Annotated in this window: 52 protein-coding genes and 1 tRNA gene (2 of these 53 cut by a window edge); 36 read left to right on the forward strand and 17 right to left on the reverse strand. The window is 72.1% G+C overall.

All coding sequences use genetic code 11. The features are described 5' to 3' along the window. The 7 genes in view from OG276_RS22120 to OG276_RS22150 are tightly spaced (at most 37 nt apart) and all read left to right on the forward strand, a layout consistent with a single transcriptional unit that may run on beyond the window. On the forward strand, positions 1-462 hold the final stretch of the coding sequence (locus OG276_RS22120; protein ID WP_266907992.1) for an MFS transporter. Its footprint begins 633 nt before the window's first position; only the last 462 of its 1,095 coding nucleotides appear in the window; its start codon lies off the left edge, out of view; the stop codon is at positions 460-462. Continuing rightward, complete coding sequence (locus OG276_RS22125) at positions 459-2,789, forward strand: molybdopterin oxidoreductase family protein (RefSeq protein ID WP_266907994.1); 2,331 nt, start codon at positions 459-461, stop codon at positions 2,787-2,789. The genes OG276_RS22120 and OG276_RS22125 overlap by 4 nt, the downstream gene beginning before the upstream one ends. Positions 2,790-2,795: 6 nt before the next feature. Next, positions 2,796-3,395, forward strand: a complete 600-nt coding sequence (locus tag OG276_RS22130; RefSeq protein ID WP_243335392.1) for a 4Fe-4S dicluster domain-containing protein — start codon at positions 2,796-2,798, stop codon at positions 3,393-3,395. After that, positions 3,392-4,075 (forward strand): ubiquinol-cytochrome c reductase iron-sulfur subunit, encoded by a 684-nt coding sequence (locus OG276_RS22135; protein ID WP_266907996.1) that lies wholly within the window; start codon positions 3,392-3,394, stop codon positions 4,073-4,075. The genes OG276_RS22130 and OG276_RS22135 overlap by 4 nt, the downstream gene beginning before the upstream one ends. After that, positions 4,072-4,440, forward strand: a complete 369-nt coding sequence (locus tag OG276_RS22140) for a DUF6755 family protein (protein ID WP_266907998.1) — start codon at positions 4,072-4,074, stop codon at positions 4,438-4,440. Before OG276_RS22135 ends, OG276_RS22140 begins: the two co-directional genes overlap by 4 nt. A gap of 2 nt (positions 4,441-4,442) precedes the next feature. After that, a complete protein-coding gene (locus tag OG276_RS22145) occupies positions 4,443-5,870 on the forward strand; it encodes a NarK family nitrate/nitrite MFS transporter (RefSeq protein ID WP_266908000.1) in 1,428 nt (475 codons plus the stop codon). 37 nt (positions 5,871-5,907) lie between these two features. Then, complete coding sequence (locus tag OG276_RS22150; RefSeq protein WP_266908002.1) at positions 5,908-6,144, forward strand: hypothetical protein; 237 nt, start codon at positions 5,908-5,910, stop codon at positions 6,142-6,144. Between the two features lie 13 nt (positions 6,145-6,157). Here the strand turns inward: OG276_RS22150 and mscL are convergent, their stop codons facing one another. The 7 genes from mscL to OG276_RS22185 all read right to left on the reverse strand — a co-directional run bounded on the left by mscL (position 6,158) and on the right by OG276_RS22185 (position 12,803). Then, complete coding sequence (gene mscL / locus OG276_RS22155; RefSeq protein ID WP_266908004.1) at positions 6,158-6,661, reverse strand: large conductance mechanosensitive channel protein MscL; 504 nt, start codon at positions 6,659-6,661, stop codon at positions 6,158-6,160. Between the two features lie 120 nt (positions 6,662-6,781). Beyond that, positions 6,782-7,357 (reverse strand): hypothetical protein, encoded by a 576-nt coding sequence (locus tag OG276_RS22160; RefSeq protein WP_266908006.1) that lies wholly within the window; start codon positions 7,355-7,357, stop codon positions 6,782-6,784. 144 nt (positions 7,358-7,501) lie between these two features. Next, a complete protein-coding gene (gene pyrF, locus OG276_RS22165; protein WP_266908008.1) occupies positions 7,502-8,197 on the reverse strand; it encodes an orotidine-5'-phosphate decarboxylase in 696 nt (231 codons plus the stop codon). Positions 8,198-8,217: 20 nt separating this feature from the next. After that, positions 8,218-9,051, reverse strand: coding sequence for an S-methyl-5'-thioadenosine phosphorylase (locus tag OG276_RS22170; protein ID WP_266908010.1), 834 nt, complete (start codon positions 9,049-9,051; stop codon positions 8,218-8,220). Between the two features lie 98 nt (positions 9,052-9,149). After that, positions 9,150-9,467 carry an FmdB family zinc ribbon protein gene (locus OG276_RS22175; RefSeq protein WP_266908012.1) on the reverse strand — a complete coding sequence of 106 codons (318 nt, stop codon included), beginning with the start codon at positions 9,465-9,467 and terminating at the stop codon, positions 9,150-9,152. Positions 9,468-9,534: 67 nt separating this feature from the next. Then, on the reverse strand, positions 9,535-10,875 hold the full coding sequence (locus OG276_RS22180; RefSeq protein WP_266908014.1) for an MFS transporter: 1,341 nt from the start codon (positions 10,873-10,875) through the stop codon (positions 9,535-9,537). Positions 10,876-11,240: 365 nt separating this feature from the next. Then, positions 11,241-12,803, reverse strand: a complete 1,563-nt coding sequence (locus OG276_RS22185) for a potassium/proton antiporter (RefSeq protein WP_266908016.1) — start codon at positions 12,801-12,803, stop codon at positions 11,241-11,243. A gap of 340 nt (positions 12,804-13,143) precedes the next feature. On the opposite strand from OG276_RS22185, the gene OG276_RS22190 reads away from it, so the two are divergent. After that, complete coding sequence (locus tag OG276_RS22190) at positions 13,144-15,987, forward strand: penicillin acylase family protein (protein ID WP_266908018.1); 2,844 nt, start codon at positions 13,144-13,146, stop codon at positions 15,985-15,987. 16 nt (positions 15,988-16,003) lie between these two features. Here OG276_RS22190 and OG276_RS22195 read toward each other — a convergent pair whose 3' ends face one another. Further along, entirely contained in the window at positions 16,004-16,615 is a 612-nt protein-coding gene (locus OG276_RS22195) for a 5-formyltetrahydrofolate cyclo-ligase (protein ID WP_266908020.1), read from the reverse strand. Positions 16,616-16,707: 92 nt separating this feature from the next. On the opposite strand from OG276_RS22195, the gene galU reads away from it, so the two are divergent. From galU to OG276_RS22230, 7 genes are all read left to right on the forward strand, one after another. After that, a complete protein-coding gene (gene galU, locus OG276_RS22200) occupies positions 16,708-17,610 on the forward strand; it encodes a UTP--glucose-1-phosphate uridylyltransferase GalU (RefSeq protein WP_266908022.1) in 903 nt (300 codons plus the stop codon). A gap of 4 nt (positions 17,611-17,614) precedes the next feature. Then, positions 17,615-18,958, forward strand: coding sequence for a gephyrin-like molybdotransferase Glp (glp, locus tag OG276_RS22205; protein ID WP_266908024.1), 1,344 nt, complete (start codon positions 17,615-17,617; stop codon positions 18,956-18,958). A 73-nt stretch (positions 18,959-19,031) separates the two neighbouring features. After that, the gene (gene moaC / locus OG276_RS22210) at positions 19,032-19,535 is read left to right on the forward strand and encodes a cyclic pyranopterin monophosphate synthase MoaC (protein WP_266908026.1); all 504 of its coding nucleotides are present in this window, start codon (positions 19,032-19,034) and stop codon (positions 19,533-19,535) included. 62 nt (positions 19,536-19,597) lie between these two features. Continuing rightward, positions 19,598-20,122: a molybdenum cofactor biosynthesis protein B gene (locus tag OG276_RS22215; RefSeq protein WP_266913002.1), complete on the forward strand. Its 525-nt coding sequence runs from the start codon at positions 19,598-19,600 to the stop codon at positions 20,120-20,122. 17 nt (positions 20,123-20,139) lie between these two features. After that, entirely contained in the window at positions 20,140-20,760 is a 621-nt protein-coding gene (locus tag OG276_RS22220) for a GNAT family N-acetyltransferase (RefSeq protein WP_266908028.1), read from the forward strand. 157 nt (positions 20,761-20,917) lie between these two features. Next, positions 20,918-21,943, forward strand: a complete 1,026-nt coding sequence (glpR, locus tag OG276_RS22225; RefSeq protein ID WP_266908030.1) for a gephyrin-like molybdotransferase receptor GlpR — start codon at positions 20,918-20,920, stop codon at positions 21,941-21,943. Between the two features lie 78 nt (positions 21,944-22,021). Next, positions 22,022-22,095 (forward strand) — tRNA-Ala (locus tag OG276_RS22230). 84 nt (positions 22,096-22,179) lie between these two features. On the opposite strand, the gene OG276_RS22235 is transcribed toward OG276_RS22230, so the two are convergent. Next, entirely contained in the window at positions 22,180-22,731 is a 552-nt protein-coding gene (locus OG276_RS22235; protein ID WP_266908032.1) for a TIGR04222 domain-containing membrane protein, read from the reverse strand. 162 nt (positions 22,732-22,893) lie between these two features. Further along, on the reverse strand, positions 22,894-23,397 hold the full coding sequence (locus OG276_RS22240) for a GNAT family N-acetyltransferase (RefSeq protein WP_266908034.1): 504 nt from the start codon (positions 23,395-23,397) through the stop codon (positions 22,894-22,896). Between the two features lie 38 nt (positions 23,398-23,435). Here OG276_RS22240 and OG276_RS22245 point away from each other — a divergent pair, with 38 nt between their 5' ends. Next, a complete protein-coding gene (locus tag OG276_RS22245) occupies positions 23,436-24,239 on the forward strand; it encodes an exodeoxyribonuclease III (protein ID WP_266908036.1) in 804 nt (267 codons plus the stop codon). Here OG276_RS22245 and OG276_RS22250 read toward each other — a convergent pair. Next, the gene (locus tag OG276_RS22250; RefSeq protein ID WP_266908038.1) at positions 24,221-24,943 is read right to left on the reverse strand and encodes a MerR family transcriptional regulator; all 723 of its coding nucleotides are present in this window, start codon (positions 24,941-24,943) and stop codon (positions 24,221-24,223) included. The two genes, OG276_RS22245 and OG276_RS22250, sit on opposite strands and share 19 nt — an antisense overlap. Before the next feature lie 145 nt (positions 24,944-25,088). Between OG276_RS22250 and OG276_RS22255 the strand changes: the two genes are divergently transcribed. The 4 genes from OG276_RS22255 to OG276_RS22270 all read left to right on the forward strand — a co-directional run bounded on the left by OG276_RS22255 (position 25,089) and on the right by OG276_RS22270 (position 28,794). Beyond that, positions 25,089-26,657: an NAD(P)/FAD-dependent oxidoreductase gene (locus OG276_RS22255; RefSeq protein ID WP_266908040.1), complete on the forward strand. Its 1,569-nt coding sequence runs from the start codon at positions 25,089-25,091 to the stop codon at positions 26,655-26,657. Further along, positions 26,654-27,676, forward strand: a complete 1,023-nt coding sequence (locus OG276_RS22260) for an alpha/beta fold hydrolase (RefSeq protein ID WP_266908042.1) — start codon at positions 26,654-26,656, stop codon at positions 27,674-27,676. The genes OG276_RS22255 and OG276_RS22260 overlap by 4 nt, the downstream gene beginning before the upstream one ends. Then, entirely contained in the window at positions 27,673-28,557 is an 885-nt protein-coding gene (locus OG276_RS22265; protein ID WP_266908044.1) for an SDR family oxidoreductase, read from the forward strand. Before OG276_RS22260 ends, OG276_RS22265 begins: the two co-directional genes overlap by 4 nt. Before the next feature lie 78 nt (positions 28,558-28,635). Further along, positions 28,636-28,794: a hypothetical protein gene (locus OG276_RS22270; protein ID WP_266908046.1), complete on the forward strand. Its 159-nt coding sequence runs from the start codon at positions 28,636-28,638 to the stop codon at positions 28,792-28,794. Positions 28,795-28,905: 111 nt separating this feature from the next. Here the strand turns inward: OG276_RS22270 and OG276_RS22275 are convergent, their stop codons facing one another. Then, positions 28,906-32,202: a S41 family peptidase gene (locus OG276_RS22275; protein WP_266908048.1), complete on the reverse strand. Its 3,297-nt coding sequence runs from the start codon at positions 32,200-32,202 to the stop codon at positions 28,906-28,908. A gap of 210 nt (positions 32,203-32,412) precedes the next feature. Here OG276_RS22275 and OG276_RS22280 point away from each other — a divergent pair, with 210 nt between their 5' ends. Together OG276_RS22280 and OG276_RS22285 are read left to right on the forward strand one after the other, a co-directional pair. Continuing rightward, complete coding sequence (locus tag OG276_RS22280) at positions 32,413-33,003, forward strand: TetR/AcrR family transcriptional regulator (protein ID WP_266908050.1); 591 nt, start codon at positions 32,413-32,415, stop codon at positions 33,001-33,003. A 144-nt stretch (positions 33,004-33,147) separates the two neighbouring features. Next, positions 33,148-35,355, forward strand: coding sequence for an MMPL family transporter (locus OG276_RS22285; protein ID WP_266908052.1), 2,208 nt, complete (start codon positions 33,148-33,150; stop codon positions 35,353-35,355). A gap of 118 nt (positions 35,356-35,473) precedes the next feature. On the opposite strand, the gene OG276_RS22290 is transcribed toward OG276_RS22285, so the two are convergent. Further along, positions 35,474-35,926 carry an SsgA family sporulation/cell division regulator gene (locus tag OG276_RS22290; RefSeq protein WP_266908054.1) on the reverse strand — a complete coding sequence of 151 codons (453 nt, stop codon included), beginning with the start codon at positions 35,924-35,926 and terminating at the stop codon, positions 35,474-35,476. A 219-nt stretch (positions 35,927-36,145) separates the two neighbouring features. Between OG276_RS22290 and OG276_RS22295 the strand changes: the two genes are divergently transcribed. From OG276_RS22295 to OG276_RS22315, 5 genes are read left to right on the forward strand one after another with little or no spacing between them, the layout of a single operon-like run. Further along, positions 36,146-37,204 carry an energy-coupling factor ABC transporter permease gene (locus OG276_RS22295; protein ID WP_266908056.1) on the forward strand — a complete coding sequence of 353 codons (1,059 nt, stop codon included), beginning with the start codon at positions 36,146-36,148 and terminating at the stop codon, positions 37,202-37,204. Position 37,205: 1 nt separating this feature from the next. Beyond that, positions 37,206-37,967 (forward strand): cobalt ECF transporter T component CbiQ, encoded by a 762-nt coding sequence (gene cbiQ / locus OG276_RS22300; protein ID WP_266908058.1) that lies wholly within the window; start codon positions 37,206-37,208, stop codon positions 37,965-37,967. Between the two features lie 14 nt (positions 37,968-37,981). Then, the gene (locus OG276_RS22305) at positions 37,982-38,749 is read left to right on the forward strand and encodes an energy-coupling factor ABC transporter ATP-binding protein (protein WP_266913004.1); all 768 of its coding nucleotides are present in this window, start codon (positions 37,982-37,984) and stop codon (positions 38,747-38,749) included. Between the two features lie 28 nt (positions 38,750-38,777). Then, positions 38,778-39,935, forward strand: a complete 1,158-nt coding sequence (locus OG276_RS22310) for a serine hydrolase domain-containing protein (RefSeq protein WP_266908060.1) — start codon at positions 38,778-38,780, stop codon at positions 39,933-39,935. 55 nt (positions 39,936-39,990) lie between these two features. Beyond that, positions 39,991-40,464, forward strand: a complete 474-nt coding sequence (locus OG276_RS22315) for a YbaK/EbsC family protein (RefSeq protein WP_266908062.1) — start codon at positions 39,991-39,993, stop codon at positions 40,462-40,464. A gap of 39 nt (positions 40,465-40,503) precedes the next feature. Here OG276_RS22315 and OG276_RS22320 read toward each other — a convergent pair whose 3' ends face one another. The 4 genes from OG276_RS22320 to OG276_RS22335 form a co-directional block, all read right to left on the reverse strand. Next, on the reverse strand, positions 40,504-42,150 hold the full coding sequence (locus OG276_RS22320; protein WP_266908064.1) for a penicillin-binding transpeptidase domain-containing protein: 1,647 nt from the start codon (positions 42,148-42,150) through the stop codon (positions 40,504-40,506). 207 nt (positions 42,151-42,357) lie between these two features. Beyond that, a complete protein-coding gene (locus tag OG276_RS22325; RefSeq protein ID WP_266908066.1) occupies positions 42,358-44,490 on the reverse strand; it encodes a tetratricopeptide repeat protein in 2,133 nt (710 codons plus the stop codon). Then, positions 44,487-44,840, reverse strand: coding sequence for a hypothetical protein (locus OG276_RS22330; protein WP_323182357.1), 354 nt, complete (start codon positions 44,838-44,840; stop codon positions 44,487-44,489). The genes OG276_RS22325 and OG276_RS22330 overlap by 4 nt, the downstream gene beginning before the upstream one ends. 192 nt (positions 44,841-45,032) lie before the next feature. Then, on the reverse strand, positions 45,033-46,715 hold the full coding sequence (locus OG276_RS22335) for a dolichyl-phosphate-mannose--protein mannosyltransferase (RefSeq protein WP_266913006.1): 1,683 nt from the start codon (positions 46,713-46,715) through the stop codon (positions 45,033-45,035). A 187-nt stretch (positions 46,716-46,902) separates the two neighbouring features. Between OG276_RS22335 and rsmI the strand changes: the two genes are divergently transcribed. From rsmI to OG276_RS22380, 9 genes are all read left to right on the forward strand, one after another. Then, the gene (rsmI, locus tag OG276_RS22340; protein WP_266908070.1) at positions 46,903-47,841 is read left to right on the forward strand and encodes a 16S rRNA (cytidine(1402)-2'-O)-methyltransferase; all 939 of its coding nucleotides are present in this window, start codon (positions 46,903-46,905) and stop codon (positions 47,839-47,841) included. Between the two features lie 139 nt (positions 47,842-47,980). Further along, positions 47,981-48,439 carry a hypothetical protein gene (locus OG276_RS22345; protein WP_266908072.1) on the forward strand — a complete coding sequence of 153 codons (459 nt, stop codon included), beginning with the start codon at positions 47,981-47,983 and terminating at the stop codon, positions 48,437-48,439. A 10-nt stretch (positions 48,440-48,449) separates the two neighbouring features. Further along, positions 48,450-49,328: a TatD family hydrolase gene (locus tag OG276_RS22350; RefSeq protein WP_266908074.1), complete on the forward strand. Its 879-nt coding sequence runs from the start codon at positions 48,450-48,452 to the stop codon at positions 49,326-49,328. A gap of 923 nt (positions 49,329-50,251) precedes the next feature. Beyond that, the gene (locus OG276_RS22355) at positions 50,252-51,394 is read left to right on the forward strand and encodes a ubiquitin-like domain-containing protein (RefSeq protein WP_323182412.1); all 1,143 of its coding nucleotides are present in this window, start codon (positions 50,252-50,254) and stop codon (positions 51,392-51,394) included. A gap of 29 nt (positions 51,395-51,423) precedes the next feature. Beyond that, positions 51,424-52,344 (forward strand): 16S rRNA (adenine(1518)-N(6)/adenine(1519)-N(6))-dimethyltransferase RsmA, encoded by a 921-nt coding sequence (rsmA, locus tag OG276_RS22360; protein ID WP_266913010.1) that lies wholly within the window; start codon positions 51,424-51,426, stop codon positions 52,342-52,344. Further along, complete coding sequence (locus OG276_RS22365) at positions 52,341-53,243, forward strand: 4-(cytidine 5'-diphospho)-2-C-methyl-D-erythritol kinase (RefSeq protein ID WP_266908076.1); 903 nt, start codon at positions 52,341-52,343, stop codon at positions 53,241-53,243. Before rsmA ends, OG276_RS22365 begins: the two co-directional genes overlap by 4 nt. A gap of 376 nt (positions 53,244-53,619) precedes the next feature. Further along, the gene (locus OG276_RS22370) at positions 53,620-54,948 is read left to right on the forward strand and encodes an acyltransferase (protein ID WP_266908078.1); all 1,329 of its coding nucleotides are present in this window, start codon (positions 53,620-53,622) and stop codon (positions 54,946-54,948) included. A gap of 28 nt (positions 54,949-54,976) precedes the next feature. Then, entirely contained in the window at positions 54,977-56,776 is a 1,800-nt protein-coding gene (locus OG276_RS22375) for an ABC-F family ATP-binding cassette domain-containing protein (protein WP_266908080.1), read from the forward strand. Positions 56,777-56,928: 152 nt separating this feature from the next. Further along, on the forward strand, positions 56,929-57,028 hold the 5' end (the start) of the coding sequence (locus tag OG276_RS22380) for a PQQ-binding-like beta-propeller repeat protein (RefSeq protein ID WP_266908082.1). The gene runs 1,616 nt beyond the window's last position; only the first 100 of its 1,716 coding nucleotides appear in the window; the start codon lies at positions 56,929-56,931; its stop codon lies beyond the right edge, outside the window.

Raw genomic sequence — 57,028 nt, forward strand, 5'->3', positions numbered from 1 at the left:
TACCGGCGGATGAAGGACCGCGGAGCCATGACCGGCCAGCGCTTCGCCTACGACCTGCTGCCGCTGATCTGCCTGATCGTCATCTCCGTGACCGGTCTGCTGCTGACCTTCTCCTCGATCTTCCTGCACGGCGGCGGATACGAGTTCCTCGCGATCCTGCACATGGTGTCGGTGGTGTTCACCCTCATCTACATCCCGTTCGGGAAGTTCTTCCACATCGTCCAGCGCCCGGCCGCCGTCGGCATGCAGCTCTTCAAGTACACGGCCCGCCAGGACGAGCAGGTCTTCCTCTGCAAGCGCTGCGAGGAGCCCATCGACACCGCGCCCTACGTGGAGAACCTGCGCGGCACGATGAAGGACCTGAAGCTCGACTTCGACGCCTGGGCCGAGTACTGCCCGCGCTGCAAGCGGGTCCTGCGCGGCAACGCCTACCTGACCCATGTGAAGAAGGGCTTCAAGTGACCGCGACCGACCCCGCCAAGGCCGCGTCCCGGCCCGTGAGCATTTCCATCGACCCCTCCATCGCCCCGCCCGGCACCCGCAACTTCCGCGACGCCGGCGGCATCCCCGCCGACAAGTGGCACGCCGACCAGAACGGCGAGACCCTCGTCCCCACCCACTGCTGCTTCTGCGGGGTGCAGTGCGGGATGTACCTGCGCGTGGACAAGGGCGGCAAGGTCTTCGGCGTGGAGCCCCGCAACCACGACATCAACCGGATGCGGCTGTGCCCCAAGGGCATCAACGCCTACCAGCAGGTCAACCACCCCGACCGGCTGACCGCCCCGCTGATGCGGCGCTCCCGGGACGAGGAGTTCAAGGAGTGCTCCTGGGACGAGGCCCTGGACTTCACCGTCTCGGAGATCCGGCGCATCCAGGAGGCCCACGGCAACGACGCCTTCGGGCTGCTGGGCGGAGCCAGCCTGTTCTCCGAGAAGACCTACCTGGTCGGCAAGTTCGCCCGGGTCGCCCTGAAGACCAAGCACGTCGACTACAACGGCCGCCTGTGCATGGTCAGCGCCGCCGGAGCCAACAAGCTGGCCTTCGGCATCGACCGGGCCGGCAACCCCTTCTCCGACATCCTCCTCACCGACTGCCTGCTCATCGCCGGGTCGAACGTGGGGGAGTGCTTCCCCGTGATGACCCAGTACCTGTGGGGCGCACGGGACCGCGGCGCCTCGCTCATCGTGATCGACCCGCGCGAGACGGCCATCGCCCGCACCGCCGACATCCACGTCGCGATCAAGCCCGGCACCGACTCGGCCTTCTTCAACGCCGTGCTGAACGTGGTCATCTCCGAAGGCCTCACCGACGAGGCCTACATCGCGGCGAACACCACCGGCTGGGACGAGGTCAAGAAGACCGTCGCCGAGTACCCGCCCTCCCGCTCCGCGGAGATCTGCGGGGTACCGGCCTCGCAGATCGTCCAGGTGGCACGCGTCTTCGCCGGTGCGGACAAGGCCATGGCCTGGCACGCCCGGGGCATCGAGCACCACTCCCAGGGCGTCGAGAACTGCCTGTCCGTCATCAACCTGTGCGTGGCCACCGGACACATCGGCAAGCCCGGAGCCGGCTACGGCACCATCACCGGCCAGGGCAACGGCCAGGGCGGTCGCGAGCACGGCCAGAAGTCCGACCTGCTGCCCGGCGGCCGCTCCATCACCAACCCGGAGCACCGCAAGCAGATCTGCCAGATCTGGGGCATCGAGGAGTCCGAACTCCCCGGCGCCGGCACCTCCATGATGGAGATGGTCTGGCAGATGCAGCGGCGGGAGATCCGCGGGCTCATCGGCATCTGCAACAACCCCTTCGTCTCCCTCCCCAACTACGCGGTGGTCAAGGACGGCTACGACACCGCCGAGTTCCACGCCCAGTTCGACTTCTTCCTCTCCGAGACCGCGGCCAACGCCCACGTGGTCTTCCCCGTCACCACCTGGGCCGAGGACGAGGGCGTGATGGCCAACGCCGAGGCCCGCGTGGTCAAGCACAACAAGGCCCAGGAACCCCCCGCCGGGGTGCGGACCGACACCTGGGTCATCTGCGAGCTCGCCCGGCGGCTCGGAGCCGGGAAGCACTTCGACTTCCCCGGCTCCCGCGAGGTGTTCGAGGAGCTGCGCGTCGCCTCCGCCGGCACGGTCAACGACTACTACGGCATCACCTACGAACGCCTCGACGAGACGGGCGGGATCGTCTGGCCCTGCCCCTCCACCGAGCACCCGGGCACCCCCCGGCTGTTCGAGGACGGCCGGACCTACCACCCCGACGGCAAGATCCACATGCAGGTCGTGGAATGGCATCCGCCCATGGACGCCTACACCGAGGAATTCCCCCTCTCCCTCACCACCGGCCGCACCGTCGCGCACTTCCTCTCCGGCAACCAGACCCGCCGCCTGGGCGCCCTCGTCGAGCAGACCCCCCGCCCCTGGGTGGAGGTCCACCCCTCGCACGGCTTCCGCAACGGCGAACCGGTCCGGGTGGTCACCCGGCGCGGCAGCGAGGTGTTCCCGGCCCTGGTCACCGAGGCGATCCGGCCCGACACCGTCTTCATCCCGTACCACTGGCCCGTCCCGACGTCCGCGAACGCCCTGACCATCGACGCCCTCGACCCCCGCTCGAAGATCCCCGAGTACAAGGTCTGCGCCGCCCGGATCGAGGCCGCCGAGCGGGTCGACGAGGTCCCCGCCCCGCCCACCCCGCCGGGGCGCGAGGCCTATCCGGAAGCCCAGGTCTCCCGCACCGACCCCCTGCCCCCCACGTCCCCGCAGGGCCGTGGCACGGCGGAGAGGAGCTGACCCGCCATGATGGGCCGCACGATCTTCATCGACCCGGGTCGCTGCATCGGCTGCCAGGCGTGCGTATCGGCCTGCCGCGAGTGCGATTCGCACCGCGGCAAATCGATGATCCACCTGGACTACACCGAACCCGGCATGTCCGTCGCCTCCCTCCCCAGCGTCTGCATGCACTGCGAGGACCCGGTCGCACCCTGCGCCGAGGTCTGTCCCGCCGACGCGATCCTGGTGACCGCCGACGGGGTGGTCCAGCAGGCCGACACCACCCGCTGCATCGGCTGCTCCAACTGCGTCAACGCCTGCCCCTTCGGCATCCCGAAGATCGACCTCCAGGCGAAGCTGCAGATGAAGTGCAACCTCTGCTACGACCGCACCGCCTACGGCCTCGCCCCGATGTGCGCGACCGTCTGCCCGACCGGGGCCCTCTTCTACGGAACCCTCGAAGAGCTCCAGGCGGAGCGCCCCGGCGTGCAGGTCGCCGACTCCTTCGTCTTCGGCGACGTCGTCGTCCAGACCGGCGTGGCCATGGTCGTCCCCGCCGACAAGGTCCAGTGGCCCGTCCCCGGCGGCCTGCCCGTCGTCGAGATCAACGGAAGGGACGTCCGATGAGCGTCACCGAGCAGCCCCCTCCGCACCCAGGGCGTCAGGGCGACGGTCATGCGGACGGCGGGGCGGCCGCCGACGCCGCGATCGAGCAGCTGCGCGACCGGATCAGCGCCGATTCCCTGACCACCCGCCGTGATTACCTGCGGATCGTCGCCACCGTCTCCGGAGGCCTGGCCATCGGCGGTGTCGGCGTGGCCGCCGGCATCCTGCACCGGCACGGCGACAACGAGGGCCTGCCCGATCCGAAGAAGGTCGCCGACCTGCTGCCCCCCGGCCAGTCCGTGGCCTTCAGGTTCCCGGGCGAGGAGGACCGGGCCCTGGCCGTGCGCCTCGGGGACGGCTCCCTCGTGGGCTACTCCGCCGTCTGCACCCACCTGGCCTGCGGGGTGCTGTGGCGCGAGGACCGGGGCCCCGACGGGGAGCTGTACTGCCCCTGCCACGAGGGTGTCTTCGACGCCCGCACCGGCGAGGTGACGGCCGGTCCGCCGCCGCGCCCGCTGCCGAAGATCTACCTGACCGAGCAGGCCGACGGCAGTGTCTGGGCCGTGGCCACCGCACGGTCGGGAGAGCCGGCCAAGGACGCGCTCTGCCGGCAGTTCGGCGACTCCCACCCGGCCGAGTCCGCCCGCCTGGGCTGCCCCGGCTCGGCCCGGGCGAGCACCACCGAGAGGAGGCCCACATGAGCGAGACACCGCTGCCGCCCCGCCCGGAGTACCACCCGGGCAGCGACCAGCCCCGGCTCAACCGCCCGGTGCGCGAGCGGTACCCGCAGATCCGCTCCACCAGCGGGTACGGGGACCCCCGGGTCCGGAGCACGGGCCCGGGACCGGGAGCCGGCACCGAGCAGGAGCCCGAGCGCTCCTCACGGCTCAACGCGCGCCTCACCCTGGCCCTCACGGTCGTGATCGGCCAGCTCTGGGCACTCACCGTGACCGTCAACGAGTGGATGAAGGGAAACACCGGAACGGCCTGGTGGGGAGCGGGATTCCTGATCCTGTCCTTCCTCGTCGTGATCGGACTGTGGCTCCTCGACCCGAAGGACCGATGACCATGTCGATACCCACGCCGACTCCGCCGGCGCCCCGCAGCCACCGCGCCGAGAGCTACAAGCCCGGCGCCACCATCGCCGACTGGCGGCCCGAGGACGAGGGTTTCTGGCAGTCCAAGGGCCACCGGGTCGCCCAGCGCAACCTCTGGGTCTCGATCCCGGCCCTGATGCTCGGCTTCGTGGTCTGGCAGGTCTGGTCGGTGACCGTGGTCAGGCTGAACGACGTCGGCTTCGGTTTCTCGAAGTCGCAGCTGTTCTGGCTGACCGCCATCCCCGGCATCACCGGCGGCACCTTCCGGATCCTCTACACCTTCATCGGGCCGATGTTCGGCGAGCGGAAGTTCACCGCCTTCAGCACGATCATCCTGATCGCGCCGATGCTGTGGCTGGGCTTCGCGCTCCAGGACACCGGTACGCCGTACTGGGAGCTGGCCCTGATTGCGGCCGTGTGCGGCATCGGCGGCGCGAACTTCGCCTCCTCGATGGCGAGCATCGGCTTCTTCTTCCCCAAGCGGGAGAAGGGCAGCGCCAACGGCCTCAACGGCGGGCTCGGCAACCTCGGTGTGAGCGTGGTCCAGCTGGTCGCCCCGCTGGTGGTCACCGCCGCCGTGCTGGGTGCCCCCGCCGGCGGCCCGCAGCGCGACGCGAAGAAGAACACCGACGTCTGGCTGCAGAACGGCGCCTTCCTCTGGGTGCCGCTGCTGGTCATCATGGCCCTGGCCGCCTGGTTCCTGATGAACGACCTGAAGGTGGCCGCGGCCCCCTTCAGCCAGCAGAAGATCATCTTCAAGCGCAAGCACAACTGGCTGATGACCTGGCTCTACGTCGGCACCTTCGGGTCCTTCATCGGCTTCGCGGCCGCCCTGCCGCTGCTGATCAAGAACAACTTCGAGGGGCAGGGCTACCAGGCCACCACCTACGCCTGGATCGGCCCGTTCATCGGGGCCCTCACGCGCTGGGGCGGCGGCTGGCTCTCGGACAAGATCGGCGGAGCCAGGGTCACGATCCTGTCCTTCGTCGGCATGGCGGCGGCCCTCGTCGTGGTCATCTTCGCGCTTCCGGCCGGAGGCCAGGAGGGCAACTTCTGGCCCTTCTACATCGGCTTCCTGGTGGCCTTCGCCTTCTCCGGCCTGGGCAACGGCTCGACCTTCCGGCAGATCCCGGTGATCTTCCGGGACCACCACATGAAGCAGGCCGAGGGCAAGGGTCCCGAGGCGCAGGCCGCGGCGCTGAAGCAGTCGGAGATGGAGTCGGGAGCCGTCACCGGCTTCTCCTCGGCCATCGCCGCCTACGGCTTCTTCTTCATCCCCGCGATGTTCGCGGCCATGGCCGTCACCAACGCACTGTGGATCTTCATCGGCTTCTACGCCACGTGCCTGGTGGTCTGCTACTGGTTCTACGCCCGCAAGGGCGCCGAGGCTCCCAGCTGAGCGGGGCCGGTGGCGGGGGCGGCCGTACCCTGGAGGCATGAGCGACGCCCCCGCCACCGACCCGCACGCCCCGAAGTCCGCACGGCCGGAGCCCGCGGCCGAGTCCCAGCCGCAGCCGAAGGACCGGCCCAAGCCGCGGCTGGACTTCGGAGACCCGCTGGACCAGCAGTCCTCGGACGACACCGACCGGGGCTGGGGCGAGCGGCCGCCCGCCGGCGGAAGCGCGGCCGACCTGGCCCGCTTCCTCGACGAGAAGCCCCCGCACCACGTCTGACCGCGGAGCCCGCCTAGAGCCGGGGGCTCGGGGCGTCGGGGTGGACGTTCCCGCCACCCGCGCCGCGCTGGGCGATCAGCTCGTCGCGGATCTCCTTGAGGACCACCAGCTCGGTGATCTCCATGGTCTCCTGGACGCCTTCCTTGGCCTTGCGGCGCGCCTCCTGCCGGGCGAGGTACTTCGACATCGGCAGCACCATGAGGAAGTACACGACCGCGGCGGTGATCAGGAAGGTCAGCGCGGCGTTGAGCACGGAGCCCCAGAGGAGCTCCACGCCCGTCGGCTTGCCGTCCGTGCCGACCCCGCAGGGTTCCTTGATGCAGGTCTTGTAGGCGTCCAGACTCTGCGTGCCGACGAGGCCGATCACCGGGCTGATGAGGCCCTTCACGACAGAATTCACGATGTTCGTGAACGCGGCGCCGATGACCACGGCCACCGCCAGGTCGACCACGTTGCCGCGCATCAGGAAGGCCTTGAAGCCTTCCAGCACGCTCACCTTCTTCTTCTCGCTCACCACTGAGCCTTTCTTCGTATCTGCCGAACATGGAGCCAACGGTTCCGAAAGCTACGGCAGTTTGGGTCATGGGTGTCCAATCGACCCTCCCCCCACGGTGACTTGTCCGCACGTTCGTACGATTCAACACAACGTCACCGCCAGTCGGGAAACGGTCCCCGCCCCCACGAGAGCCCGCGCGGTGTCCCGGGGAACGGACAGCACCACCAGCGCCCCGCCGTCCCCAACGCCCGGCTCCGGAGCGGGTACTTCGGCGACCCGGGCCCCCGCCGCCACCACCCGGGGCGGCCCGCCGCGCTCCGAGGCGACCACGTCCACCCGGTCCCCGGGCCGCAGCAGCCGCACCGTCGCCGCGTCCGCGATGCGCACCGGCGCCGACACCAGCCGCACCGCCGCCGGAGGCGGCTGCGCCGCGGGCGGTGCGGAGCCCCGCGAGGCCCGCGCCTCGGTGCCGCCCACCGCCAGTACGGCCGCCACGACGGCCAGCCCGGCCGCCGCCCCGCGCCGCCGGCGCCGCACCGCCCTGCGCAGCCGGTCCCCGGCCCGCCCCACGCGGAGCGGGGCGAAGAGGGGAACGGAGCGCGCGGGGGGACACGGAGCGGAAGAGGGGTGCCGGGGGACGGGGGAGGCGCGCACCGGGGTGTGCGTATGGGGTGAGGAGAGGGAGGAGAGGGAAGGGACGCGGGAGTTCGCGGTCATGACGGCCACCACCTGAGGGAGTGTTCCGGGGTCCGGAGCCCGGACCCAGCGCCCGGACGTCCCTCACGATCCGCCGTCCCGCCGGATCCCGCTCGGCCCTGTGGAGGATCCCCAGCTTGTGGATATCCCTCTCGCCCGCAGGAGTTACCGCCCCACCGCGATCCTCCGAAGCGCCGCCACCGGATCCGCGGCCCGGGTCACCGACCGCCCCACCACGACGTGCGAGGCCCCGGCCGCGAAGGCGGCCCACGGGGTGTCGGCGCGGGCGTGCCCGCCCGGCTCCCCGCCCGGCAGCGTCACCCCCGGCGTGACGATCAGCCGGTCCGGCCCCAGGAGCTTGCGCAGCGCCCCGGCCTCCCGGGGCGATCCGACGACCCCGTCGCAGCCGGCCTCCGCCGCCAGCCGGGCCAGCCGCAGCACCTGTTCGTCGGTTCCCGTGCCGATCCCGATGTCGGCGAGGTCGCTCCCGCTCATGCTCGTGACCACCGTCAGCGCCAGCACCCGTAGCCCGGGGAACTCCCGCGCCGCGTCCACGGCGGCCGCCATGATGCCCGTACCGCCCATGGAGTGCACGGTCACCACGGACACGCCCAGCGCGCCCGCGGCGCGCACGGCGCCGGCCACGGAGTTCGGGATCTCGAAGAGCTTCAGGTCGAGGAAGACCTCGTGGCCCTGCCCGACGAGCCCGCGGACGAGGTCGGGCCCGGCGGCGGTCAGCAGCTCCAGCCCGACCTTGTAGAACCCGCAGGCGCCACCGAGGCGTGCCACCAGGGCCTCGGCGGCGTCGAGGTCGCCGAAGTCGAGGGCGACGATGATCCGGGGGTCGGCGGTGTCGTTCACCCCGCCAGTGTGAGGGGCGGCTACGGCAGCTCGATGCCCAGGTCCCAGCCGTCGTGGGCGTGGGTGCACAGGCAGGCGCGGGACCCGGTCGGGGGCAGGGCGGCCACGGCGTCGAAGAGGACCTCGCGCAGGCGCCCGACGTTCTCGCCGAAGACCTTGAGGACCTCCGTGTGGGAGACCCCTTCGCCCGTCTCCGCGCCCGCGTCCAGGTCCGTGACCAGCGCCATCGAGGTGTAGCAGAGCCCCAGCTCGCGCGCGAGGACCGCCTCGGGGTGGCCCGTCATGCCGACCACCGACCAGCCGGCCGCGGCGTGCCAGCGGGACTCGGCGCGCGTGGAGAAGCGGGGCCCCTCGATGACGACCATGGTGCCGCCGTCGACCGGCTCCCACTCGCGCCCGCGCGCCGCGGCCAGCGCCACGGAGCGGCCCACCGGGCAGTACGGGTCGGCGAAGGTGGTGTGCACGACGTTGGGGACGGAGCCGTCCGGGAGCGGCTCGCCGTCGAAGAAGGTCTGGGCGCGGGACTTCGTACGGTCGACCAGCTGGTCGGGGACGAGCAGGGTGCCCGGGCCGTACTCGGAGCGCAGGCCGCCCACCGCGCAGGGACCGAGCACCTGGCGGACGCCCACGGAACGCAGCGCCCACAGGTTGGCCCGGTAGTTGATCTTGTGCGGCGGCACGGTGTGGCTGCGGCCGTGCCGGGGCAGGAAGGCCACGGTCCGGCCGGCGAGCTCGCCGAGGTAGAGGGAGTCGCTGGGGGGCCCGTAAGGCGTCTCCACCTGGATCTCGGAGACGTCCTCCAGGAAGGAGTAGAAGCCCGATCCGCCGATGACACCGATCTCTGCATTCACCATGCGGACCACCCTAACGGGGCACGCCCGAGGCCCCGCTGTCCCATGGGGACGGCAGGGCCTCGGATGAAGCTATGCAGCTGGTGAAGCCTTGGAGCGCGTCAGGCGGCCGACGAGCTCGACGACGACGAGGAGGTCGAGGTCGAGGACGACGAAGCCGTCGAGGACGAGGACGACGAAGCGGCCGGGGCGGTGGCCGGCGTCGACGCGGGCTTCGAGGCAGGGGTGCTGCTCGACGAAGCGCCGCGGCTGTCGTTCCGGTAGAAACCGGATCCCTTGAAGACGATGCCGACCGCGGAGAACACCTTCTTCAGGCGTCCGTCACAGCTCGGGCACACGGTCAGCGCGTCATCGGTGAACTTCTGCACGGCCTCAAGGCCCTCACCGCACTCGGTGCACTGGTACTGGTAGGTCGGCACGAATTTCCTCCTGGCACTCTCACTCAATGAGTGCTAACGACGCTCCATGGTGACGTATTCCGGCGGATCAGTCCACCGTCACCGGCACGCGGTGACCCAGACCACGCTCGTTCACGCCCGCGGCGGGTGCCGCGGAGGTGGCCGAGGCGGCCGGCTTGGACGAGCTGACGATCCGACTCGGGGCCTTCGGGGCCAGCTTCGCACGCAGGGCCAGCAGGATGGCCAGAGCGAGCGCGGTGGCCACCATCGGCACGAGGAACCCGTACGAGGACCCGTGCGCGTCCGTCAGGCGGCCGGCCAGGGTCACGGCGCCGGCCTGCCCGAAGGCGACGCCGCCGGTGAGCCAGGTGAAGGCCTCGGTCCGCGAGGTGGCCGGGATCAGCTTCTCGATCATGGTGTAGCCGGTGATCAGCGCGGGGGCGATGCACAGGCCGACGACCAGGCCGAGCGCGCCGAGCAGGATCATCGAGTTCGCGGCCCACAGGACCGAGGCGGCCGCGGTGAGGCCGATGTAGCCGAGGATCAGGCGGCGGCGCGGGCCGATCTTCCAGGCGATCGCGCCGCAGGCGATGCCGGCGATCATGTTGCCCGCGGCGAAGACGCCGTAGAGCAGACCGTTGGCGCCCGGGTTGCCGATCTCCTCGGAGAAGGCGGCGAGCGAGACCTGCATGCCGCCGAAGACGGCGCCGATGCCGATGAAGGCGACGATCAGGACGCGCAGTCCGTGGAAGGACAGGGCCGGAGCGTGCTTCTCACCGTGCGCCGGGCGGGCGACGGGCTTGGGCTGCGTGGCGCGCTGGGCGGCGAAGAGCAGGCCGCCGATCAGGGTCAGCGCGGCCTCGGTGACCAGGCCGGCCGCCGGGTTGATGCCGGTGCACAGCGCGGTGGCGAGCACCGGGCCGACGACGAAGGTGAACTCGTCGGTGACGGACTCGAACGCGGCGGCCGTCGGCAGCAGCGGGGAGCCTTCGAGCTTGGCCGCCCAGCGGGACCGGACCATGGGTCCGACCTGCGGGACGGATGCACCGGCGGGGACGGCCGCCAGTGCGAGCGCCCAGACGGGCGCGCCCAGCAGCGCGAACGCCACCAGGGAGCTGACGGCGGTGGCGTGCACGAGGGCCACCGGGACCAGGACGGCGCTCTGGCCGTGGCGGTCGATGAGCTTGCCCATGACCGGGGCGAACACGGCCATGGAGATACCGGTGAAGGCGGCGACGATGCCGGCGCTGCCGTAGGAACCGGTGGTGTGCTGGACGAGCAGCAGGATGCTGATCGTCAGCATGCCGAAGGGGAGTCGCGCGGCGAATCCCGGGAGAACGAAGCCGAGGGCGCCGGGCGTGCGCAGGAGCTGCCCGTAGCCGGGTCGGCTGGACTTGGCGGACTTGTCGGTCGTGACCGCGGATGTCACGGCCTGGCCTTTCCGCTGCCTGGTAGAACTCCCCGTCTGCGGACGATGCGGCGCCTTGTGAGCGATCGCACCCGTACATGTGGGAGACCCGAGAGCTGTCCTCTTGCGCAAAACCGAGTGATACCTGGGCGCCCACTGCGGGAGGGTGCCACGGCCGCTTTGCGGTCGCGCCAGCTCTGCGTCAGGCAGAGTTGGTTCGATGTGTTGTTCCTTAATCGTACAGGCAGATCGACCGATACGCCCTGTGATTCGGGCGACAGGGCGTATCTTCACCTGCGATTAACTGGAACTTCGCATTCAGACCCCACGTAAACAGGGGTGAATCCGGGCAAAAGTCGTCGAAAATGCAGAATTAGAGCGCCGCTCTAACCCTTCCCGGAGCGCTTGCCAGGGCCCTTGCCGGTGCTCTTGCCCGTGCCCTTGCCGGTGCTTTTGGCCTTCCCGGCCGCGCCCACGGCGCCGTCCCCGCCGGTCCCCAGCCAGCCCGCCAGCTTGCCGCCCCGGGCCACCGCCCGCAGCCGCGCCTCCGCCGCGTCCCGCACCGGGTCCGTGGCCACCACCAGCAGCTCGTCCCCGCGCCGCAGCACGGTCGACGGCGCCGGTACGAAGCTGCGCGCGTCCCGTACGACCAGCGTGACGGAAGCCCCGGGCGGCAGCCGAAGCTCGCTCACCTCGACGCCGTGCATCCGCGAGGCGGGCGGGATCGCGAAGGACAGCAGGTGTCCGCGCAGCTTTTCCAGCGGCGCCGACTCGATCCCCAGGTCGGAGGCGGCCTCGTCGTTGTTGCCCAGCTTCAGCTTGCGCGCGAGCCAGGGCAGGGTCGGGCCCTGGACCAGGGTGTAGACGACGACCAGGACGAAGACGATGTTGAAGACCCGCTCGCTGCCCTCGATCCCGGACACCATGGGGATGGTCGCCAGGATGATGGGCACGGCCCCGCGCAGGCCCGCCCAGGACATGAGCGCCTGCTCCTGCCAGGGCAGCCGGAAGGGCAGCAGCGAGACGAAGACCTCCAGCGGCCGGGCCACCATCGTCAGCACCAGCCCGATGATCACCGCCGGCCAGAAGTCGTGGACCAGCTCGTGCGGGGTGACCAGCAGGCCGAGCAGGACGAACATGCCGATCTGGGCGATCCATCCGAGCCCGTCCGCGAAACCCCGGGTGGCGGGCCAGTGGGGGAGCTTCGCGTTCCCGAGCACCATCGCCGCCAGGTACACCGCGAGGAAGCCGGAGCCGTGGGCCATCGCGCCGGCCGCGTACGCGGTGATCGCGATGGCCATCACGGCGATCGGGTAGAGGCCCGAGGCGGGCAGTGCCACGTGCCGCAGCCCGTACGAGCCCAGGAAGCCCACGGCCAGGCCGATGGCGACGCCGATCGCCAGTTCCAGCGCGATCTTGCCGAGGAGGACGTACCACTGGTCGACCGGCCCGACGGTCGCGAAGGCCACGACCAGGATGACCACGGGGGCGTCGTTGAAGCCGGACTCGGCCTCCAGCACACCCGTGATCCGGGAGGGGAGCGGGACCTTGCGCAGGACCGAGAAGACGGCCGCCGCGTCGGTCGAGGAGACGACCGCGCCGATCAGCAGGGCTTGCCGCCATTCGAGGCCGACCAGGTAGTGCGCGCCCGCCGCGGTCACGCTCACGCTGACGGCGACGCCGACCAGCGACAGCACGATCGCGGCCGGCAGGGCCGGCTTGATCTCTTTCCACTTCGTACCCAGACCGCCCTCGGCGAGGATCACCACGAGGGCCGCATAGCCGATCACCTGGGTCAGCTCGGCGTTGTCGAATACGACGTTGCCGATGCCGTCCTGGCCTATCGCGATGCCTATGCCGAGGTAAATGAGCAGGCTGGGGAGTCCGCTGCGCGAAGAGACGCGCACCGCCGCCACGGCGACGAGCAGCACGAGCGAGCAGACCAGCATGAGCTCATTGAGCGTGTGGACAGTCAGCGGGCGGCCCTTTCCTCGATGTGCCAGGCGACGGCGGAACGGCGGACGTCGGACTGACGGATCGTTCCGGCGCGAGCACGGTCGGCAAGTACTTCGTTACCTTACCTAATCTTTGGCTCGCCCTTTACTCATTAGCCACATTGTGAAACGGCTGCGGGGCCCTGTCCTCATGACCCCTCGTCACGAGCCGCGGCAGGGGGCGGGGCAGGGGGGCGGACCACGAGCCCGACCCCTGGCGGATCACCCCGGGCGGTCCTGCGCCTATGGTTGCTCCCAGCACTCCCAGGACCACCCTGCCCCTCTAAGGACAGCGATGCCCGCCAACGAAACCGCCCCTTCCGTCAAGAAGAAGGGACGACGCGCCCGTCTGATCGTGCTCGTCCTGGTACTGGCGCTCTTCGCTGGCCTCGGGTACGGGGCGTACTGGAGCGTGGACAGCGTGCGGGCCTCGTTCCCGCAGACCACCGGCTCCCTCAAGGTGCCCGGCCTGACCGGGACCGTCGACGTCAAGCGCGACGCCAACGGAATCCCCCAGCTGTACGCCGACTCCGACGAGGACCTCTTCCGCGCGCAGGGCTTCGTCCACGCGCAGGACCGGTTCTGGGAGATGGACGTACGCCGCCACATGACCTCCGGGCGGCTCTCCGAGATGTTCGGCGCCGGCCAGGTCGAGACGGACGCCTTCCTGCGCACGCTCGGCTGGCGCCAGGTCGCGCAGCAGGAGTACGACACCAAGCTGGCGCCCGAAACGAAGAAGTACCTCCAGGCCTACGCCGACGGGGTCAACGCGTACCTGAAGGGGAAGTCCGGCAAGGACCTCTCCGTCGAGCACGCCGCCCTCAAGCTCAGCGACGCCTACGCGCCCGAGCAGTGGACCCCGGTCGACTCGGTGGCCTGGCTCAAGGCGATGGCCTGGGACCTGCGCGGCAACATGCAGGACGAGATCGACCGCGCGCTGATGACGGGCAAGCTCTCGCAGGCGCAGATCGACGAGCTCTACCCGCCGTACCCCTTCGACCGGAACCGTCCGATCGTCGAGGGCGGCACCGTCAAGGGCGGGAAGTACGCCCCCGCGGCCGGTCCCGGCTCCGGCAGCCCCGTGAGCTCCGGCGGGCGCGGAAGCACCACCGGCTCCCAGGTCTCCACCCAGACCGCCGGCGAGACCGGCCTGGCCGGCAACGCCACCGCCCAGGGCGCCACCGTGGGCCTGCGCACCTCGCTGAGCGCGCTGGCCGACACCCTCGACACGATCCCCGCGATCCTCGGCCCCGCCGGCAGCGGCATCGGCTCGAACTCCTGGGTCGTGGCGGGCAGGTACACGACCACCGGCAAGCCGCTGCTCGCGAACGACCCGCACCTCTCGCCGCAGCTGCCCTCGGTCTGGTACCAGATGGGCCTGCACTGCCGGGCGGCCTCGGCCTCGTGCAAGTACGACGTGGCCGGCTACACCTTCTCCGGCATGCCGGGCGTGATCATCGGCCACAACGCCGACATCGCCTGGGGCATGACCAACCTCGGCGCCGACGTGACCGACCTCTTCCTGGAGCAGGTCAAGCCCGAGGGCTACGTCTACGACAACAAGGTGCTCCCCTTCGCCACCCGCGAAGAGGTCATCAAGATCGCCGGCGGCGGTGAGAAGAAGATCACCGTCCGGTCCACCAACAACGGCCCGCTGATCTCCGACCGCAGCGACGAGATCTCCACGGTCGGCGCCCGCGCCCCCGTGAGCAGCGCCGCCCCGGACCGCGGCAACGGCTACGGGGTCTCCCTGCGGTGGACCGCGCTGGACCCCGGCAAGTCGATGGACGCCGTCTTCTCGATCAACCGGGCCAAGAACTTCCAGGAGTTCCGTGCGGCGGCCCGCGACTTCGAGGTCCCCTCGCAGAACCTGATCTACGCGGACAACAAGGGGGCCACGGGCAACATCGGCTACCAGGCCCCCGGCCGCATCCCGATCCGCGGCGCCGGCGCGGACGGCAGGATGCCGACCCCGGGCTGGGACTCCAAGTACGCCTGGAAGGGCGGCAAGGACGGCAGCGCCGGCTACGTCCCGCAGGACGAGATGCCGTGGGTGTACAACCCCGACCGCGGCTTCATCGTGACCGCCAACCAGGCCGTCACCGAGAGCGGCACCGGCGCGGGCAAGTACCCGTACCTGCTGACCACCGACTGGGGCTACGGCGCCCGCAGTCAGCGGATCAACGACCTCATCGAGGCGAAGATCAAGGACAGCGGGAAGATCTCCACCGACGACATGCGCACCATGCAGATGGACAACAGCAGCGAGATCGCCGCGCTGCTGACCCCGATGCTGGCCAAGATCAACGTCTCGGACCCCGACGTCCGCTCCGCGCAGAAGCTGCTGGAGGGCTGGAACTACACCCAGGAGCCCGACTCGGCGGCCGCCGCGTACTTCAACGCGGTCTGGCGCAACATCCTCAAGCTGGCCTTCGGCGACAAGATGCCCAAGGAGCTGCGGGTCGAGGGCAGTTGCATGAACGTCCCCGAGCAGACCACCGGACCGGCCGACGACCTCGCCAAGATGGTCCGCGAATGCGGTGAGCGCGCCTCCGACTCGGCGCAGCCGGACGGCGGGGACCGCTGGTTCGAGGTGGTGCGCCGCCTGGTCAAGGACGAGGACTCGCAGTGGTGGAAGTCGCCCGCCGTGGGCCGCACCGTGGCCGCCACCACCAACCGCGACCAGCTCTTCGCGCGGGCCATGAAGGACGCCCGCTGGGAGCTGACCGCCAAGCTCGGCAAGGACCAGTCGACCTGGAGCTGGGGCCGGATGCACCAGCTGATGCTGAAGAACCAGACGATCGGCACCGAGGGCCCCGGCTACCTCCAGTGGCTCCTCAACCGCGGCCCCTGGAACCTGGGCGGCGGCGAGGCCACCGTCAACGCGACCGGCTGGAACGCCTCCAGCGGGTACGGGGTCACCTGGGTGCCCTCGATGCGGATGGTCGTGAACCTCGCCGACTTCGACAAGTCCCGCTGGATCAACCTGACGGGCGCCTCGGGGCACGCGTACCACGACCACTACACGGACCAGACGAAGCTGTGGGCCGACGGCGAACTGCTGGACTGGCCCTTCGGGAAGGACGCCGTGGGCAAGGCCACGGTCGACACCCTGACCCTCCAGCCCGAGGGTTCGTGAGCCGGGTCCAGGCCGGCTAGGCGCCGAAGCGGAGCACCCCCGACGGGGTGGCCACCGCTCGTACGGGGTGGTCGTGCGGTTCCTCCGGGACCCGCGCGACCACCTCGTCGTCGTAGAGCAGCACGACCAGCGCGGGATGCGCCCCGGCGCGCTCCAGCCGCTCCAGCACCCGGTCGTACGAGCCTCCGCCCCGGCCGAGCCGCATCCCCCGCCGGTCCACGGCCAGTCCGGGCAGCAGTACGGCGTCGGCGCCGGTCACCGCGTCCGGGCCGAGGCGGGGACCGGTGGGCTCCAGGAGCCGCATCTTCCCCGGGTGCGCGGCCTCGGCCAGGCTCCAGGGGCCTTCGTACGCGGCCCAGTCGAGGTCGTTGTCGGGCAGCAGGACGGGCAGCAGCACGCGGATGCCTGCCGCCCGGAGGGCGTCGAGCAGCTCGCGGGTGCCGGGTTCGGAGCCGATGGAGACGTAGGCGGCCACGGTGCGGGCGGCGGCGAGTTCGGGCAGTTCCAGGGCGGAGCGGGAGAGGGCTCGGGCCGCGGTGCGCAGGGTGTCGGCGGACAGGGTGCGGCGGGCCGCGAGGAGTTCGCGGCGCAGGTCCGCCTTGGCCGTCGACGGCTGGTTCTCTGTCACGGTTGGCTCGTATCCCTTTCTATGGGGGTAAACCTGATCATGTTCATCTGAATCTCACGTGGCCCTCATCGCGAACCACTATCGTTCCGCCCATGACTCAGTTGCACCCCGTGATCAAAAAGGCTGTCATCCCGGCCGCGGGCCTCGGCACTCGGTTCCTTCCCGCTACCAAGGCGACGCCCAAGGAAATGCTCCCTGTGGTGGACAAGCCGGCCATCCAGTACGTCGTCGAGGAGGCGGTCTCGGCCGGCCTCGACGACATTCTCATGATCACGGGCCGTAACAAGCGTGCTCTCGAAGACCACTTCGACCGCAACTACGAGCTGGAGTCGGCGCTCATCGCCAAGGGCGACGACGACAAGCTCAAGAAGGTCCAGGAATCCAGCGACCTGGCGACCATGCACTACGTCCGCCAGGGCGACCCCCGGGGCCTCGGCCACGCCGTGCTGTGCGCCGAGCCGCACGTGGGCGACGAACCCTTCGCCGTCCTCCTCGGCGACGACCTCATCGACCCCCGCGATCCGCTGCTGCGCCGGATGACGGAGATCCAGCAGAGGTCCGGCGGCACCGTCGTCGCGCTGATGGAGGTCGACCCCTCCCAGGTGCACCTGTACGGCTGCGCCGCCGTCGAGCCCACCGACGAGTCGGACGTGGTCCGCATCACCGGTCTGGTGGAGAAGCCGGACGCCGCGGACGCGCCCAGCAATTACGCGGTCATCGGACGATACGTCCTCGATCCGGCGATCTTCGGCATACTGCGTGAGACCGAGCCGGGCCGCGGCGGTGAGATCCAGCTGACCGACGCCCTGCAGAAGCTGGCCGCCGACGAGACCGTCGGGGGCCCGGTGCACGGCGTGGTCTTCCGGGGCCGCCGCTACGACACCGGGGACCGCGGGGACTACCTGCGGGCCATCGTCCGACTCGCGTGCGAGCGTGAGGACCTGGGCCCGGAGTTCCGCACCTGGCTTCACCATTACGTCACGGAGGAGATGTAGGAACTTGAGCAAGCCCGACGCACCGCAGGACGGCCACTCCCAGCGCCTCTGGTCGGTGGACGAGCACCTGGCGGACGTCCTCGGTACGGTCCGGCCGCTGGAGCCCATCGAGCTCCAGCTGCTGGACGCCCAGGGCTGCGTCCTCGTCGAGGACGTCACCGTGCCCGTCGCCCTGCCGCCCTTCGACAACAGCTCGATGGACGGGTACGCCGTCCGGACCGCCGATGTCCAGGGCGCCAGCGAGGAGTTCCCCGCGGTGCTGACGGTCATCGGGGACGTGGCGGCCGGCGACGGCGAGCTGCCGACCGTGGGCCCCGGCCAGGCCGCCCGCATCATGACCGGCGCCCCGCTGCCCCCCGGCGCGGAAGCCGTCGTACCGGTCGAGTGGACCGACGGCGGCACGGGCGGCGGCGCCGCCACCGGAATGACCCCCGCCAGCGAGTCGCCCGAGGGCGCCGCCGGCGAGGTACGGGTCCACCGGCCCGCCGAGGCACGCGCGCACGTCCGCGCCCGCGGCAGCGACGTACAGGCCGGTGACCTCGCGCTCGCCGCGGGCACCGTCCTCGGGCCGCCGCAGATCGCCCTGCTGGCCGCCATCGGGCGGGGCACCGTACGGGTGCGTCCGCGCCCGCGCGTGGTCGTCCTGTCCACCGGCAGTGAACTGGTCCAGCCCGGCGAGGCCCTCACGGCCGGCACGATCTACGACTCCAACAGCTTCGCCCTGGCCGCCGCGGCGCGGGACGCCGGGGCCATCGCCTACCGGGTCGGAGCCGTCGCCGACGACGCCGACACCCTGCGCTCCACCATCGAGGACCAACTCATCCGGGCCGACCTGCTGGTCACCACCGGAGGGGTCAGCGTCGGCGCGTACGACGTGGTCAAGGAGGCCCTCACGGCCGTCTCCACGGGCGATGACGAGGTCGACGGCGCCGGCATCGACTTCCGCAAGCTCGCCATGCAGCCCGGCAAGCCCCAGGGCTTCGGCACCATCGGCCCCGACCACACCCCGCTGCTGGCCCTGCCCGGAAACCCGGTCTCCTCCTACGTCTCCTTCGAGCTGTTCGTGCGCCCCGCGATCCGAGCCCTCATGGGCCTGCCCGCCTCCGAGGTCAGCCGCCCGAGCGTGCGCGCGGTGCTCGAGGCGGACAAGGCGATCGGCTCCCCGGCGGGTCGCCGGCAGTTCCTGCGCGGCAAGTACGACGCGGAGTCCGGCACGGTCAGCCCGGTCGGCGGAGCGGGCTCGCACCTGATCGCCGCGCTGGCGCACGCCGACTCGCTGATGGTCGTACCGGAGGACGTCACCTCGGTGGAGCCCGGGGCCGAGCTGGAAGTGGTCCTGCTCGGCTGAGGTCCGGCGGATGCGGGTAGCGTGTTGCACCACACAGGCCCTTGCGGGGCCCGGACGGGAGCGGCACGCAGATATGAGTACGCAGAGCAGCGCCGGCGGCCCCGCCGGCACCAGGCTGACGCACATCGACGAGGCCGGCGCGGCCCGGATGGTCGACGTCTCGGCGAAGGACGTCACCACCCGGACGGCGCGGGCCAGCGGCCGCGTGCTCGTCTCTCCCCGGGTCATCGAACTGCTGCGGGGCGAGGGCGTGCCCAAGGGCGACGCCCTCGCCACCGCGCGGATCGCCGGGATCATGGGGGCGAAGAAGACCCCCGACCTGATCCCGCTGTGCCACCCGCTGGCCGTCTCCGGGGTGAAGGTGGACCTGAAGGTCACCGACGACGCCGTCGAGATCCTCGCCACCGTCAAGACCGCCGACCGTACGGGCGTCGAGATGGAGGCGCTGACCGCCGTCGCGGTCGCCGGGCTCACCGTCATCGACATGGTCAAGGCCGTCGACAAGGGCGCGGTCATCACCGACGTGCGGGTCGAGGAGAAGACGGGCGGCAAGTCCGGCGACTGGGCGCGCTCGTGAACGCCCCGCGCGGCGGCGAGGTCCACAGCCACGCCCACGCCCCTGCCCGGGAGGCGGACCCGGTGACGGCGGGAGCCCCCGTGCCGCGCGCACTGGTGGTCACGGCCTCGAACCGTGCCTCGCAGGGCGTGTACGCGGACAAGGGCGGCCCGGTGCTCGCCGAGGGCCTGCGCGCGCTCGGCTTCGCGGTGGACGGCCCGCGCGTGGTCCCCGACGGCGACCCCGTGGAGGCGGCCCTGCGCGAGGGCGTGGCCGCCGGGTACGACGTCATCCTGACCACCGGCGGCACCGGCATCTCGCCGACCGACCGGACCCCCGACGCCACCGCCCGGGTACTGGACTACGAGATCCCGGGCATCCCGCAGGCCATCCGGGCCGAGTCCCTGGCGAAGGTGCCCACCGCGGCCCTGTCCCGGGGCCTGGCGGGCGTCGCCGGACACACCCTGATCGTGAACCTGCCCGGTTCCACGGGCGGGGTCCGCGACGGGATCGCGGTCCTGTCCCGGGTCCTGCTGCACGCCGTCGACCAGATCCGCGGCGGCGACCACCCTCGTCCCGAGGGCAGACCGCCGGGGAGCGCGAGCTGAACGGCCCCACCTGGCCGGTGGTGCTGGCGGACGGCGATGTCACGCTCCGGCCGATAAGGCTGCGGGACCAGGCCGCCTGGCGCGAGGTCAACCGCCGCAACCGCGACTGGCTCCGGCCGTGGGAGGCGACCATTCCGCCGCCCGCGCCCTGGGGGCCGGTGATCCAGCGGCCGACGTACCGCCAGATGGTGCGCCACCTGCGGGCGGAGGCGAACGCGGGGCGCATGCTGCCGTTCGTCATCGAGTACCAGGGCCGCCTGGTGGGCCAGCTGACGGTCGCCGGGATCACCTGGGGCTCGATGTGCGCGGGCCACGTCGGCTACTGGGTGGACCGGGACGTGGCGGGCCGCGGCGTGATGCCGACGGCGGTCGCGCTGGCGGTGGACCACTGCTTCGCCAAGGTCGGGCTGCACCGGATCGAGGTGTGCATCCGGCCGGAGAACGGTCCGAGCCGGCGGGTGGTGGAGAAGCTCGGCTTCCGCGAGGAGGGACTGCGCCCGCGGTACCTGCACATCGACGGGGCCTGGCGCGATCACCTCGTGTACGCGCTGACTACGGAGGAAGTGCGCGAGGGGCTGTTGCACCGCTGGCACCGCGAACGTCATCCGCACGGTCCCGACACGCCGCCCGGACAATAGGAATCCGATATCTGTTCGAATTCCTTCGCTCAATGACCGATTCGCCCATAACCTGATCCGAAGAATCACAAAAAAAGTCCGTGATATCAGCGAGATCGTGCGACACGCCGTCCCAATTGGCGGATCCGCCCGGCCGCGCCCCTCTACGGTGTGGGGTGTGAGCAGCAGCGGCCTCATCTACGCAGTCATTGTCGGGGCCTGGGCCGCCTACTTGGTGCCCATGTGGCTCCGGAGGCAGGACGAGCTGAACGAAGCCCGTCCGACGGAACGCTTCTCCACCGCCATCCGGCTGCTTTCCGGCCGGGCGGGAATGGAGCGCCGTTACGCCAAGGGACTGCGTGAGCGCGGTGACGAGGAGGCGCAGCCCCAGCCCCCCGCGGACCCGGACGCCGCGACGGAAACGGTGAAACCCGTGGACGCCGCCGACGCCCGGGCGGTCGTCGTGCCCCCGCCGACCCGGTCCGAGCCGAGATCGGCCGCCTCCGAGCGGGCCGACCGCGCGGAGCGGGCCCGCCGCGAGCAGCGCCTGGTCGTCCTGGCCCGCCGCCGGCGCACCACCGCGCTGCTCTTCCTGATCTTCACCCTCGGCGCGGTGTCCGCCGCCGTCGGCGGACTCCAGTACCTGTGGGCCCCGGCCGTGCCCGCCCTGCTGCTGAGCACGTACATCGTGCACCTGCGGGTCCAGGAGCGACGCCGCTACGAGTTCACGATGGACCGGCGGCGCGCCGAGGCGGCCGCCCGCCACCTGCGCGAGAACCGCCCGCGCCGCCGCCACTCCGAAGATGCCGCCGCGGCCGGCTCCGACCCGGACCCCGCGCCACCCGTCTCCCCGCAGGAGGCCGGCCGGCGCGCCCTGGTCGAGCAGACCGACCACGCGGAGTGGGTGGACCAGCAGCGCGAGCGCGAGCGCGGCCCCGCCCGCGGTGACAGCTGGGAGCCCGTCCCGGTGCCGCTGCCGACGTACGTGACGGCCCCGGTCGCCCCGCGCGCCACCGGTCCGGCCACCCCGGACCCCTGGAGCGCGGCCCGCTCCAGCACGGCCGAGCCGACCGAACCCCGCCTGCGCGCCCAGCCGGCGCCCCCGTCGACCCCGTCGCCGCGGCACCGTCCGCGCGACGCGGCCCGTACCCCCCTCTTCGACCAGTACGAGGGCGACGAGCGCCCGCGCGCCGCGAACGAGTGATCGATGACCTGCGCGGACGCTCCCCGATACCGGTTTTGGAGCACCCGCGAGGGGATGCTAATGTTTCACACGTCGCAAGGGCCTGTGGCGCAGTCTGGTAGCGCACCTCGTTCGCATCGAGGGGGTCTGGGGTTCAAATCCCCACAGGTCCACAAACGACAGTTCACGGGTTGCTCCCGGGAACGTCATGAGATCCCGTCCGGTCGGAAGACCGGGCGGGATTTTTTGCGTTCGGGTCAGGAATCGCTTCCGGAGCCGCCGCCGCCGAAGCCGCTGAAGTCGCCACCGCTGCCGCAGCTTCCGCTGCCGTCGCGGTCCAGGGCCGGGGGGCGGGGCCTGAGGCGGTCCAGGACCGTCGGGGTGCGGGTGCCGGTGATCAGGCCCCGCAGCAGCCGGTCCTCGATGGCGGAGGGGCCCTGGAGGACGTACGCGGGGTGCGCGGCCGCCGACTTGGCCTCGGCGAGCAGCAGGCGGCCGGCGCGGGTGGGGCGGTGGCGGAAGCGGGTGAGGAGACCGAGGGCGCGGAGCCGGCGCCCGATCTCCGCGGTCTCCGGGGCCCCGCGCACGGCCGCGATCGCGGCAGGGACGCCGCGCCCGCGCGAGCAGAACGCCGTGAGCACCGCTTCGACCGGGTGACGGGCGGGCGGTGCGGGCGCGGTCGCGCGGACGCGGGGGCCGGTGATGGTCAGCGCGCCGAGGTCGCGCAGGGCGATCAGCGCGGTTTCGGCGACGCGTTGGGGTCCGCCGGCCAGGTGGGCCAGTTCGTAGACGCTCGGATCCGTGCGCATGGGCCCCCCGTTGGGTCATGGTGACGTCCTCGGCCCAGTGTGGGCGCGGTGCCCGGCGGATGGACCGTGGTGGTGGGGAGTTCAGAGGCAGATCTGAGGTTCCGGGCCGAGCGGGCCGGGCCGGGGGGCCGACCCGAGGGGTCCGGGCCGGGGGGATCCGGATCAGGCTTCCGGGTTCAGGGGCTTCGTCATGCAGCGGCTGGAGTCGTGGAAGCGGTAGTGCCCGAACTTGGCGTCCGTCAGGGTGTAGCCCTCGGAGAGGTAGAGGGCGATGGCCTCCGGCTGCTGGTCGCCGGTTTCCAGGGCCATGCGCACGCGGCCGGCCGCGCGGGCGTCCGCTTCGAGGGCGGCGAGGATGCGGCGGGCCAGGCCCAGGCCGCGGGCCTCGGGGACCACGTACATGCGCTTCAGCTCGGCGTCGCCGTCGGCGTAGCCCTCGTCGTTCGCCTCGTGGCCGCGCCAGCCGCCGCTGGCGATCGGGGTGCCCGAAGCGTCGTAGGCGAGGAGGTAGAGGCCCCTCGGCGGGGCGAACATCGCCGGGTCGAGGAAGGTTTCGTCGCCCTCGCCCTCGTAGCGCTCCTGGTATTCGATCTGCACTTGGTCGTTGAGCTTGACCGCGTCCGGGTCGTCGTACGACACGGCGCGGAGCTGGATCTCCTGAGACATCCGAACAGCCTACGGAACGCTCCGGCTATCGTGCAGGGATGTTCTCTGTGACCTCCGTGAATGTGAATGGGATCCGCGCCGCCGCCAAGAAGGGGTTCTCCCCGTGGCTCGCCGGGTCCGACGCCGACGTCGTCTGCCTGCAGGAAGTGCGGGCCGAGGAGGGGCAGATTCCGGACGAGGTGCGGGCGCCCGAGGGGTGGCACACCGTGTTCGCGCCGGCCGCCGCCAAGGGGCGGGCCGGGGTCGCGCTCTACACGCGGCGGGAGCCGGAGCGGGTGCAGGTCGGATTCGGGAGCGAGGAGTTCGACGACAGCGGGCGGTACCTGGAGATCGACCTGCCGGGTGTGACCGTCGCCAGCCTCTACCTGCCCTCCGGGGAGGCCGGGACCGAGAAGCAGGACGAGAAGTACCGGTTCATGGGCGAGTTCCTCACCTACCTGCAGGAGCTCAAGGTGCGGGCCGCCGCGGACGGCCGGGAGGTCGTCGTCTGCGGTGACTGGAACATCTGCCACCAGGAAGCCGACCTGAAGAACTGGAAGACCAACCGGAAGAACGCCGGCTTCCTGCCCGAGGAGCGGGAGTGGCTCGGGCAGGTGTACGACACCGCCGGGTACGTGGACGTGGTGCGGAGCCTGCACCCGGACACCGAGGGGCCGTACTCCTGGTGGTCCTACCGGGGGCGGGCCTTCGACAACGACGCCGGCTGGCGCATCGATCTGCAGGTGGCGACGCCGGGGCTGGCCGCCAAGGCCGTCAAGGCGTTCGTGGAGCGGGCCGAGACGCACCCCGAGCGGTGGTCCGACCACGCGCCCGTGACCGTGGTCTACGAGCTCGGCGTCTGAGGGGACGAGGGCAGGGCGGGGCCCGCCGCCGGCGGGCGGAGGCGGTCCATGGACATCGTGAGTTCCGCCTCGACCACGCTCTTGGCCAGGGGGCGCAGGCGCGGGACCGCTTCCTCCGAGATGTGCGTGGAGATCAGGTCCGTGAACAGGGCCGCCATCGCGTCCGTGTGCTCGCGGACCAGGCGGCCCGCCTCCAGAACGGCCGAGAGCGGTACGCCCTCCCGGACCAGGGCCGAGGAGACGTCCAGGAGCCGGCGGCTGACGTGGACGATCTCCTCGCCGTCGGTGGCGAGGTAGCCGAGGTCGAGCGAGGCCGCCAGGTTCTCCGGGGTGACCTCGCCCTCGAAGTAGTCGGCGAGGGCCTCGGGCGTCAGGCGGACCGGGGTCTCCTCGGACCAGCCGATGCCCAGCAGCTCACCCAGCTGGCCCACGTCGCGGCCGTTTTCGAAGGCGACGGTCAGCTCGGCTATCCCGCCGAGGGTGTGGCCGCGGTCCAGCAGGGCGGCGATGGTGCGCAGCCGGGAAAGGTGCTGGTCGTCGTACCAGGCGATGCGGCCCTCGCGGCGTGGCGGCGGCAGGAGCTTGCGCTCACGGTAGAAGCGCAGGGTGCGTACGGGTATGCCGGCGGCCTCGGCCAGCTCTTCCGTGCGGTATTCGCGCACTGTGGTCCCTGCTCCCGTGATTCGCGCTGCGTTGTCAGGCACGTGGGCAGCCTAGGGCGTACTCCCGGTAACTTTCCCGGCGCGACCCCTACCCATGAGTACGAGGCTGCTCTACTCTCCCGATTGTGCCAGTGATTGCTGGCAGCATCTGAATGGGCGTTGGCATCGGCATCCGAAGGTGGCTGGCATGGGCGGTGGCATGGACGGGCGCGAGCGGGAACGCGAGCACGTACGCGTGGCGGTGATCGGGTCCGGGTTCGGCGGGCTGGGCGCCGCGGTGCGGCTGCGGCGCGAGGGGATCACGGACTTCGTCGTGCTGGAGCGCGCGGACTCCGTCGGCGGTACCTGGCGGGACAACAACTACCCCGGGTGCGCCTGCGACGTGCCCTCCCACCTGTATTCGTTCTCCTTCGCCCCCAATCCCGACTGGCCGCGCACCTTCTCCGGCCAGCCCGCGATCCGGGAGTACCTGGAGCACGTGGCCGACACCTTCGGGCTGCGCCGTCACATCCGGCTGAACCACGAGGTCCTGATGATGCGGTGGGACGCGGACGGGATGCGGTGGGAGATAGAGACCTCGGGCGGGGACTTCACCGCCGACGTGGTCGTCTCCGCCACCGGGCCGCTGTCGGACCCGAAGATGCCGGAGATACCCGGACTGGCCGGCTTCCCCGGCAAGGTCTTCCACTCGGCCCGCTGGGACCACGACTACGACCTGCGCGGCAAGCGCGTCGCCATGATCGGTACGGGCGCCTCCGCCATCCAGATCGTGCCCGCCATCGCGCCCGAGGTGGAGCGGCTCACCCTCTTCCAGCGCACCCCGCCGTGGGTGATGCCGCGCACCGACCGGGCGATCACCTCCGTGGAGCGCTGGCTGCACCGCCAGCTCCCCTTCACCCGGGCGGCCCGCCGCGGGCTGCTGTGGGGGATACGGGAACTCCAGGTCAGCGCCTTCACCAAGCGCCCCAACCAGCTCGGGCTGGTCGAGTCCCTCGCCAAGGCGAACATGGCGCGCTCGATCAAGGACCCGGCGCTGCGGGCCAAGCTGACGCCCTCGTACCGCATCGGCTGCAAGCGGATCCTGCTGTCGAGCGAGTACTACCCGGCGCTCGCCCGGCCCAACGTGGACCTCGTGGCCTCCGGGCTGAAGGAGATCCGGGGCTCGGTGCTGGTCGCGGCCGACGGGACCGAGACCGAGGTCGACGCGATCGTCTTCGGCACCGGCTTCCACGTCACGGACATGCCGATCGCCGACCGGGTGGTGGGCGTGGACGGCAAGACCCTCGCCGAGGTCTGGAAGGACGGGATGCAGTCCCTGCGCGGGGCCACCGCGGCGGGCTTCCCGAACTGGATGACGATCATCGGGCCGAACACCGGGCTCGGGAACAGCTCGATGATCCTGATGATCGAATCGCAGCTGAACTACATGGCGGACTACATGCGCCAGCTCGCCGTCCTCGGTGGAAGCGGTCCGGGCGGGAAGGTCGCCCTCGCGGCGCGGCCGTCCGCGGTCAACGTGTGGAACCGGCAGGTCCAGACCCGCATGGAGCGGACCGTGTGGAACACCGGCGGCTGCACCAGCTGGTACCTGGACGCGCAGGGCCGCAACACCACGGTCTGGCCGGGAACCACCGGGGAGTTCCGCAAGGAGACCCTGCGCGTGGACCTGGGCGAGTACGAGGTCGTACGGGTCCGCGAGCGCGAACGGGTCCCGGTGGCCCGTGCGGCCGAAGCGGTGCAGGAGGGGGCCGCGTGAGCCGCCTGATGCACGTCACCGCGGGACCCTACGCCCCGCCGGCCGCCCGCCGGGAGCTGGTCGCCACCTCCGCCGACGGTTCGCGCCTGCACGTCGAGGTGCACGGCGAGGACGGAGCCCCGGCCGTCGTGCTCGCGCACGGCTGGACCTGTTCCACCGCCTTCTGGGCCGCGCAGGTACGGGCCCTGTCCACCGAGCACCGGGTCATCGCCTACGACCAGCGGGGCCACGGCCGCAGCCCGGCCGGTTCCGTCTCCGGCTACGGCACCTCCGCACTCGCCGACGACCTGGTCGCCGTCCTGGGAGCCACCCTCGCCCCCGGCGAGAAGGCCGTCATCGCGGGCCACTCCATGGGCGGGATGACGATCATGGCCGCCGCGGCCAGGCCGGAGTTCGCCGAGCACGCCGCGGCCGTACTGCTGTGCAGCACCGGCAGCGGCCGGCTGGTCGAGGAGTCGCAGGTCCTGCCGTGGCGCGCCGGCCGCGCGAGGACCCGTATCACCGGGGCCGTCCTGGGGTCGCGGGCCCCGCTCGGGCCCGTCACGGCCGTCGCCCGCAAGGTCCTCAAGTACGCCACGATGGGCCCCGGCTCCGCGCCCGACAAGGTCGAGGCCTGCGCGCGGATCGTCCACGCGTGCCCCACCGCGGTGCGGCACGCCTGGTCCGGGGTGCTGGCCTCCCTGGACCTCGACGCGCAACTGGCCGCGCTCACCGTGCCCGCCGCCGTGATCGGCGGCAAGAGCGACCGGCTGACCCCGATCGTGCACGCCCGGGGGCTTGCGGCCGCGCTGCCGAACTGCGTGGGGCTCACCGAACTGACCGGGGTGGGGCACATGAGCCCGATCGAGGCCCCGGAGGCCGTCACCGCCGCCGTGCGCGAGCTGGCCGAGGTGTACCTCGCCGCGGACGCGGCCCCTGCTGCGCCCGCCGCCCCTGCCGTCCCCGCGCAGAACTCCCCGAAGTCCTCGAAGTCCCCGAAGGCCCCGAACCACAAGCCCGCCAAGGAGAAGACGCCGTGAGCGCTCGCAGGAGTCTGGAAGGCCAGGTCGCCGTCGTCACGGGGGCCGCGCGCGGGGTCGGCGAACTGCTCGCCCGCAAGCTGTCCGCACGCGGCGCGAAGGTGGCCCTCGTGGGCCTGGAGCCCGAGGCGCTCAAGGAGGTCTCCGAGCGGCTGCACACCGACAGCGACCACTGGTACGCCGACGTCACCGACCACGAGGCCATGGCCCGGGTCGCGCAGGAGGTCAAGCAGCGCTTCGGCAAGGTGGACATCGTCGTCGCCAACGCCGGCGTCGCCTCCGGCGGGCCCTTCGTGGACTCCGACCCCGACGCCTGGCGCCGGGTCATCGAGGTCAACCTCATCGGCGGCGCCGTCACCGCCCGCGCCTTCCTGCCCGTACTGATGGAGAGCCGCGGCTACTTCCTGCAGATCGCCTCCCTCGCGGCGATCACCCCGGCGCCGATGATGACCGCCTACTGCGCCTCCAAGTCCGGGGTCGAGGCCTTCGCGCACTGCCTGAGCGCCGAGGTCGGCTACAAGGGGGTCAAGGTCGGCGTCGGCTACCTGTCCTGGACCGACACCGACATGGTGCGCGGCGCCGACCAGGACGAGGTCATGCGCGAACTGCGCCAGCGGCTGCCGTGGCCGTCGAACCGGACCTACCCGCTGGGGCCGGCCGTCGACCGGATCGTGGCGGGCATCGAGCGGCGCTCGGCGCACGTGTACGCGCAGTGGTGGCTGCGGGGCATGCAGGGGATCCGCGGGTACCTGCCCGCGGTCATCTCGACAGTCGGACAGCGCGAGATGAAGCGCTTCGAGCCGCGACTGGCCAGTGTTTCCAAGGGGCTTGTGGGGGCCGGCGGGGCCGCGGACGAGCAGGAACGCAGCCCGAGCCGCTGACCGTAATGCGAGGAATGTCCGCCTGAGTGAGACTGGTCGGGTTCCCCTTACCGAACACCGCTACAGGAGTGAGGACACATGGGCATCAGGGACCAGTTCCAGGACAAGGCGAAGGAACTCGCGGAGAAGGCGAAGGCCTCCGGCAAGCAGGACGAGGTGTCCGAGCGCGCCTCGCAGGCCGTCGACCAGGCCAAGGACAAGGCCCGCGACACGTTCGACGAGAATTTCGACAAGTAAGCAGCAGTCCCTGAGAAACGCACCGAGGGGTGCGACCCGCCGTTCCCGGGTCGCACCCCTTTCGCATGTCCTACGGCAGGTACGGCGGGCCGGCCGGCCCGCCCCGCCCGCTCACCCCCGCGGCGGCAGCTTCGGCCGGCGCCGGTCCGGTACGTCCGTGTAGCCGGGCGGCACCGCCGCCGGGTCCTGCTCCAGCAGCTCCAGTGCCAGGTGCACCGCGTCGTCGAGCTGCGCGTGCCGTCCCTCCGCCCAGTCGAGGGGGGTGCGCAGGATCGGCAGGTCGGGCTCCACGCCGTGGTTCTCCACGGACCAGCCGTACTCGGGGAACCAGGCCGCGTTCATCGGCACCGTGATCACCGTGCCGTCGCCGAGGGTGTGCCGGCCGGTCATGCCGACCACCCCGCCCCAGGTGCGCTGGCCGACGACCGGGCCGAGCCCCAGCAGCTTGAAGGCGGCCGTGATCATGTCCCCGTCGGAGGAGGTCGCCTCGTCGGCCAGGGCCACGATCGGGCCCCGGGGTGCGTTGGAGGCGTAGGAGACGGGCTGCGCGTTGCGGGTCAGGTCCCAGCCGAGGATGGAGCGGGTCAGCTTCTCCACCACCAGCTCGCTGATGTGCCCGCCGGCGTTGCCGCGCACGTCCACGAGCAGGGCCGGCTTCGCCATCTCGGCGCGCAGGTCGCGGTTGAACTGCGCCCAGCCCGAGCCGCCCATGTCGGGGATGTGGAGGTAGCCGCACTTTCCGCCGCTGATCTCCTGGACCACCGCGCGGCGTTTGGCCACCCAGTCCTGGTAGCGCAGCGGCCGCTCGTCGATCAGCGGGACGATCGCGACCCGGCGCGAGCGGCCCTGTCCCTCGGCGGGCTCGAAGGTGAGCTCCACGGTGGTGCCGCCGGCCGCCGAAAGCAGCGGGTACGGCCCGGTGACCGGGTCCACCGGCCGGCCGTCCACGTGGGTGAGGACCGCGCCCTCGCGGATGCCGGTGCCCGCGAGCGGGGAGCGGGCCTTGGAGTCGGAGGACTCGCCGGGCAGGATCCGGCCGACGACCCAGGACCCGTCGCGGGGGAAGAGGTTGGCTCCGAGAAGGCCGATGGCCCGCTGGTAGTGCGGGGGTCCTTCGTTGCGGCGGGCCGGGGACACGTACGCGTGCGAGGTGCCGAGCTCGCCGAGGACCTCGCGCATCAGGTCGGCGAACTCGTCGGGGGAGGCGACCCGTTCGACCAGGAAGCGGTACTGGCGCAGCACCCCGTCCCAGTCGATGCCGCACATCTCCGGCTCCCAGAAGTAGGCGCGGATCAGCCGCCCCGCCTCCTCGTAGGCCTGACGCCATTCGGCCGCCGGGTCCACCTCGTGCAGGATGCGCCGCAGGTCCAGGTAGACGGTGGAGTCGCTGTCGCCCGACTCGGTCGCCGGGACGGCCCGCAGGTCGCCGTCCTCGTTGACCACGAGCCGGGTGCCGTCGCCGCTGACCGCGAACCAGTCCAGTCCGGACGCCAACTCCGTCTTGCGGGCCTTGGTGAGGTCGAAGTACTCCAGCGTCGGCTTGCCGCTGACGTCGGCCGGGTTGGCGAAGGTCTCGCCGAGCGCGCCCGAGATCGGCCAGCGCAGCCACACCAGCCCGCCGCCGTGCACCGGGTACAGGGCCGAGTACTTGGAGGCCGACACCGGGAAGGGCGTCACCCGGCTCTCCAGGCCCTCCACCTCCATAGTGACCGCTCCGTCGCCGGACTCCGAGTCCCCCTCGACCGGGTCGAGTCCGCCCGCCGCCGGGCGCCCGTCGGGGGAGAAGGCGAAGGGAGAGGGGGTGGCCGAGGACAGCGGCACCAGGTACGGGCGGCAGCCCAGCGGGAAGGACAGGTCGCCGGTGTGGACGTCGTAGACGGGGTCGAAACCGCGCCAGGACAGGAAGGCGAGGTAGCGCCCGTCCCGGGTGAAGACGGGGTTCTCGTCCTCGAAGCGGCCGTTGGTGACGTCCACGATCGTGGGGGAGCCGGGTCCGGCGATCTTGGCCATCTTGATCTGGCGCAGCGAGCGGCCGATGCCCGGGTGCGACCAGGTCAGCCAGCAGCCGTCGGGGGAGAAGGCGAGGTCGGTGACGGGGCCGTTCTCCGAGCGGATCAGCTCGCTGGCCTCGCCGTTGGACTCCTCGGTCGCGTCGATCAGGAGCAGCCGCCCGTCGTTGGAGGCGATCGCGAGCCGCTCCCCGTCCGGATCGGAGAGCAGCTCCAGTACGCGGCCCAGCGCGCCCGAGGCGAGCCGGCGCGGCTCGCGGTCGCCCGAGGCGCGGGGGAGGTAGGCGATCTCGATCGCGTCCTCGCCCTCGGCGTCGGTCACGTACGCCACCTGCCCGCCGCTGCCGAGCATCTCGGGCAGGCGGACCCGTACGCCCGGGGTGTCGGCGATGGTGCGGGCGGGCCCGTCGCGGTGCGTGAGCCAGTACAGGCTGCCGCGCACGACGACGGCGCTGGCCCGCCCGGTGGCGTCGACGGAGAGGGAGTCGACGTGGCTGGCGGCCGGGACCTGGTAGGTGCGGCGGCCCGCGCGGGGGCCGCCGAGGCGGACCTCCAGCTTGCGCGGGGAGGCGCCCAGGGCGAGCGACTCGACGATCCACAGGTCGCCGGCGCACTGGTAGACGATCCGGGAGCCGTCGCTGGAGGCGTGCCGGGCGTAGAACTCCTCGTGGTCGGTGTGCCGGCGCAGGTCCGTGCCGTCGGGCAGGCAGGAGTAGACGTTGCCGATGCCCTCGTGGTCGGAGAGGAAGGCGATCCGGCCGCCCACGAACATCGGCGAGTCCAGGTGGCCTTCGACGCCCTCCAGCAGCCGCTCGCCGTGCAGCCACAGCCGGCCGGTGGCGCCGCCGCGGTAGCGCTTCCACGCGGCGGGCTCGTGCGGGGGCTTGCCGGTCAGCAGCAGGGTGCGCCGCTCGCCGGGCTCCTCCCCTTCGGGGGCCTCGTCGTGGACGGCGATGTCGGAGACGGGCCCCCAGGGGAGCCGGCCGCCGGGGCTGCCGTCGGTGGGGAGGGTGTACGCCCAGGCGAAGTACGAGAAGGGCTGGCCGTGCGAGGAGACGGCCAGGATGTCGCTGCGGCCGTCCTTGTCGGGCGGGGTCCAGCCGCAGACCCGGGTGTCGGTGGCGCCCCAGTAGCTGAGGCGGCGCGCCGGGCCGCCCGAGACGGGGGCGAGGTGGATCTCGGGGTCGAGGCTGCGCCAGGTGGTGAAGGCGATGTGCTTGCCGTCGGGGGAGAACCGGGGGTGGCCCACCCGGGTCCGGTCGACGGTGATCCGCCAGGCCCGGCCGGCGGGCTCTCCGGGAGGAACCAGGGGCGCCACCCAGAGGTCGTCCTCGGTGGCGAAGCACAGCAGATCGTCGTGGAGATGGGGGAACCGGAGGTACGCCGCGTCGTGACTCACCCCCCAATGCTTTCCGCGCGGAGGGGGGCTGGCAACTCGTACAGGTGATCCATGGGGCTTCCCGCGGGGGCGGCGGCCGATGCTCGCCGCGTGACCGACACCACTCCCCGAGCGAAACGGAACGGTTTCGTTTCGTTGAGTGGGCGGGGTATGGTCTATCCGTACGAAACGGTTTCGTTCGGTTGGGCAAGGTCGGGAGGAGATGCCGAGATGGTCGAAGAGGTCATGTCGCGTCGAAGCCGGATCACCCCCGAGCGGGAAGCCGAACTCCACGGGGCGGTCCTCGACCTCCTGCGCGAGGTCGGCTACGAGGCGTTGACCATGGACGCCGTCGCCGCCCGTACGAAGTCCAGCAAGGCCACCCTCTACCGCCAGTGGGGGAGCAAGCCCGAGCTGGTCGCGAAGGCCCTGCGCTGCACCCAGCCGGTCTCCCTCCGGGAGATCGACACGGGCAGCATCCGCGGGGACTTCGGGGTCATGATCGAGAACTCCGACGACGCCCAGATGGCGAAGGACACCGCGCTGATGCGGGGCCTGACCCACGCGGTGCACGAGAGCCCCGAGCTCCACAAGGCGCTGCGGGACCTGCTGGTCGATCCGGAGATCAACGGTCTGCAGGAGATGCTGCGAAGGGCGGTGGACCGAGGCGAGATCGCCCCGGACTGTCCGGCCCTGGCCTTCGTCCCGCACATGCTCATCGGGGCGTTCATCGCCCTCCCGCTCATCGAGGACCGGTCCGTCGACCGGACCTTCCTCGGTGACTTCATCGACGCCGTGGTCTTCCCCGCCCTCGGCGTCTGATCCCGCCCGGCTGCTCACCCGGCAGCCGCCCGCACGCGCTGTCCCCGCGCTCGATTCCTGCCTCTCCTGACACGCCGCTCTCGTCGTCGGAACGGCATTCCATGCCCTGATCCATCCCACGACCCGAACGGGAGAACCACCGACGTGGCCACCTTCCTTTACCGACTCGGCAGGGGCGCCTTCCGGCGCCGCCGATTCGTCGCCCTCGTCTGGGTGGCGCTGCTGTTCGTCGCCGGATTCGGCGCGGCAACTGCGTCCACACCCACCTCAGGCTCGTTCTCCATACCCGGCACGGAGGCCCAGAAGGCCTTCGACCTGCTGGACCAGCGCTTCCCGGGGATGGCCGCCGACGGCGCCACCGCCCGCATCGTGATCAAGGCCCCGGCCGGCGAGAAGGTCGACTCCGAGGCCGTCAAGCCCCAGGTCGAGAAGATCGTCAGCGAGCTGAAGGACGGTCCGGGCAAGGACCAGATCTCCTCGGTCACCAGCCCGTACGAGGCCAAGGCCGTCAGTCAGGACGGCTCCACCGCCTACGTGAGCGTCAAGTACAAGGTCAGCGGCATGGAGCTGACGGACGCCACCCGCGAGGCCCTCACGGAGTCCGCCGCGGCCGCCAAGGCCGGCGGACTGAACGTCCAGATCGGCGGCGACGCCCTGCAGGCAGCCCCCGAGACGGGCTCCGGCGAGATCATCGGCATCGCGATCGCCGCGATCGTCCTCGTCATCACCTTCGGCTCGCTCATCGCCGCGGGCCTGCCGCTGCTGACCGCGCTGATCGGCGTGGGCATCGGCATCTCCTCCATCACCGCGCTCGCCAACGTGCTGGACCTCGGCTCCACCACCTCCACGCTCGCGATGATGATCGGCCTCGCCGTCGGCATCGACTACGCCCTCTTCATCGTCTCCCGCTACCGCGCGGAGCTCGCCGAGGGCCGTGAGCGGGACGAGGCCGCCGGCCGGGCCGTCGGAACCGCCGGTTCCGCCGTGGTGTTCGCCGGTCTGACCGTGGTCATCGCCCTCGTGGGCCTGGCCGTCGTCAACATCCCGATGCTCAGCAAGATGGGCTTCGCCGCCGCCGGCACCGTGGTGCTCGCCGTCCTCGTCGCCCTGACGCTGGTCCCGGCCATGCTCGGATTCGCCGGCAAGAAGGTGCTGCCCGCCGGTACGAAGTCCCGCTTCCTCGGCAAGGGCAAGCCGGCCGCCGAAGGCGCCGAGCCCAAGCCCAACGGCGGCACCCGCTGGGCCCGCTTCATCCTGCGCCGCCCCGTCATGGTGCTGCTCGCGGGCGTGATCGGCCTCGGCATCATCGCCATCCCGGCGAGCAAGCTGGAGATGGGCCTGCCGGACGACGGCGCCCAGCCGGTGTCCACCACCCAGCGCCAGGCGTACGACATGCTCTCCGAGGGCTTCGGCCCCGGCTTCAACGGCCCGCTGATGGTCGTCGTCGACGGGGACAAGGCGCTCGCCGACCAGACGGTCGAGCGGATCAAGGGCCTGGACGGCGTGGCCGCGGTCATGCCGGCCGCCCAGAACGAGGCCAAGGACGCCGCCGTCATCTCGGTCATCCCGAAGGACCGCCCGTCCTCCGTGCAGACCGAGGACCTGGTCCACGAGATCCGCGAGGGCAGCGACAGCGGCAAGGTGTTCGTCACCGGCGCGACCGCGATGAACATCGACTTCTCGCAGAAGATGAACGACGCGCTGCTGCCCTACCTGGCACTCGTCGTCGGCCTCGCCTTCCTGCTCCTGATGCTCGTCTTCCGCTCGGTCCTGGTACCGCTGAAGGCGGCCCTCGGCTTCCTGCTCTCGGTGGTCGCCGCCCTCGGCGCCGTCGTCGCGGTCTTCCAGTGGGGCTGGCTCGGCTCGCTCTTCGGGGTGGAGCAGACCGGTCCGATCATGTCGATGATGCCGATCTTCATGGTCGGCGTGGTCTTCGGTCTGGCCATGGACTACGAGGTCTTCCTGGTCACCCGCATGCGTGAGGCGTACGTCCACGGGGAGCGGCCGGGCCAGGCCGTCGTCACCGGGTTCCAGTACAGCGCCCGGGTGGTCGTGGCCGCGGCCGTCATCATGATCGCGGTGTTCTCCGGCTTCATGGGAGCCAGCGACCAGATGGTGAAGATGATCGGCTTCGGCCTGGCCATCGCCGTCTTCTTCGACGCCTTCGTCGTCCGCATGACCATCGTCCCGGCCGTCCTCGCGCTGCTCGGCCACAAGGCCTGGTGGCTGCCGAAGTGGCTCGACCGGATCCTGCCGAACGTGGACGTGGAGGGCGAGAGCCTGCGCAAGCACCTCGGGGAGTCCTCGGACGGCTCCGGTCCCGACAAGGACCGCGAGCTGGCCAAGGTCTGACCCTTCGGTCGGCAGGCACCACGCACGCAGAACGGCCCCGCACCGAAAGGTGCGGGGCCGTTCCGCGTGACCGGGCCGTTCGGATCGAGCCGCTCGGATCGGGCGGGCCCGGCTGGGCCTAACGGGTGGCCGCGGGCGCGGGCGCGTACGTACGGCGCAGGAAGCGGCGCAGCGCGGCGATGTCGAACTGGACCACCGCGACGCCCTCCGGGGAGTGGAACTCGACGACGGCCTGGACGCGCCCGCAGGGCCAGACGCGTACGTCACCGGTCCCGGTCGGGGCCTGGAGGCCGGCCTCCAGGAGGGCGCGGGGGAAGACCCACTCGTTGTCGGTGCCCTCGGGGGAGAGGTCGGCGGGGAAGACGATCCGTACGGCCAGCGGCTCGTCGGTGACGAACCGCAGGGCGACCGGGATGGCCCGGTAGAGCGGGTCGTCGGTGATCACTCGGGCGCGTACACGTTCCTCGATGAAGGGGGCCTCGATGAAGGAGGCCTCGACGAGGGGGGCCGTGGCGGTCGCGGCCCGGGTCGTGGCGGTGCCTGCGGATGGATTCTCGGCGGCGGCTGACATCGACAAGACTCCTCGAATCGGAACATTTACGTCCGTATTGACCCCAGCCTCGCACATTCCCACGAATCCGCGCGGAGCTATTTGTGACGCCACCGCTCTTGCCAACGATTCGCAACTGGGCACTATTCTTGAACGGCTAAAGACTTTTTCAGCTCAACGGACAGCTCAACAAACAGTTCAACGGACCGCTCGCCGGACCGCAGGAAGCGGAGCAGAACCATGCATGTGCCCGACGGCTTCATCGATGCCCCCGTCTCCATTGCCGCAGGTGTCGCCGCCGCCGGAGCCGTGGCGATCAGCCTCCGAGGCGCCCGCCGGGAGCTCGACGAGCGCACCGCGCCGCTCGCCGGCCTCGTCGCCGCCTTCATCTTCGCCGTACAGATGCTCAACTTCCCCGTTGCGGCCGGAACAAGCGGCCATCTGCTCGGAGGCGCGCTCGCGGCGATCCTCGTCGGCCCCTACACGGGTGTGCTGTGCGTGTCCGTGGTCCTGCTCATGCAGGGCCTCCTGTTCGCCGACGGCGGCCTGACCGCCCTCGGCGTCAACATCGTCACCATGGGCGTCGTCACCGTGGTCGTCGCCTACGCCGTCTTCCGCGGGCTGGTCAAGCTGCTGCCCGACACCCGCCGCTCGGTCACCGTCGCCGCCTTCGCCGGAGCCCTGCTCTCCGTGCCCGCCGCGGCCGCCTTCTTCACCCTCCTCTTCGCCCTCGGCGGCACCACCGACGTCCCGCTGGCCAAGGTGTTCGGCGCCATGGTCGGAGTCCACGTCCTCATCGGCATCGGCGAGGCCGTCATCACCGCCGCCACCGTCGGCGCCGTGATCGCCGTCCGCCCCGACCTGGTCCACGGCGCCCGCGGCCTGACCGCCCCGCTGAAGCTGCGCGTCGGCGGCGAGCTGGTCGACGCCCCCGCCGCCTCCCCGGCCGCCGTGCCCGTCGCCGCCCGCTCCACCAAGCCCGTCTGGATCACGGGCCTGGTCGCCGCGCTGGCCCTGGCCGGCTTCGTCTCCTTCTACGCCTCCTCCAGCCCCGACGGACTGGAGAAGGTCGCCGCCGACAACGGCATCGACCAGAAGGTCACCGAGCACGCGGCCGCCGACTCCCCGCTCGCCGACTACGGCGTCAAGGACGTCTCCGACGCCCGCCTCTCCGGCGGCCTCGCCGGAATCATCGGCGTGGGCGCGACCGTCGCGGTCGGCACCGGCGTGTTCTGGACCGTCCGCCGCCGCCGCAGCGCCGACCTGACGGCCGCCTCCACGGCCGTACCGGCCGCCTGACATGGGCGCGGGCCACGCCCACAAGCTCTACCGGCCCGGGAACTCCCCGGTCCACGACCTGCCGCCGCACTGCAAACTCGCCGCCACCTTCGGCTTCGTCATCGTCGTCGTCTCCACACCGCGCGAGGCGGTGTGGGCCTTCGGCCTGTACGCCCTCCTCATCGCGGCGGCCGCGGCCGCCGCCCGGATCCCGGCCGGCTTCCTGCTGCGCCGGCTCCTGATCGAGGTGCCCTTCGTCGCCTTCGCCCTCCTGATGCCCTTCGTGGCGCAGGGCGAGCGGGTGGAGTTCGCCGGCATGTCGCTCAGCGTCTCCGGCCTCTGGGGCGCCTGGAACGTCCTGGCCAAGGGCACCCTCGGCGTGGCCGCGTCCGTACTCCTGGCCTCCACCACCGAGCTGCGGGCCCTGCTGCTGGGCCTCCAGCGGCTCAAGCTGCCGCCGCTGCTCGTCCAGATCGCCTCCTTCATGATCCGGTACGGGGACGTCATCAGCGACGAGCTGCGCCGGATGTCCATCGCGCGGCGCTCCCGCGGCTTCGAGGCGCGCGGGATCCGGCACTGGGGGGTCCTCGCGAAGACCGCCGGAGCCCTGTTCATCCGCTCCTACGAACGCGGCGAGCGGGTCTACCTGGCGATGGTCAGCCGCGGCTACGCCGGCTCGATGCCGGTGATCGACGAGGTGACGGCCACCCGCACGCAGTGGGCGTACGCGGCCGCGCTCCCGGTGACGGCGCTGGCCGTCTGTCTGATCGGATGGACCCTGTGAACGCCCTGAACCCCGTGAACGAACCCACGCCCCCCGCCCCGCCCTCGCTGGAAGTCGCCGGCCTCGCCTACGCCTACCCCGACGGCCACCAGGCCCTCTTCGGGGTCGACCTCGCCGTCGGGCGCGGGGAGCGGGTGGCGCTGCTCGGCCCCAACGGCGCCGGCAAGACCACCCTGGTGCTGCACCTCAACGGCATCCTGACCGGCGGCGTCGGCACGGTGAGCGTGGCCGGGCTGCCCGTGGAGAAGCGCAACTTCGCCGAGGTCCGCCGCCGGGTCGGCATCGTCTTCCAGGACCCCGACGACCAGCTGTTCATGCCGACCGTCCGGGAGGACGTGGCCTTCGGCCCGGCCGCCGCCGGACTGCGCGGCGCCGAGCTGGAGGAGCGGGTGCGGGGCGCCCTGGAGCAGGTCGGGATGGCGGCCTTCGCGGACCGGCCGCCGCACCACCTCTCCTTCGGGCAGCGCCGCCGGGTCGCGGTGGCGACCGTACTGGCCATGCGGCCCGAGATCCTCGTACTGGACGAGCCGTCCTCCAACCTGGACCCGGCCTCGCGCCGCGAGCTCGCGGACATCCTGCGCTCGCTGGACGTCACCGTGCTGATGGTCACGCACGACCTGCCCTACGCGCTGGAGCTCTGCCCGCGCGCGGTGATCCTCAGCGAGGGGACCATCGTGGCGGACGGCAGGACCCAGGACGTGCTGTGCGACGAGGCGCTGATGCGGGCGCACCGGCTGGAGCTGCCCTTCGGCTTCGACCCGCGCTCCGTATCGGTGGCATAAGCGCCGGTCAAAGGTTGTTGCACACCCCGTGGACATCAAGGGTGTGGTGGCGGAGGGCTTCGAGCCCGTCAGGGACGCGTTCGTACGCAACTTCGAGGTGCTCGGGGACCGGGGCGCGGCGGTGTCCGTGTACCGCGACGGCCGCAAGGTCGTGGACCTCTGGGGCGGCACCAAGGACGCGAACGGCGCGGAGCCCTGGGCCGAGGACACCGTGCAGATCGTCCGCTCCGCGACCAAGGGCGTGGCAGCGGCCGTACCGCTGCTGCTCCAGCAGCGCGGGCTGCTCGACCTGGACGCGCCCGTGGGCTCGTACTGGCCGGAGTTCAAGGCGGGCGGCAAGGAGCGGACCCGGGTCCGCGACCTGCTCGCGCACCGCGCCGGAGTCCCCGCGCTGGACCGCGGACTGACCACGGCCGAGGCGGCCGACGGGGTGAGCGGGCCGCGCGCGGTCGCCGCGCAGCAGGCCTTCTGGGAGCCCGGCACCGAGCACGGCTACCACGCGCAGACCTTCAGCTGGCTGCTGTCCGAGCTCGTGCTGCGGGCGACCGGCCGCACGCTGGGATCGATCCTGGCCGAGGAGATAGCGGAGCCGCTGGGCATCGACTTCTGGATCGGCCTGCCGGAGTCCGAGGCCCACCGGGTGGGCCGGGTCGCGCCGGTCGACCCGCCGGAGGGCGCGGGCCTGCTCAAGACCCGGCCGCGGCGCAACGTCTCCGAGGCCTACGCCGACCCGGACTCCCTCACCCGCCGGGCCTTCGCGGCCATCGACCCGCTGCCCGACGAGAACGACCCCGCCTACCGGGCGGCCGAGCTGCCGGCCTCCGCGGGCATCGGCACGGCCCGCGCCCTGGCCCGCTTCTACGCGGCCACCATCGGCGTGGTGGAGGACGGCGCGCGGATCTTCACCCCGGCCACCACCGCACTGGCGGGCAAGGAGTTCTCCTCGGGCCCCGACCGCGTGCTGGTGGTCAACACCCGCTTCGGCCCCGGCTACATGCTGCACGGCCCGGCCTCCCCGCTGCTGTCCCCGGTTTCCTTCGGGCACCCGGGCCGCGGCGGCTCGCTGGCCTTCGCGGACCCGGAGGCGGGCATCGGCTTCGGCTACGTCACCAACGCCCACGCCAAGTCGGTCACCGCCGACCCGCGCGCCCAGGCCCTGGTACGGGCCCTGCGCTCGGCGCTCTAGCCGGGCCGGCAAAAGGGCGTCGCACCGGCGGGGCGGGGAGCGCTAGCGTGCCGTCATGACGACCACCACGCACCCCCTCTTCGCCGAAGCCCTCGCCGCACTGGGCCTGGAGCCGGACGTACGGACCTTCCCCGATGGGACCCGGACCGCCGCCGACGCGGCCGCCGCGATCGGCTGCGAGCTCAGCCAGATCGTGAAGTCGCTGATCTTCGCCGCCGACGGGGTTCCCGTGCTGGTCCTGATGGACGGGTCCTCCCGGGTGGACGTGGAGGCGGTGCGCCGCGAGCTCGGCGCGGGCGCCGTGACCCGGGCCGACGCGGCCCTGGTCCGGGAGACCACGGGCTACGCCATCGGCGGGGTGCCGCCCTTCGGGCACCGCACCCGCACGCGGGTCCTCGCGGACCGCTCCCTGCTGGCCCACGAGGTGGTCTGGGCGGCCGCGGGGACCCCGCACACGGTGTTCCCGATGGACCCGCGCGAGCTGATCCGGCACGCGGGGGCCGCACTGGCCGACGTACGGGAGGGCTGACCGGGGTCGGACCCCGGGCCGGGGTCAGCCCCGGCCGGGTCAGCCCGCGTTGAGGACGGCCGCCACGATCGGGCCCGCCGCGTCGCCTCCGTGGCCGCCGCCCTCGACCATCGCCGCGGCCGCCACGTCCCCGCTGAAGCCGGTGAACCAGCTGTCCGGGTTCTGCGCCCCGTCGACCTCCGCCGAGCCGGTCTTCGCGCCCTTGTCGGACCCGTGCACCGCGGACATCGCGCCCTGGGCGGTGCCCGCGGTGGCCGTCAGCTTCATCATCCGCACGAGCTGCGCCGCCACCGAGGGCTTCATCTTCCGGGTGGCCTTCGCGATCGCGCGGCCGTCCAGCGAGGCCTTGACGACGACCGGCTGGCGGAACACCCCGGTGCGGGCGGTCGCCGTGATCGAGGCCATCGTCAGCGGGTTCATCTGGATCTGGCCCTGCCCGATGTACGCGGCGGCCGCCGCCGGACCGGTCGCGTCCGGGACCTTCCCGTCGACGGTGGGCACGCCGACCTTCCACTCGACGCCTCCGCCCACGCCGAAGACCTCACGGGCCTCCTTCGGGAGCGCGTCGTCGTCGTCGACCGGCTTGATCTGCTTGATGAAGGCGGTGTTGCAGGACTGGGCGAAACTCGTCGCGAAGGTCTCGCCGTCGAGCTTGAAGCCCTTCAGGTTCTTGAAGGGCTTGCCTTCCCACGTCACCTCCGCCGGGCATTCGGCGACCTTGTCCGCCGCCACCAGACCGCGGTCGAGCAGCATCGCGCCGGTCACGATCTTCATCGTGGAGCCGGGCGCTCGGGCTCCGCTGATGGATGCGGGGAAGCCGTCCCCGCGGTGGTCGGCGATGGCCAGGACGTTCCCGGTGCTCGGCTGGACGGCGACCACCGAGGCCTGCGGGAACTTCAGGACCGCCTTCTCGGCCGCCGCCTGGACGTCCGCGTCCAGGACGGTCTGGATCTCGCCCGCCTTCCCCTCGACCAGCGTCAGCAGGGTCCGCCGCGGGGCCTCCTGGGCGACCGGCTCGATCCACAGCTCGGCGCCGACCTTGCCGCCCTGTCGCTCCCCGTACGTCTTGCGCAGGCTGTCGAGCACCGGGCGCAGCGACGGGTACTTCTCCGCCGTCAGCTCCCTGCCCTTGCGGTCGACGGCCTTGACCGGCGGGTTGGCCGGGGCGCCGCCGCGCAGCTTCTCGCCCTTCCGGAGCTCCGGGTGGAGCACCGAGGGCTGCCAGTCGACGAGCGGCAGCCCGGTGGTGTTGCCGCGGACCACGGTCAGCTTGGACTCGTAGGCGAGGGGCTTGGTGACCCCCTCGTAGGTGACCTCCGCCGCGACGGAGTACGCCACCGTGGTGCCGGTCTGCGTGCCGGGGGTGATCGCCACCTTGGACACGTAGGCCTTGGCCGTGAACTCACCGAGGGCGCCCTGCGCCTCCGCCGGATTGTTCGTCAGGTCGGCCCCCGCCCGGGCGTCCCCGGCCGTCCACGCGGCGAAGAACGCCTTGGCGGTCGCCGCGGCGTCCTTGTCGCTGACCGGCCCGCTGCCCTTGGCGGGCACGGCTGGGCCGGTCGCGCTCGTGCTCTTGGCGTCGTCCGCGCCGGCGTCCCCCACCAGCGCGTACACCCCGTACCCGGCTCCGCCCATCATCGCGAGGAAGACCCCGCCGACGATGGCACCCTTCGCAGCCCCGTTCATCCCACTCCCCGTTCCCGTGTGCCCCGACCCCTCGGCCCCTTGAACGCTGAACACGTTCAAAGGAGTCCATGGAGTAGACCTTACGTCGAACAGACAAACGGTTCAGGGGTTTGGTTGCCCTGGGCGCCCGCAACCGCGGGGATCCCGCCGCGACCGGGTGTCCGCCGCATCCGGTTCTGACGGGAAAGTCCCTGCCGGTGCGTCAGGTCATGCTTCTCTCGGCGAAGCTCGATATTCCTGCAGAGTTTCCTGGGCCAGAACGGTCCACGGATGGTTCAGGCCCAGCACCCTGATGCGACCCTCCACGACCCCCTGGACGTGCTCGATCGCCTCGCTGTTCTGGCCGAGGGCGTGCAGAATTTTGCTCAGAGCGCTCCGTGAATTCAATGAGATGGGGTAATCGGGGCCGAACCGTCGCAGATATTTCGCAAAGGCGGAGCGGGCGTAGGGCAAGGCTGCTTCTGGTCGTGCGGTGCGACGGAGGGCGTCGGCGTAGTCGAGTTCTACCCCCAGCGTGATGGTGTGCTCTTCTCCGAGCTCGCGATGGCATTCCGCCACCCAGCCTGCTCCCGCGTCCAATTCTGCCGGTTGTGCGGAATATTCCAGGAGGGCTGATCGTGCGAGAAGAGTAAGGGGGTGTACCGGGCCGAGCGCTCGAATGTATCCCTCCACTGCTCGACGATAAAGCGCAATGCCGTCCGGGATTCGGTCGAGGTTGACCAGCGGCCTGCCCAGGCTTCTGCAGGCCGCGAGGGTTTCGGGTGCTTCCGGGCCCAGTTCTCGTTCGCAGTCCTCCAGGACCTTCCGCAAAACGGCCTCGGACTCCTGGAACCGGCCGAGGCGGAACAGAGCCAGACCCATGCGCCGGTGCAGCCTGATGAGCCAGATGCTGTCCTCGGCCAGTCGTGGACCGAGCAACGTCACGGCGTCGCCGCCCAGGCTCAATGCCGAGGTGTAGTCGCCGGACCTGTGGACTGCGGTGACGAGCCGGAAGGCGCACTCCGCCGCCGCTTCCACCGTCGCTCGGCTGGTTTCCCAACTCGTCGCTCTGCGCAGGAGGGCGATCACGTGCGGGGCCAGGAGGTTCACCCGGGGGTCCTGCGCCCCCCGGTCGGGTACTTCCGGCAGTACGGCGAGACACAGGCGGGCCGCGGTGGCGGACAGCTGCTCGTGCTGGTCCGCGGGCGTGGCCCGGGTCACGCTGTCGAGCAGTACGCCGTGGGTGCGCAGGCAGCGGGTCTCTCCGGGGTTCAGCTCGGTGAGGGAGTGGTCGAGGAGCCCGCGCAGGGCCGATTCGACGTGGGATGCCGCGAGCGCCGGGCCGAGTTCGGCCCCGAGCAGGACCGACAGCGGCAACGGGTCACTGGACCAGCAGGCGAGCAGGCGCAGGAGGTGGCCGGCTTCGGGGCGGCCCTGTTCGGTGAGGGCATCGAGGGAGAGCTGCCAGGTGCGGCTGGGCAGGTGCCGGGAATCGCCACCGATGGCTGCGGCCCCCTGTTCGATGAGCTCGATGGGGTCCAGGCCCGCGCCGCCGTCGAGCCGGCGGCCGTAGTCGGAGAGGCTCCACGGGTCGATCACCTGATGAGCGAGGAATCCACCGGCGAGGGTGAGAGCCAGGGGCAGTCGACCGAGACGGTCGGCGACCTCCGCGGCGTCTTCGAGCGATCCGGCGTGCGGTGCGAGGTCGCGGAGCACGAGGGCGGCGTCCTCGCGCGGGAGCACACCGAACTGGAGCAGATCCGCCCCGGGCCACCAGTGAGCCGCTGCTTGCCGGGTGGTGACGACCACGATCCCGGTGGGGCTGGTGCGCAGCCAGCCGCCGTCGCGCAGGATGGCGGGGTTGTCGGCGTTGTCGAGGACCAGCAGCCAGGGCTCTTCGGAGTGGTCGAGGTAGTGCCACACGAGATCGGCGGCGGGCCGTAATCCGGCGCGTGCTCCCATCAGCTCACCGTCGGTGGCTCCGCGGTCGGCCGCGACGGCGAGCATGCCCGCCCTCAGGGAAGCCGGGTCGGAAGCGTTGACCCACAGCCCGATTCGGCCCGCCTGGTGGGTCGCGTGCTGGAAGAGCGCGCAGGCGACGGCGGTTTTGCCGCAGCCGCCCAGGCCGTGCAGGACGTAGACGCGGTTGGCGATGCCGGGTTCGACGGCGGCGCGCAGTCGGTCCATCTCTCCGACGCGGTCGCGGAGCACCACGGGCGTTCGGCCGACCGATGGGCGGCGTACGGAGTCCGGACCCGACCAGTCGGGGGAATGGTGGTGGTGCTCCGTGATGTGCTGGTCGCCGGAGGCCTGGTAGACGCGGCCCCGGCCGTCGGCCCGGGCGTCGTTCCGGCCGCTCATCGGTGGCCGAAGTTCTGGTCCCGGCCGGCCTGGTAGACCCGGGCGTTGCCGGAGGCGGTGGCGTGCTGCGTCACCGAGGGGTCCGCCGGCGCGTACGGGGCCAGTTCGGTGAGCAGCGTCCGCAGCGCCTCCGTTTCATCCGGATGCGCGGCGAGCAGTCGCCGTAGGCGTCCCTGCCACTCCGCACTCAGTTCGCCGCGGGAATCGAGGTCGCCGCCGGCCTCTGCGGCCAGCAGGTCGCTCCGGGTCACGTCGAGTTCGGCGGCTATCGCCTCGGCCCGTTCCGGCTCGGCACGGCGCCACAGCGCGGCGACACCGTCCCTGGCACGTTGCCATGCCTCGGTGGTCAACAAAGTGACCAGACTTGTTCCGGCTGTACTCGCCAGCACGGCCATTTCCGGATCCACGAACCCGCCCCCTCCAGCCCGTTGTTGCCTGCGGCCACAGAGTAGCCAGCAGATCCGGCAGCGGCACGGGTCGCGCACGTGGTGCCGGGGAAGCGACCCCGGCACCGCCCGGTGCCGGGGTCCTCGCTTCGCCCGCTACACCCAGGTGTCCAGCCACATCCGGTTCTGCCAGGAGTCCATCGGGATCGTTTGGCCGGTGTAGATGGGCCAGAAGTAGATGAAGTTCCACACGATCAGGAGGATCAGTACGCCCGCCGCCACCGCGCCCAGGGCGCGGCGGCGTTCCGAGGAGCCGGCGGGGCCCAGTAGGGCGCCGATCATCATGGCCACCGCCAGGCACAGGTACGGGACGAAGACCACCGCGTAGAAGAAGAAGATGGTCCGCTCCTGGTAGTTGAACCAGGGCAGCAGGCCCGCGCCCAGCGCGCACGCGATCGCGCCCGCCCGCCAGTCGCGGCGGAAGAACCACCGCCACAGCACGTACAGGAGCGCGAAGCAGCCCGTCCACCACAGCAGCGGCGTGCCGAGCGCCAGCACCTCGCGCGCGCACTTGGCCGTTTCCGTCGCCGGGCAGCCGTCGGTGCCGGGTGCGGGGGATTCGTAGAAGTAGGAGACGGGGCGGCCCAGGACCAGCCAGCTCCACGGGTTCGACTCGTAGGTGTGGCCCGAGGTCAGGCCCACGTGGAACTTGTAGACCTCCGTCTCGTAGTGCCACAGGCTGCGCAGCCACTCCGGGATGAAGGACCACGAGCTGTGCTGGTCGTTCTTGGCGGCCCAGTCGCGGAAGTAGCCGCCCTTGCCGTTGTCGGGGGAGAGGATCCAGCCGAGCCACGAGGCCACGTAGACGGAGATCGCCACGGGGACGAGGGAGAGGAAGCCGGTCCAGCTGTCGCGGCGCAGCATCGCCGCGTACGGGGCGCCCGCGCCCGCCGTACGGCGGGCGGCCGCGTCCCACAGGACGGTCAGCACGCCGAAGAAGGCCAGCACGATCAGGCCGTTCCACTTCGTGCCGAAGGCCAGGCCCAGGCAGACCCCGGCCAGGAGCCGGTACGGGCGCCAGCCCAGCTTCAGCGTCTCCGCGATGGTGGCGTCCGGCCGGGTCCGCCCGTCCTCGCCCACCGGGAGCGCCGCGGCGAGCCGGGCCCGCACCTTGTCCCGGTCGATCACCAGCGAGCCGAAGGCGCCCAGCACGAAGAACATCAGCACCAGGTCGAGCAGGGCGGTCCGGCTCATCACCAGGTGCAGGCCGTCCACGGCCAGCAGGAGGCCGGCCAGGCAGCCCAGGAAGGTGGAGCGGAACAGCCGCCGGCCGATGCGGCACAGCATCAGCACGGACAGGGTGCCGAGCAGCGCGGTCATGAACCGCCAGCCGAAGGGGTCGAAGCCGAACATCCACTCGCCCAGCCCGATCACCCATTTGCCGACCGGCGGGTGCACGACGTAGCCCGGGTCCAGGGGGAGGGGGACCCCGTCGGGGTTGGCGAGGATCGACTTGTCGATGTCCTTGGGCCAGCTCGCCTCGTAGCCCTGCTTGACCGTGGCCCAGGCGTCCTTGGCGTAGTACGTCTCGTCGAATATCACCGCCTTCGGGGTGCCCAGGTGGGCGAACCGCAGCACCCCGGCGACCAGCGCCACCAGCAGCGGACCGGCCCACGCCAGCACCCGCTCCCAGCGCACCGCCGCGGCCGGCCCGATCCCGATCTGCGCCCACAGCTGCGCGGACGGCCGTGCGTACGGGGGCACCAGGCGGGTGCGCACGTCCGACGGCCGCTTCGCCCCGGCGGGCGGCACGTAGCCGAAGCCGCGCAGACGGCGCAGCCAGGCGGACGGCTGGTCGGCGGGGTCCGGGCCGGGCCCGGCCTCGGTGGCGGGCGGGGCCCCCGCAGGGCTGGGCGGCGGCGTCGCGGTACTGGTCACCGGCACATCGTAGGGAACGACCCTGTGCCGCACCCAGGGGGACGGGAGTGTGGGGCGCGGCGGTTGGGGCGGCTGAGAGGATGGGGCGGTGACCACTGACCAGCCCGGCTCCGCCGAAGCCCCCTCCCCGGCTCCCTCCGACGCACTCGCGGGAGGCGTCCTCGTCCTCGCCGGGACCCCCATCGGCGACCTCGCCGACGCCCCGCCGCGGCTCGCCACCGAGCTGGAGCGGGCCGACGTGATCGCCGCCGAGGACACCCGGCGGCTGCGCAGGCTGACGCAGGGGCTCGGCGTGTGCACCACCGGGCGCGTCCTGTCGTACTTCGAGGGCAACGAGTCCGCGCGCACCCCCGAACTGGTCGAGGCCCTGGAGGCCGGCAAGCGCGTCCTGCTGGTGACGGACGCCGGCATGCCCTCCGTCTCCGACCCCGGCTACCGGCTCGTCGCCGCCGCCGTGGAGAAGGACATCAAGGTCACGGCCGTTCCCGGGCCCTCCGCCGTCCTCACCGCGCTCGCCCTCTCCGGGCTGCCGGTCGACCGCTTCTGCTTCGAGGGCTTCCTGCCCCGCAAGGCCGGCGAGCGCCTGAGCAAGCTCCGCGAACTCGCCGCCGAACGCCGCACCCTCGTCTACTTCGAGGCCCCGCACCGGCTCGACGACACCCTGGCCGCGATGGCCGAGGTCTTCGGCGCCGACCGGCGCGCCGCCGTCTGCCGCGAGCTGACCAAGACCTACGAGGAGGTCAAGCGCGGCGGGCTCGGCGAGCTGGCGGCCTGGGCCGCCGAAGGCGTGCGCGGGGAGATCACCGTGGTCGTCGAGGGAGCCCCGGCCGCGGCCCCCGGCGACATCGGCGCCGAGGAGCTGGTGGACCGCGTACGGGTGCGCGAGGAGGCGGGGGAGCGGCGCAAGGAGGCCATCGCCGCGGTCGCGGCGGAGGCCGGGGTACCCAAGCGCGAGGTGTTCGACGCGGTGGTCGCGGCAAAGAACGCGGCACAAAAGTCGCCGTCGGTCGGTAAAGAGCTAACCTGAAAAGCAAAGCTCAGACCGCGCACCGGGCGCTTTGGGCATGACTCGCCCAAGGACCGTCCAACACTAGACAGGGCCTGATGCGCTCCCGCCCGAAGAGGCGTCCACTGGCAATGGCAGCAGTGGAACAAGAGGAGCTGGCATGAGTGAGATCGCCGAACCCCGACCCCTCCCCCCATCCGCTCCCGAGGCCGTACCGTCCGTGCACGAGGCGTACTCCTTCGCGTGCATGAAGTGCGGATACGGCTGGGAGCAGGGATACGAGATAGAGCACCACACCGACGGCCGGGGCCTGCCCTTCATCGTCTACAAGGCGGACGGCGAGCGGGTCCCCTCCCCCCTGTCCAATCCGACCTGCATGAACTGCGGCGGCCACGTGGTGCGGATCATGCGGGAGGGCCAGGTGAAGTCGGTCATCGGCATGCTCGACCAGCTCTACCACCACCGCGCGGCCCCGGGGATCGCCGGCCCGGTGCCCGCCGGGTACACCGCGAAGGCCCCCAAGCCCCGCAAGGCCCCGCCGCACGAGGGACCCGGCCCGGTCCCGATGGAACGGCCCGGGCCGATGGCCCGGCTGCTGGGGTTCTTCCGCCGGTCATAAGATCGGCCGCATGAGCCGTAGCACGCCGAACGACGCGCCGCCCCCGCTGCCCGAACCGCTCCGGGTGGCGGTCGCCGACTCCCACACCCACCTGGACATGCAGTCCGGCACCGTCGAGGAGGGCCTCGCCAAGGCCGCCTCCGTCGGGGTGACCACCGTCGTCCAGGTGGGCTGCGACGTGAAGGGCTCCCGCTGGGCCGCCGAGACCGCAGCCGCGTACGGATCCGTCCACGCGGCCGTGGCCCTGCACCCCAACGAAGCCCCCCGGATCGTGCACGGGGACCCCGACGGCTGGTCGAGGCAGGGCGCCCGGACGGGCGGCGGCGAGGCCGCGCTCGACGACGCGCTCGGCGAGATCGAGGCCCTGGCGGCCCTCGCGCACGTGAAGGCGGTCGGCGAGACCGGACTCGACTACTTCCGGACCGGCCCGGAGGGCATGGCCGCGCAGGAGCGTTCCTTCCGCGCGCACATCGAGATCGCCAAGCGGCAGGGCAAGGCCCTGGTCATCCACGACCGCGAGGCGCACGCGGACGTGCTGCGCGTCCTGCGCGAGGAGGGCGCCCCCGAGCGGACCGTCTTCCACTGCTACTCCGGCGACGCGGAAATGGCCCGGGAGTGCGCCGCCGCGGGCTACTACATGTCCTTCGCCGGAACCGTCACCTTCAAGAACGCGGCGCCGCTGCGCGAAGCCCTCGCGGTGGCCCCGCTGGAGCTGGTCCTCGTGGAGACGGACGCCCCGTACCTGACCCCGGCCCCGTACCGCGGACGGCCCAACGCGCCGTACCTCATTCCGCTGACCGTACGGGCGATGGCCGCGGTCCGCGGCATCGACGAGGACGCCATGGCGACGGCACTGGCGGCCAACACGGCCCGCGCCTTCGCGTACTGAGGGCGCACCGAGGTCCACCGAGGTCCACCGAGGCGTACTGACGGCGTGCGCGCCGCCGTCGTGACGCCTCACCCGTTCGCCACGTTCCGTAGCCGACCCGCTTTGTAGCGTGACGGCCGCTCCGCTAGGGTGCCGTGCCCGAAGCAGCCGGACGGACCAGTGGAGCGAGCGCGATGAGCGATGTGGCCTGGCCGGCCGGTGGACGCGACCCCTGGGCCGTGGCCCCGGACCCGACCACGGAACCGGAGCTCATCCCGGACCCGGATCCGTTCCCGGACCCGTTCACGGGCCGGGGCACGGACCGCGATCGGGACCCGTACTCGGGCATGGATCCGGACCCGGACCCTTACCCGTATCCGGGCACGCGGGCGGCGGACCAGAGCCTGGACGCCGCTCCTGGGGCCTACCGGGACCCGGACCCGGACCCGTACGCGGACCCGTACCGGGGCCCGGGGGCGGATCCGGCTCCGGACCTGTTCCTGGGCCAAGGCCCGTTCCCGGACCCGGACCCGTTCCCGGGGGCGGACCCGGACCTGCTCCTGAGCCAAGGGGCCGACCTGGACCCGTACCCGCCCTCCCCGGGCCCTCCTCCCGAGCCCGGGGTGCCCGCCCCCCGGGGCGGTGGGCGGCGTAGGACGGCCGCCGAGTCCGGGTCGGGGCGCCGGGCGCGCGGCCGGACCCCCGCCCCGGCAGCGGCCCCGGCCGCCGGCCCCGCCCAGGCCTCCGCCCAGGCCCTCGCCCCCGACCTGGTTCCGGACCTCGCCCCCGAGGCCCCGGCCACCGGCCGGCGCCGTCGCAGCGCGCCGGTGCTGCCCCCGGACACCGCCCCGGCCGGACCGGCCCCCGCGGGGACCGGGCGGCGCCGGGGCGGGGGCGGCCTCGGCACGGTGCCCGCGCCGGCCGTCCCCGGCCCCGCCCCCGGCGTGGGCACCGCCCCCGGTCCGAGGCGGCGCAGGAGCGCCGCCCCCGCGCCCCGGGACACCTGGCGGCGCATCGTGCCGCAGGCCCTGGTCGTCGCGTTCCTGGCGGGCGGCACCACCGCCTTCGTCGCCGCCGACAAGGCCGTACGCCTCACCGTCGACGGGGTCCCGCGGACCCTGCACACCTTCGCCGGCGACGTGGACGAGCTGCTCGCCGCCGAAGGACTCGGAGTCGGCCCCCACGACCTCGTCGCCCCGGCCGGGGCGGAGGTTCTCGACGACGGGGACGAGATCGTCCTGCGCTACGGCCGTCCGCTGAGCCTGACCCTCGACGGACAGCGGCGCGAGGTGTGGACCACCGCCCGCACCGTGGACGGCGCGCTGCGCCAGTTCGGCATCCGCGCCGAGGGCGCCTACCTCTCCACACCCCGCACCGCGGCCGTGCCACGGACCGGCCTGACCCTCGCCGTCCGCACCGAACGCAGCATCACCTTCATGGCCGACGGCCGCGAGCGGACCATCCGCACCAACGCCGCCACCGTCCAGGAGGCCCTCGACGAAGCCGGGATCACCCTCCACGGCCAGGACACCACCTCCGTGCCCGCCGGCTCCTTCCCGCGCGACGGCCAGACCGTCACCGTCCTGCGCATCACCGGGACCCGCGAGATCCGCGAGGAGCGCATCCCGTACGCGACCGAGCGGGTCAAGGACCCCGCCCTCTTCGCCGGCACCGAAGTCGTCGAGCGCTCGGGCCGGCCCGGGGCGCGCAGGGTCACGTACGGCCTGCGCACCGTCAACGGGGTCCGGCAAAAGCCCCGCAGGATCGCCGAGGAGATCGTCCGCGAACCCGTCACCCAGCTCGTCAAGGTCGGCACCAAGCCGCTGCCGACCTCCGTCCAGGGCGCGGACGGCCTCGACTGGGGCGCGCTGGCCCGCTGCGAGTCGGGCGGCCGGCCCGGCGCCACGGACCCCTCGGGCACGTACGGGGGGCTCTACCAGTTCGACGTACAGACCTGGCAGGCCCTCGGCGGCAGCGGCCGTCCGCAGGACGCTCCGGGCCCGGAGCAGACGTACCGGGCGAAGAAGCTCTACGTACAGCGGGGGGCGAGTCCCTGGCCACACTGCGGCCGTACCCTTTATCGGTGAGCACCGCAGAGCAGCAGCCCGAAAAGACCGTGCCGGAGACCTCCGCGCCGGAGACGTCCGCACCCGCGACCTCCGCACCCGAGACCTCCGCCCTCCTCGGCGCGGCCGACATCCGGGAGCTGGCCGCCGTACTCGGCGTACGGCCGACGAAGCAGAAGGGCCAGAACTTCGTCATCGACGCCAACACGGTGCGCCGCATCGTGCGCACCGCCGAGGTCCGGCCGGACGACGTGGTCGTCGAGGTCGGGCCCGGGCTGGGCTCGCTGACGCTCGCACTGCTGGAGGCCGCCGACCGGGTCGTCGCCGTCGAGATCGACGACATCCTGGCCGCCGCGCTGCCCGCCACCATCGAGGCGCGGATGCCGGAGCGCAAGGACCGCTTCACGCTGGTCCACTCCGACGCGATGCTGGTCAAGGAGCTGCCCGGCCCGCCGCCGACCGCGCTCGTCGCGAACCTCCCCTACAACGTGGCCGTGCCGGTCCTGCTCACCATGCTCGACCGCTTCCCGAGCATCGAGCGGACCCTGGTCATGGTGCAGGCCGAGGTCGCCGACCGGCTGGCCGCCGAGCCCGGCAACAAGGTCTACGGCGTCCCCTCGGTCAAGGCCAACTGGTACGCGGACGTCAAGCGGGCCGGTGCCATCGGCCGCAAGGTCTTCTGGCCCGCGCCGAACGTGGACTCCGGACTCGTCTCCCTGGTCCGCCGGGCGGAGCCGGTCAAGACCACCGCGACCAAGGCCGAGGTCTTCGCCGTCGTCGACGCCGCCTTCGCGCAGCGCCGCAAGACGCTGCGCGCGGCGCTGTCCGGCTGGGCCGGGTCCGCGGCGGGCGCCGAGGCGGCGCTGGTCGCCGCCGGGGTCTCCCCGCAGGCCCGCGGCGAGTCCCTCACCGTCGAGGAGTTCGCGGCGATCGCCGAGCACAAGCCCGCCGCGGAGAGGCCCGCGCTGTGAGCGAGGCCATCACCGTACGGGTCCCCGCGAAGGTCAACGTCCAGCTGGCGGTGGGCGCGGCCCGGCCGGACGGATTCCACGACCTGGCGAACGTCTTCCTGGCCGTCTCCCTCTACGACGAGGTCACCGCGACCCCCGCCGGCGCCGGCGAGCTGACCGTGACCTGCGCCGGGCCGGACGCCGGCAAGGTGCCGCTCGACCGGACCAACCTCGCGGCCCGGGCCGCGCAGATCCTGGCGGAGCGGGCCGGACTGAGCCCCGACGTCCACCTCCACATCGAGAAGCGGATCCCCGTGGCGGGCGGCATGGCGGGCGGCAGCGCCGACGGGGCGGCCGCGCTGCTGGCCTGCGACGCCCTCTGGGGCCTGAAGACCCCGGTCGACGAACTCCTCGCCCTCTGCGCGGAGCTGGGCAGCGACGTGCCGTTCAGCCTGGTCGGCGGGGCGGCGCTGGGCACCGGGCGCGGGGAGATCCTGACCCCGGTGGCCGCCGGAACCTTCCACTGGGTGTTCGCGGTGGCCGACGGCGGGCTCTCCACCCCGGCGGTGTTCCGGGAGTTCGACCGGCTCACCGCCGGCACGGAGGTCCCCGTACCGGAGGCCTCCCCGGCGCTCCTCGCGGCCCTGGCCTCCGGCGACCCGGACGAGCTGGCCGCCACCCTGGCCAACGGGCTCCAGCCCGCGGCCCTCTCGCTGCGGCCGTCACTCGCGGACACCCTCGCGGCGGGTACCGAGGCCGGGGCCCTGGCGGCGCTGGTGTCCGGCTCCGGCCCCACGACGGCCTTCCTGGTCCGCGACGCGGAGTCGGCGACGAAGGTCGCAGCCGCCCTGGCCGCCTCCGGCACCTGCCGCACCACCCACCCGGCCACCAGCCCGGCCCCGGGCGCGACCCTCCTCTGACCGGCGGCTTGCGCCGGGCCGCTGCGCGGGGCGGAGTCCCCTGCCCGCCCTTCCACCGTTCCCCGGGCTCCGCCCGGACCCGTCCCCGCGTGCGGCGCCGTTGCCGGGGGCCGGCCCCCGGACCCCCGCTCCTCAAACGCCGGAGGGGCTGGACGGTGCCCGGCCGGCCCCGCCGGCGTTTGAGGCGCGGGGTCCGGGGCGGAGCTCCGGGGAACGGGCGAAGGGCGGGTAGGGGAACTCCGCCCCGTGCAGCGGCACGCTCCACGCAGGCCCCGCGCAGCGGAAGGGGGCCCGGGGCGTGGCTCCGGGGTACCTAGGCGGGGAGTGAGTATCCGCGCCCTGTTGCCCAGCAGGCCCGCGCGGGAGCGTAGGGCCCATGGGAGCCAGCGCAAGCGACATCGCCACCGCCACCCCCGCCACGCGGGACCGCTACGTCGACCTGCTCCGGGTCGCCTCGCTCGGGACCGTCATCGCCGGGCACTGGCTGATGGCCGCGGTCAGCAGCGACGGCATAGGGAACCTGCTCGCCGTCGTGCCGCCGCTGCAGGTGCTCACCTGGGCGCTGCAGGTGATGCCGGTGTTCTTCTTCGTCGGCGGGTTCTCGCACGCCCTGTCCTACCGGTCCCTCGCGCGCCGCACCGGCGGCCCGGTGTACGCCGCCTTCCTGCGGGCGCGCCTGCGGCGGCTGCTGCGGCCCACCCTCGTGTTCGTCGCCGTCTGGACCGCCATCGCCCTCGCCGCGCAGCTCCTCGGAGGCGGCGGCGGGCGGCTGTCCGGGGCGGCGTTCCGGCTGGTCACGCAGCCGTTGTGGTTCATCGGGATCTACCTCGCGATGGTCGCCCTCACCCCGCCCCTGCTGAAACTGCACGAGCGCCACGGCTGGGCCGCCTTCGGGGCCCTGGCCGCGGCCGCCGCCGCCGTCGATCTGCTGCGCTTCGCGGGCGGTGTCCCGTACGCCGAGTTCCTGAACTTCGCCTTCGTCTGGCTCGCCGTCCACCAGCTGGGCTTCCTGCGCGCCGATGGGCGGATCCGCCGTCCCGGCGCCCTCGCCGCCGCCGGGCTCGCCGGGGCCGTCCTGCTGGTGGCGTACGGGCCGTACCCGCTGTCCATGGTCGGGATGCCCGGGGAGAAGGTCTCCAACATGGCCCCGCCCACCCTGGCCCTGCTCGCGCACGGGATCTGGCTCGTGGGCGCCGTGGAGCTGCTCCGGGGCCCCGCCGCCCACTGGCTGGCCCGGCCCCGGGTCTGGCGCGGCGTGGTCACCGCGAACGGGGTCGCCATGACCGCCTTCCTCTGGCACCTCACCGCGATGCTCGCCGTGTACGCCGCCCAGCTCGGCCTCGGCATCGCCCTGCCCGAGCCGGCCGGGGCGGCCTGGTGGGCCCAGGTCCCGGTCCGGTTCCTCGCCGCCGCCGCGCTGACCTGCGTACTCGTCGCGGTCTTCCGGCGCTTCGAGGAGCCCGCCGCAGGCAGCACGAGCAGCGCCGGCACCGGCTCCGGCCCCCGCGCCGCCCTCGGTACCGCGCTCTGCCTCCTCGGCGTCCTCGGGCTCTCCACGACCGGTCTCGGCGGGCTCCTGGAAGGCCACAGCGCCACCCTGATCGCGCTCCCGGTCACCGCGCCCGCCGCGATCGGCATGGCGCTGGGCGGCTGGCTGCTGGTGGAGCGGTCCGGTACTTCGCGGAGGGTTAGGCTGAGGGGCTGATCCACACCCCTTCCCTGGAGCGCTCCTGATGGCCGTCAACCTGGTCAATGTCGAGGCAGTCAGCAAGGTGTACGGCACCCGTACCCTGCTCGACGGCATCTCCCTCGGCGTATCCGAGGGGGACCGGATCGGTGTCGTGGGCCGCAACGGCGACGGCAAGACCACCCTCATCCGCATGCTCGCGAAGCTGGAGGAACCCGACGGCGGCCGGGTCACCCAGAACAGCGGTCTGCAGATGGGCGTGCTCACCCAGCACGACTCGCTCGACCCCAAGGCCACCGTCCGGCACGAGATCATCGGGGACATGGCCGACCACGAGTGGGCCGGCAACGCCAAGATCCGCGACGTGCTGACCGGCCTCTTCGGCGGGCTCGACCTGCCCGGCTTCGGGCAGGGCCTCGACACGGTCATCGGCCCGCTCTCCGGTGGCGAGCGGCGCCGCATCGCGCTCGCCAAGCTCCTCATCGCCGACCAGGACCTGCTCGTACTCGACGAGCCCACCAACCACCTCGACGTCGAGGGCATCTCCTGGCTGGCCAAGCACCTCCAGGAACGCCGCTCCGCGCTCGTCTGCGTCACCCATGACCGGTGGTTCCTCGACCAGGTCTGCACCCGCATGTGGGACGTGCAGCGCGGTGACGTCCACGAGTACGAGGGCGGCTACAGCGACTACGTCTTCGCCCGCGCCGAGCGCGACCGCATCGCCGCCACGGAGGAGTCCAAGCGGCAGAACCTGATGCGCAAGGAGCTCGCCTGGCTGCGCCGCGGCGCCCCCGCGCGGACCTCCAAGCCGCGCTACCGCATCGAAGCCGCCAACGAGCTGATCGCCGACGTGCCGCCGCCGCGCGACAAGTCCGAGCTGATGAAGTTCGCCAACGCCCGCCTCGGCAAGACGGTGTTCGACCTGGAGGACGTGACCGTCCAGGCCGGCCCCAAGACCCTCCTCAAGCACCTCACCTGGCACCTGGGCCCCGGTGACCGCGTCGGTCTCGTCGGCGTCAACGGCGCCGGCAAGACCTCCCTGCTGCGCGCCCTCGCCGAGGCCGCCCGCACCCAGGGCGAGGTCCAGCCGGCCGCCGGGTCCGTGACCGTCGGCAAGACCGTCAAGCTGGCCTACCTCTCGCAGGAGGTCGGCGAGCTCGACCCGTCCCTGCGCGTCCTGGAGGCCGTCCAGCGCGTCCGCGACCGGGTCGACCTCGGCCAGGGCCGCGAGATGACGGCCGGGCAGCTGTGCGAGCAGTTCGGCTTCACCAAGGAGAAGCAGTGGACGCCCGTCGGCGACCTCTCCGGTGGTGAGCGGCGCCGTCTGCAGATCCTGCGCCTGCTGATGGACGAGCCCAACGTCCTCTTCCTCGACGAGCCCACCAACGACCTCGACATCGAGACCCTCACCCAGCTGGAGGACCTCCTCGACGGCTGGCCCGGGTCGATGATCGTGATCTCGCACGACCGGTTCTTCATCGAGCGCACCACCGACACGGTCATGGCCCTGCTCGGCGACGCGAGCCTGCGGATGCTGCCGCGCGGCCTCGACGAGTACCTGGAGCGCCGCCGGAAGATGATCGAGGCGGCCGCTCCGGCGCCCGCCCCGTCCGCCGCCGGAAAGTCCTCGGCCTCCGGGGACGCGCGCGCCGCGAAGAAGGAGCTGCAGAAGATCGAGCGGCAGCTCAACAAGATGACGGACCGCGAGAGCAGCCTGCACGCCCAGATCGCCGAGAACTCCACCGACTTCGACAAGGTCGCCAAGCTCGACGCCGAGCTGCGGGAACTCATCTCGGACCGCGACGACTTGGAGATGCGCTGGCTGGAGCTCGCCGAAGACGCGTAGTCTCCGGGGCCCGCGCGCCCCAACTGGCTGATAACAGCGGCATCACGGGCCGGTCCTCCCTTGGGAACAGGGGTCGGACCGGCCCGGCGTCATGCTCGTCGTCAGTGATAGAAAGGGCTTCCTCCCACACCCGAAGCCGAAGGTATGCGCTGATGACCGAGCCGCCCCAGCCGCCGAACCAGCCGCCGAACCCTTCCGGTTACGGTCACTTGCCAGGGCCCCCGCAGCCCGGTTACGGATTCCCGCCACAGG

It is taken from the genome of Streptomyces sp. NBC_00086 (genome assembly GCF_026343255.1).
Classification (GTDB): Bacteria; Actinomycetota; Actinomycetes; order Streptomycetales; family Streptomycetaceae; genus Streptomyces.

What these genes read in the sequence shown, in the direction of transcription:
- OG276_RS22160 (WP_266908006.1), bottom strand. Translation starts at nt 7,357, where the DNA reads ATGACCGCGAACTCCCGCGTCCCTTCCCTCTCCTCCCTCTCCTCACCC.
- OG276_RS22245 (WP_266908036.1), top strand. Translation starts at nt 23,436, where the DNA reads ATGTTCTCTGTGACCTCCGTGAATGTGAATGGGATCCGCGCCGCCGCC.
- OG276_RS22325 (WP_266908066.1), bottom strand. Translation starts at nt 44,490, where the DNA reads ATGAGCGGCCGGAACGACGCCCGGGCCGACGGCCGGGGCCGCGTCTAC.
- moaC (WP_266908026.1), top strand. Translation starts at nt 19,032, where the DNA reads ATGAGTACGCAGAGCAGCGCCGGCGGCCCCGCCGGCACCAGGCTGACG.
- OG276_RS22315 (WP_266908062.1), top strand. Translation starts at nt 39,991, where the DNA reads ATGACGACCACCACGCACCCCCTCTTCGCCGAAGCCCTCGCCGCACTG.
- OG276_RS22270 (WP_266908046.1), top strand. Translation starts at nt 28,636, where the DNA reads ATGGGCATCAGGGACCAGTTCCAGGACAAGGCGAAGGAACTCGCGGAG.
- OG276_RS22280 (WP_266908050.1), top strand. Translation starts at nt 32,413, where the DNA reads ATGGTCGAAGAGGTCATGTCGCGTCGAAGCCGGATCACCCCCGAGCGG.
- OG276_RS22190 (WP_266908018.1), top strand. Translation starts at nt 13,144, where the DNA reads ATGCCCGCCAACGAAACCGCCCCTTCCGTCAAGAAGAAGGGACGACGC.
- OG276_RS22185 (WP_266908016.1), bottom strand. Translation starts at nt 12,803, where the DNA reads ATGCTGGTCTGCTCGCTCGTGCTGCTCGTCGCCGTGGCGGCGGTGCGC.
- OG276_RS22150 (WP_266908002.1), top strand. Translation starts at nt 5,908, where the DNA reads ATGAGCGACGCCCCCGCCACCGACCCGCACGCCCCGAAGTCCGCACGG.
- OG276_RS22370 (WP_266908078.1), top strand. Translation starts at nt 53,620, where the DNA reads ATGGGAGCCAGCGCAAGCGACATCGCCACCGCCACCCCCGCCACGCGG.
- OG276_RS22350 (WP_266908074.1), top strand. Translation starts at nt 48,450, where the DNA reads ATGAGCCGTAGCACGCCGAACGACGCGCCGCCCCCGCTGCCCGAACCG.
- OG276_RS22290 (WP_266908054.1), bottom strand. Translation starts at nt 35,926, where the DNA reads ATGTCAGCCGCCGCCGAGAATCCATCCGCAGGCACCGCCACGACCCGG.
- cbiQ (WP_266908058.1), top strand. Translation starts at nt 37,206, where the DNA reads ATGGGCGCGGGCCACGCCCACAAGCTCTACCGGCCCGGGAACTCCCCG.
- galU (WP_266908022.1), top strand. Translation starts at nt 16,708, where the DNA reads ATGACTCAGTTGCACCCCGTGATCAAAAAGGCTGTCATCCCGGCCGCG.
- OG276_RS22130 (WP_243335392.1), top strand. Translation starts at nt 2,796, where the DNA reads ATGATGGGCCGCACGATCTTCATCGACCCGGGTCGCTGCATCGGCTGC.
- OG276_RS22170 (WP_266908010.1), bottom strand. Translation starts at nt 9,051, where the DNA reads ATGGTGAATGCAGAGATCGGTGTCATCGGCGGATCGGGCTTCTACTCC.
- OG276_RS22135 (WP_266907996.1), top strand. Translation starts at nt 3,392, where the DNA reads ATGAGCGTCACCGAGCAGCCCCCTCCGCACCCAGGGCGTCAGGGCGAC.
- OG276_RS22345 (WP_266908072.1), top strand. Translation starts at nt 47,981, where the DNA reads ATGAGTGAGATCGCCGAACCCCGACCCCTCCCCCCATCCGCTCCCGAG.
- OG276_RS22375 (WP_266908080.1), top strand. Translation starts at nt 54,977, where the DNA reads ATGGCCGTCAACCTGGTCAATGTCGAGGCAGTCAGCAAGGTGTACGGC.
- OG276_RS22140 (WP_266907998.1), top strand. Translation starts at nt 4,072, where the DNA reads ATGAGCGAGACACCGCTGCCGCCCCGCCCGGAGTACCACCCGGGCAGC.
- OG276_RS22255 (WP_266908040.1), top strand. Translation starts at nt 25,089, where the DNA reads ATGGGCGGTGGCATGGACGGGCGCGAGCGGGAACGCGAGCACGTACGC.
- OG276_RS22235 (WP_266908032.1), bottom strand. Translation starts at nt 22,731, where the DNA reads ATGCGCACGGATCCGAGCGTCTACGAACTGGCCCACCTGGCCGGCGGA.
- OG276_RS22240 (WP_266908034.1), bottom strand. Translation starts at nt 23,397, where the DNA reads ATGTCTCAGGAGATCCAGCTCCGCGCCGTGTCGTACGACGACCCGGAC.
- OG276_RS22145 (WP_266908000.1), top strand. Translation starts at nt 4,443, where the DNA reads ATGTCGATACCCACGCCGACTCCGCCGGCGCCCCGCAGCCACCGCGCC.
- OG276_RS22320 (WP_266908064.1), bottom strand. Translation starts at nt 42,150, where the DNA reads ATGAACGGGGCTGCGAAGGGTGCCATCGTCGGCGGGGTCTTCCTCGCG.
- OG276_RS22295 (WP_266908056.1), top strand. Translation starts at nt 36,146, where the DNA reads ATGCATGTGCCCGACGGCTTCATCGATGCCCCCGTCTCCATTGCCGCA.